This window comes from Aeromonas sp. ASNIH7 (genome assembly GCF_002903485.1).
Classification (GTDB): Bacteria; Pseudomonadota; Gammaproteobacteria; order Enterobacterales; family Aeromonadaceae; genus Aeromonas; species Aeromonas caviae.
In genome coordinates this window covers 519,045-575,684 of the sequence record NZ_CP026226.1, presented here as the reverse complement: position 1 = coordinate 575,684, position 56,640 = coordinate 519,045, and the positions used below count along the sequence as shown (strand labels likewise).

The following is a 56,640-nucleotide window of genomic DNA, read 5'->3' as shown; positions in this document are numbered from 1 at the left end:
AGATCCATCACGTTCTCCCCGAGCAGCCCCAGGGTATGGGCCACCCGGCTCTCCAGCAACACACGAAAGCCGCGGCTGGTCAGGTACTGATACAGGCCGGTCAGGGTCTGGTTGGCCCCCTCGTGATGGGGCTTGCCGATGAGGGCAACGGTTTTGAACGGAGAATCCATAGGTTATCGGGTCTGGGAGAGTCTTGGGGGGAGTATACCGCGCTTTGCCGGGGATTTGTCTGCCTCCGTGGCGGTTGGTGCAATCGGCCCCGAAAAGGAGCTGCCTGGCACGCGGATGGGCGCCATTGTGCCCGATCTGCCCTTTTCCCCTTGAAAGCCGGGGCTGTGTCCCCATAATAGCGCCAACACAGGGTCTGCTGGCGCGTGTCGCTTGTCTGAACGCCAGCCACCCTCACACGCAACCCCTGAATATTGGAGATGTCATGAGCCACGAAGAACAAAAGGTTGAAGCGATGGAGCAAGTGGAAGCCCAGCCAGTCGAGCCGACCGATGTAGACAGTGAAGTGACAGCCGAGCAGGCCCGCATCGCCGAGCTGGAGGCCCAGCTGGAGGCGGCCCAGCAGGCCTCCCTGGAAGAGCGCGAGCGCGCCATTCGCGCCGTCGCCGAGATGGAGAACCTGCGTCGCCGTGCCGCTCAGGACGTGGAGAAAGCCCACAAGTTTGCACTGGAGAAGTTCGCCGCAGAGCTCTTGCCGGTGCTGGACAACCTGGAGCGCGCCATCGAGCTGGCGGACAAGGAGAACGACACCCTCAAGCCGATGATTGAAGGGGTCGAGCTGACCCTGAAATCCATGCAGAGCGGCGTGGCCAAGTTCGGCCTGGTGGCGCTGGACCCGACCAACCAGCCGTTCGACCCCAATGCCCACCAGGCCATGAGCATGGTGCCCAGTGCCGACGTGGCGCCAAACACCGTGATCGCCGTGATGCAGAAGGGCTACGAGCTCAACGGCCGCGTCATCCGCCCGGCCATGGTGATGGTCTCCAAGTCCGCTGACTGATCACGCTGTTCTCACCAAGCCCGCCGCTTGGCGGGCTTTTTGTTGGATGTGGCGCCAAAAGACGTGTCTGGCGTCATTTGGCTGTCAGGTGGCCTGTATGCAGGTTTTTTCAGGGCCGGACTTGAAGCGCTGACTTGAGACCCCATATAGGTTGCAAGGCCACGGCGGCACAAAAAATTTGATGCCGGGAGCTTGAAAGCCACAGTGGCAGGCCCCACCTAGCCGTTAACGTATCAAGGCGAGCCCCTCGCCAGTTTATTCAAAGTATTTGGAGATTCGTCAAATGGGTAAAATCATCGGTATTGACCTGGGTACTACCAACTCCTGCGTCGCTATTCTGGATGGCGACCATGCTCGCGTGATCGAGAACGCGGAAGGCGACCGTACTACTCCGTCCATCATTGCCTATGCCGATGACGGCGAAATCCTGGTTGGTCAGCCGGCCAAGCGCCAAGCCATCACCAACCCGAAGAACACGCTGTTCGCCATCAAGCGTCTGATCGGCCGTCGTTTCGAAGATGACGAAGTACAACGTGACCTGAAAATCATGCCGTACGCCATCGCCAAGGCCGACAACGGTGACGCCTGGGTTGAAGTGAAAGGCAAGAAGATGGCACCGCCGCAGATCTCTGCCGAAGTGCTGAAAAAGATGAAGAAGACCGCCGAGGACTACCTGGGCGAGCCGGTGACCGAAGCCGTCATCACCGTACCGGCCTACTTCAACGACGCTCAGCGTCAGGCCACCAAGGATGCCGGTCGCATCGCCGGTCTGGATGTAAAACGCATCATCAACGAACCGACTGCTGCGGCTTTCGCCTACGGCGTCAACAAGGTCAAGGGTGAGCGCAAGGTTGCCGTGTATGACTTAGGGGGCGGTACCTTCGATATCTCCATCATCGAGATCGACGAAGTCGAAGGGGAAACCACCTTCGAAGTGCTGGCAACCAACGGTAACACCCACCTGGGTGGTGAAGACTTCGACAACCGCGTCATCAACTACCTGGTTGACGAGTTCAAGCGCGAGCAGGGCATCGACCTGCGCAACGACCAGCTGGCCCTGCAGCGTCTGAAAGATGCCGCCGAAAAAGCCAAGATCGAGCTCTCTTCTGCCCAGCAGACCGACGTCAACCTGCCGTACATCACTGCAGATGCCACCGGTCCGAAGCACATGAACATCAAGGTGACCCGCGCCAAGCTGGAATCCCTGGTGGAAGACATGGTGAAAGACTCCCTGGAGCCGGTTCGTGTCGCCCTGAAAGACTCCGGTCTGGCGGTTGGCGAGATCGACGACGTCATCCTGGTGGGCGGTCAGACCCGTATGCCGCTGGTTCAAAAGACCGTGGCCGACTTCTTCGGCAAAGAGCCGCGCAAAGACGTCAACCCGGACGAAGCCGTGGCCATGGGTGCTGCCATCCAGGGTGCCGTGCTGTCCGGTGACAAGACCGACGTACTGCTGCTGGACGTGACTCCGCTCTCCCTGGGGATCGAAACCATGGGCAGCGTGATGACCGCGCTCATCGAGAAGAACACCACCATTCCGACCAAGAAGTCCCAGGTGTTCTCCACCGCCGAAGACAACCAGTCTGCCGTGACCATTCACGTGCTGCAGGGTGAGCGCAAGCGCGCCAGCGACAACAAGTCCCTGGGCCAGTTCAACCTGGAAGGCATCCGCCCGGCACCGCGCGGTCTGCCGCAGATCGAAGTGACCTTCGACATCGACGCCAACGGCATCCTGCACGTCTCCGCCAAAGACAAGGAGACCAACAAGGAGCAGAAGATCACCATCCAGGCCTCTTCCGGTCTGTCTGATGACGAGATCGAACGCATGGTACGCGAAGCCGAAGCCAACGCGGCCGAGGACAAGAAGTTCGAAGAGCTGGTGCAGGCCCGCAACCAGGCTGACGGTCTGGTCCACTCCGTGCGCAAGCAGGTCACCGAAGCCGGTGAAGCCCTGCCTGCCGACGAGAAGACCAAGATCGAGACTGCCCTGAGCGAGCTGGAATCCGCCATCAAGGGTGACGACAAGGCTGCCATCGAAGCCAAGCAGCAAGCGCTGCTGGAAGCGTCCCAGAAGCTGATGGAAATTGCCCAGCAGCAGGCTCAGGCGCAAGGCGCCGCCGGTGCTGACGCCGGTCAGTCCTCCTCTTCTGCCAAGGCTGACGACGACGTGGTCGACGCCGAGTTCGAAGAAGTGAAAGACGACAAGAAGTAAGCCCGACCCGGATGGGCGAAGTCCGCTTCGCCCATCGGCTCAGAATCTGTTCACGGTCTGTCGCGAGAGGCCGTCAGCAAGGTAAAGAGCAGCGCAGGAACCAGAGCGTATAGATATACGTGAGGATTCCGAGCAGCACATGAGCCTTGATCACGGCTTCGTAGTAAGAGTGTGAGCAGATTCGTCAATGAATTTACGGGCGTTGGGTAACCAACGCCCGTCTGCGTAACTGCTGATATAGCAACAGGATGAGTATGTCGAAGCGCGATTTCTACGAAGTGCTCGGGGTATCGAAAGGTGCCGACGAGCGCGAGATCAAGAAGGCGTACAAGCGTCTGGCCATGAAGTATCACCCGGATCGCAACCAGGGTGATGCCGGGGCTGAAGAGAAGTTCAAAGAGGTCAAGGAAGCCTACGAGGTCCTGACCGACGAGAACCTGCGTGCCCGTTATGACCAGTACGGTCATGCCGGGGTGGATCCGAGCCAGGGTGGCGGCCACGGCGGCTTTGGCGGTGGTGCCGATTTCGGCGACATCTTCGGCGACGTGTTTGGCGACATCTTCGGTGGTCGCGGGGGCGGTCGTCGCGGCCCGGCCCGTGGTGCCGATCTGCGCTACAACATGGAGCTGACGCTGGAAGAGGCGGTGCGCGGGGTCTCCAAGGAGATCAAGATCCCGACCCAGGTCCACTGCGAAGTCTGCAACGGCTCCGGTGCCCATACCGGCAGCCAGGCCCAGACCTGCCCCACCTGCCACGGCTCCGGCCAGGTGCAGATGCGCCAGGGCTTCTTCGCGGTGCAGCAGCCTTGCCCCCACTGTCACGGTCGCGGCAAGATCATCAAGGATCCGTGCCGCAAGTGCCATGGGGAAGGGCGCTACCAGAAGACCAAGACCCTGTCGGTCAAGATCCCGGCCGGGGTCGATACCGGGGATCGCATCCGTCTCTCCGGCGAAGGGGAAGCGGGGGAAACCGGCGCATCGGCGGGGGATCTGTACGTACAGGTTCACGTGCGCGAGCACGAGATCTTCGTCCGTGACGGCAACGACCTCTACTGCGAAGTGCCCATCAGCTTCACCACGGCAGCGCTCGGCGGGGAGATTGAAGTGCCGACCCTGGATGGCCGGGTCAAGCTCAAGGTGACCCCGGAGACCCAGACCGGCAAGCTGTTCCGCCTGCGGGGCAAGGGCGTCAAGTCCGTGCGCTCCGGCCAGGTGGGGGATCTGATGTGCAAGGTGGTGATCGAGACTCCGGTCAAGCTGACCGAGACCCAGAAAGATCTGCTGCGCCAGCTGGACGACTCCTTCAGCGGCGCTGCTGCCAAGACCCACAAGCCGAAATCCGAGGGCTTCTTCGAAGGGGTGAAACGCTTCTTCGACGACCTGACCAAATAAACGCGACCCGCGTTACCCAAGCCGGCACGGATGTGCCGGCTTTTTTTTGCCCGCCATCTGGCCTGGATCCCCCCTTATTGAGTGGATCCCGATGAGGGATCCTCCTCACAACTTCCACCAATTCCCCCTGTACAAATGTTATCCCGCTCACACTCCTGCTGAAACGGTTTAGCTGGCGTATTGAGTCAGCTAAAGCGGTTTAGCTATCCTCGGCTCGTCAACAACAACAGAGCCCGGACGGGCGACAGAAGACAGGTGAGGACGATGACGATGTTCAAGAGCAAGTTGGCGCTGGCCGTGGCGCTGGGATTGGGAATGAGCAGCCCGCTGTGGGCGGCGGATGGTGGTATCGAGGCTCGTCTGGCGGCGCTGGAGGCGCGGGTGCAGGCGGCCGAGGCGCGTGCCACCGCTGCCGAAGCGCGGGCCGATGAGGCCCAGAGCAAGGCAAACGAAGCCCGCGAGACGGCCGTGGTGGCCAAGGCTCAGAGCGAGAAGGTGGACAAGCAGACTGCCGGGGCCCAGGGCTTCGAGTTCCACGGCTATGCCCGCTCGGGCCTGCTGGTGAACGGCAACGGCAATGGTGGCCGCGGCGGCCCCTACATCACCCCGGCCGGCTCGGTGGGCGGCGCCGTGGGTCGCCTTGGCAACGAGGATGACACCTACATGGAGGCCAACCTGCTGAAGACCCAGACCTTCGACGATGGCAGCTGGGCCCGCTACAAGCTGATGCTGGCGGACGGGGTGGAGACCAGCAACGACTGGACCGCCAGCGATTCCAGCCTCAACACCCGCCAGGTGTTTGCCGAAATCGGCGATCTGGCGAGCTTCAGCGGTCCTTTCCAGCACTCGGTGCTCTGGGCGGGCAAGCGCTTTGACCGGGACAACTTCGACATCCACTGGCTCGACTCGGACGTGGTCTTCCTGGCCGGTACCGGCGGCGGCGTCTACGACGTGCAGCTGGCCGACAGCTGGAAGGCGAACTTCTCCCTCTACGGGCGCGACTACGGCGACATCAGCGCGAGCGGTCTCTCCGACATCGAGAGCTACATCCTCACCATGAACAACCGCGTTGGCAACTGGCAGTGGATGCTGAACGGCCTCTCCGCCAAGGACAACGAGGCGCGCATCAACGACGGCGGCACGGGCAGCGAAGCGGCGAACAAGGGGGCCCACACCCTGGTGGCCTACCACGCCGACAGCTTCTTTGGCATCAACCCCGGTTTCTCCAAGGCGGCGGTGCTGTATGGCCACGGTCTGGGTGCCGAGCTCAAGGGGCTGGGCTCCGACAGCGAGCTGCTGCCGGATGCCGATGCGGTGCGGGTCGCCGTGTTTGGCGCCACCGATCTTGCGCCCCGCTGGCGTGTGGCCCCGGCCCTGCTGGCCGAGCACAGCCAGGATCGTTACGTGAAAGGGGACGAGTACCGCTGGGTGACCCTCAATGGCCGCCTGGCCCAGGTGCTGAGCCAGAACGTCGAGCTGGTTTACGAGGCGACCTGGCAGTACATGGACCTCGATCCCAAGGGCTACAAGGGTCGTCAGGCGGTGAGCGGCGATTTCACCAAGCTCACCTTCGCGCCGACCTTCAAGGCGCAGACCGCCGGCTTCTTCGAGCGGCCCGAGCTTCGGGTGTTCGCCACCTGGATGGACTGGTCCTCCGAGCTCGACAACTACGCCAGCTCCGATGCCATGGGCCAGAGCAACTTCACCGCCGGGGGCGAGTGGAACTTTGGCGTGCAGATGGAAACCTGGTTCTAGTTCGTTATCCCGATCACAAAAATGGCAGGCGGCCCCGGGATCTGTTGGTTAGCTAAAACGGTTTAGCTGATAATACTGACCCAGAACCCGGGGCTGACCCCGGCAAATCCTGTGCAGCAGTGGAGTAGCAACAAGGTGACGAATCGTGTGTGGGTAATGGGGGATGCGGTAGTGGACTTGATCCCGGAAGGGGAGCAGCACTACCTCAAGTGTCCGGGTGGCGCACCGGCCAACGTAGCGGTGGGCGTTGCCCGGCTCGGCGGGGAGTCGGCTTTCATTGGCCGGGTCGGCGCGGATCCCTTCGGCCGCTTCATGGGGGAGACCCTGGCCAGGGAGGGGGTCGACATTCGCCACCTGATCCAGGATCCGGCCCATCGCACCAGCACGGTGCTGGTGGATCTCGATGAAGCGGGGGAGCGCAGCTTCACCTTCATGGTGCGCCCCAGTGCCGATCAGTTCCTGAGCCACGCCGATCTGCCGGTCTTCCAGGCCGGGCAGTGGCTGCTGACCTGCTCCATTGCGCTCGCCAACGAGCCGGTGCGCAGCAGTTGTCTGCAAGCCATGGCGACCATCCGTGCCGTCGGGGGGCGGGTCTGCTTCGACCCCAACCTGAGGCCAGAGGTGTGGGGCAACCCTGCCGAGATGCTGCCCGTGGTGCGCGAGGCCATGGCCCTCGCAGACGTGGTCAAGCTCTCGGTGGAGGAGCTGCAACTGCTGAGCGGTCTGGACGATCTGGCGGCGGGGCTTGCCACTCTTTCAGGCCCGGCACTGGTGCTGGTGACCCGGGGGGCGGGGGGCGTGGTGGCCCGTCTGGGTGGCGAGTTGCTGGAGTGGGTGGGGCCCAAAGTGACGCCACTCGATACCACTGGGGCGGGGGACGCCTTCGTCGCCGGGCTGCTGGCGGCCTTGGCCGAACGGACCTCGCTGCCGACGCTGGCCGAGCTGCCCGCCATTTTGGCTCAGGCCCACGGCTGCGGGGCGCTCGCCACCACCGCCAAGGGGGCGATGACGGCACTGCCCACCCGCACCCGGCTGGATGAATTTTTGCGATCAGGCGCAGACGGCTGTTGATCTGCGGCTAGAAGCCCGGCTCGACAGCCCCTACTCTCATGTGACAAGGGCCCGCCAGCGTGGCGGGTCATAAGAGGAAGAATATGAATATCAGTGCGATAGCCCAGGATCTGGTGCCCCTGCTCGGGGGCAAGGAGAACATCGTCAGCGCCGCCCACTGCGCCACCCGGCTGCGGCTGGTGCTGGCGGACGACAGCAAGGTGAACAAGGCCGCCATCGACAAGCTGGAGGGGGTCAAGGGGTGCTTCAGCAACGCTGGCCAGATCCAGGTCATTTTCGGCACCGGCCTGGTCAACAAGGTCTATGCGGAGTTCGTCACCCTGACCGGGACCGGCACCGCCAGCAAGGCGGAGCTGACCGACATGGCGACGGCCAAGCTCAACGTGGCCCAGCGTCTGGCGCGGACCCTCTCCAACATCTTCGTGCCCATCATTCCGGCCATCGTCGCCTCCGGTCTGCTGATGGGGCTGCTCGGCATGGTGCGCACCTACGGCTGGGTCAACGCCGACAGCGCCCTGTTCGTCATGCTCGACATGTTCAGCTCGGCAGCCTTCATCATCCTGCCGATCCTCATCGGCTTTACGGCGGCGCGGGAGTTTGGCGGCAATCCGTACCTCGGGGCGACCCTTGGCGGCATCCTCACCCACCCGGCCCTGACCAACGCCTGGGGCGTGGCCGGGGGCTTCAAGACCATGGACTTCTTCGGCCTGGATGTCGCCATGATCGGCTACCAGGGCACCGTCTTCCCGGTGCTCTTGGCGGTCTGGTTCATGTCCCACCTGGAGAAGCAGCTGCGCAAGCGCATCCCTGACGCACTGGATCTCATCCTCACCCCGTTTTTGACCGTCATCATCACCGGCTTCGTGGCGCTGCTTTTCATCGGCCCCGCCGGACGGGTGCTGGGGGATGGCATCTCGTTCGGTCTGAGCGCCCTCTATGAGCAGGCAGGCTGGCTGGCGGGTCTGGTGTTTGGCGGGACTTATTCCCTTATCGTCATCACCGGCATCCACCACAGCTTCCACGCCATCGAGGCGGGGCTGCTGGCCAACCCTGCCATCGGCGTCAACTTCCTGCTGCCCATCTGGGCCATGGCCAACGTGGCCCAGGGTGGGGCTTGCCTCGCGGTCTACTTCAAGACCCGCGATGTGAAGATCAAGGCCATCACGGTGCCGGCGGCCATGTCCTGCCTGCTCGGCATCACCGAGGCGGCGATCTTCGGGGTCAACCTGCGCTACATCAAGCCCTTCCTGGCCGGTCTGTTCGGCGGGGCCTGCGGCGGCGCCTACGTGGTGGCGGCCAAGGTCGGCATGACGGCGGTGGGCCTGACCGGCATCCCGGGCATGGCCATCGTCCAGCCCATGAGCCTCATCCACTACGTCATCGGTCTGGTGATCGCCTTTGGCGCCGCTTTCGCTGCCTCCTACCTGCTCAAGTACAAGGTGGAGTGATGAAGGAAAGCCATCTCCTGAACCAGGTTGTCCGGTCCCTGCTGGCCGGACAGCTCAAGGCGGCGGCCGATCCCCATCGGCCCCGCTGGCATCTGGCAGCCCCGGTGGGGCTGCTCAACGATCCCAACGGCTTCATCGAGCACGACGGGCGCTACCATCTTTTCTACCAGTGGAACCCGCTCGGTTGCGAGCACCGCAACAAGGGCTGGGGGCATGTCACCTCCACCGATCTGCTGCACTGGCAGCACGAGCCGGTGGCGCTGCTGCCCACCGAGGCCTATGAGAGCCACGGCTGCTATTCGGGCTCGGCGGTGAGCGACGAGCAGGGGAGTCTGACCCTTATCTACACCGGCAACGTCAAATACCCGGACGGCAGCCGCACCGCCTACCAGTGTCTGGCCCGCGCCGACGGTGCGGGGGGCTTTGCCAAGCTGGGCCCTGTGCTGGACCTGCCCGCAGGCTACAGCGGCCATGTGCGCGACCCCAAGGTGTGGCACGACGGTCGGCAGTGGCTGATGGTGCTGGGGGCCCGCACCCTGGACGATCGGGGTGAGGTGCTGCTCTATCGCGGTGACACCCTGGATGCCTGGACGCTGGTGGGTTCCATCGCCGGCAGCGGGCGCGGCGGTCTCGGGGAGTTTGGCTATATGTGGGAGTGCCCGGACCTCTTCCCCCTGGGAGATCGCCATGTGCTGATCAGCTGCCCGCAGGGGATTGCCCCGCAGGGAGAGGATTATCGCAACCTCTACCAGTGCGGCTGGCTGGCGGGTGACTTCGACGGGACGCATTTCGCCCACGGGGCTTTCCATGAACTGGACCGGGGATTCGAGTTCTATGCCCCCCAGACTACCCAGGACAGCCAGGGGCGGCGCCTGCTGTTCGGTTGGCTGGGCTTGCCGGAGGAGAACGAGATGAGCCAGCCCACTCTCGAGCACGGCTGGATCCACCAGATGAGCTGCCCGCGGGAGCTGTTCTGGCAGGATGAGTGGCTCTGCCAGCGGCCGGTGGCTGAGCTGGGCGCCCTGAAAGGGGAGCAGACCCGCTTCGAGGGGGCGCCGGATGAGCTGCCTGCACTGGCCATCGACTCGGCCTGGCTCGATCTGGCGTTGTGCGGTGAAGGGCGCCTCGGGTTCGGGGCCGTGGTCGAGCTGTGCTGGCAGCCGGGGCGTCTTGTGCTGCGTCGCCAGAACTGGCAGAGCGGGGAGTGGGAGGAGCGAAGCGCCCCCTGGCTTGGGGGCAAGATCACCGTCTTGTGTGACCGCTCCAGCCTGGAGTGCTTCGTCGATGGCGGGCGCCAGAGCTTGTCGACCCGTTACTTCCCCGGCGAAAACCCAGTACTTTCCGCACGTTGCGGTGGTGATGGCAGCAAAATTTGCCTCGATCACTGGCCGCTGGCGACCTGCCTAGTACAATAGCCCGGTCTCAGTGTGCCGGGAGGTCAGGTGGAGAAGAAGAAACGGATCACGATTGCCCAGATAGCCACGCTTGCGGGGGTCTCCAAGGCCACCGCCAGTCTGGTGCTCAACGGCAAGAGTGCGGAATACCGCATCGCCGACGATACCCGCAAGCGGATCCAGGCGGTGGCGGACGAGTGCCACTATCAGCCGAGCATCCACGCCCGCTCCCTGCGGGAGGTGCGCAGCTACACCTGGGGGCTGGTGATCCCCGACCTCACCAACTTCGGCTTCGCCAGCATCGCCCGTGCCCTGGAGGCCCGCTGTCGGGAGGCGGGGATCCAGCTGCTCATCGCCTGCTCCGAGGATGATCCCACCCTGGAGCAGCGGGTGGTGGACAACCTCATCAGCCGTCAGGTGGATGGCCTCATCGTCGCCTCCAGCGGCCACAGTGACGACATCTATGCCCGCATCCACGACCGCTTGCCGGTGGTGCAGCTCGACCGCCACATCGGTGAGTCGCGCCTGCCCATGGTGATCTCGGACGCCTGCAAGGCTACCGCCGAGCTGGTGCAGGATATGGCCGAGGATTGCGGGGAGGAGATCTACTACTTCGGCGGTCTGCTGGATCTCTCCCCCAGCCGCCACCGGCTGGCGGGTTACGAGCTCGGATTGCACCGGGCCGGGCTGGAGGCCACTTCAGACCGGGTCCGCCACCGTGACTACCAGCCGAGCTCGGGCTATCAGCTGATGTCTGAGCTGGTGGACGAACTCGGGGCACCGCCGAAGGGGCTTTTTACCGCCTCTTTCACCCTGCTGGAGGGGGTGCTGCGCTACCTCAACGAGGCGGAACTGATGGAGACCGGCATGCGCCTGTGTACCTTCGACGATCACGATCTGCTCGACTGCATCCCCATGCGCATCGATTCCGTGGCCCAGGATTGCCCGGCCCTGGCCCGGGCCGCCTTCGAGATGATGCAGCAACTCATCGCGGGCAATCCCCCTGCCCAGACCGCCCAGGTCATTAACCCCAGGGTGCGCTGGCGCAGCCGCCGCTAGGCACACGGCTTCCCTTTCCTGTGAAAAGCCCCGCCGGGTCCGGCGGGGCTTTTTGTGCTGCGTCTGGTATGAGGGCGTCAATCGGTGATGCTGGCCCGCCAGAAGATCTGCTTGATGTGAGGGTGCTCCCCGAGCGTGTTCATCAGGGCATCGAGCTTGGTGCCATCGATGGCGGTGGCGAGCAGCGCCGCCGAGATCTCGAGATCCTGATCGCCGAAGGGGGTGATGTCGAGCTCGCTCAGGGGGTAGTGGGCCTGCTCCAGCATCTGCTCGAGCCAGGGCAGTACCTCCTTCTGGTGAGCGCGGCCGATGAGAGCGGTCACGTGATAGGTCACTTCGGTGTCCATGTTGTCCACCGGGTCACGGTTTATCTGGTTGACCAGGGGACGCAGCAGGGTGTTGGCGGCCAGCACGAAGAGGGCGCCGAGGATGGCCTCCAGGGCGAACCCGGCGCCGCAGGCGGCCCCGACCGCGGCCACGCCCCACAGGGTGGCCGCTGTGTTGATGCCCCGGATGTTGCCGGATTCCCGCATGATGACGCCGGCGCCGAGAAAACCGATGCCGGAGACGATGTAGGCCACCACGTGGACGACCCCGTAACTGCCGCCATGCAGGTCATAGATGCGCTGGGCCAGGTTGACGAACAGGGCCGCCCCCACGGCGACCAGCACGTTGGTGCGAAGGCCGGCGGTGCGCTGGCGGTACTGGCGCTCCAGGCCGACCAGGCTGCCCAGCACGAAGGCGAGCAGCAGGCTGGCCAGGGTGTCGAGCAGGGCGAGAAAATCGAGTTGTTGCCACATTCTCATGAAGGGTCTCCTTCTGGGGATGCCGACCAGCCTGCTCCCCCGGGTTGCGTGAGAGACGGGGGGCAAGGTCGACATCGTGGTGAATGCAAGGGCGCGACCCGCCTCCTGACGGAGCGGGATGGCGCAGAACAGGGTACAGGCCCTTCACGGTTGCCCGGGAAGGACCCGCCTCATTCGAGGGTCAATGCCTGGTGGCGTCGTCCCCGGCGCGGGGGCGCAGTTCCCAGCGTACCGGGTGGACAGCCCCGACCTGGTGGATGAACTGCACCAGATAGCGGCGCTGGGGCGGCGTGCAGTAGAGGCTCAGCACCAGCACGCGGCCTTCACCGCGCCCGGGCTTCATGGACTGCAGGGGACTGAGTCCGGCCGGTTGCAGGGTGTGGCTCACCGCCGCCAGCACCTGCTCCATGTCGGCTCTGTCTTCGCAGCGGATGTGCAGCCGATAGAGGTGCTGACGCCGTCTGCCACGTTGCCAGAGTGGTCGCAGGCCCCGTCCCAGTCTGCTCAGCAGGGAAGGGGATTTGTCAGCGACAGAGTTGTTTGAAATCAAGCGCATAGCAGCCTCCTTTTGGGAAGCAGAAACTATGCAGGCAAGGTGTCGGGGGATGAGTCCGCGTCACCTGACGTCAAGTGTGAAAAGCGGGGAAAAGAGGGATCCACTTCTCGCAGGGTGGCGAGTCGCGGCAGAGAATAACCTGCGGCTAGCTCGCGACCAGGGTGCCGACGACAAGGGTCGGCGTGCGTCTGTCACTTGATGAGTTGCCCACCGATGGTCTCCGCTAGTGATAAAGAGGCGACATGGTAGCCGATACGGCGGCCTGGGTAAACCCCGAGCCCTTGATAGCAACATATTGAAACATAATAAAAAAGAGATGAAAGCGCCGGTGAAGGGAGCCCTCTTCCCTTCACCGGCGGGCCCTTGGGGGGTTACCGGGTCTTGTCGATGCCCAGGTATTTGAGCATCAGTTTTTCATAGATGGGTTCGGTGTCGCCCACCTGCATCTTGTGCAGGAAATACTTCTCGAACGCTATCTTGGCCAGGTGGACCCACTTCCCTTTCTTGAACCAGGCGACGTTGCGCGGCGGGATCTGCGGCATGGCCACGAAGGCGGCCCCTGTGTCCCCCATGTCCGCCAGACAGATGGCATTCCACACCGCCCGGGTGACCGGGGGCTGGCCGTCCAGCTCCGCCTTGATGTTGTGGCTTAAGGTGCGCACCATGGCCTCGATCATGTAGCCGGTCTTGGGCACCCCGGTCGGTACCGGCGTCTTGTGCTGGGGCGGGATGGCGATGCAGACACCGGCGGCGTAAATCTGCGGGAAGACAGGGTTGCGCTGGTGTTCGTCGACGATGACGAACCCGCGGGGATTGACCAGCCCCTCGAGGCCCCGCAGGGGGCTGATGCCGGCGAAGGCGGGCAGCATCATGGCATGCTTGTAGGGGAGGCTGTGGGTGCGCTTGACGTTGCCATCTTCATCCAGCTCCTCCACCGTCATCACCCCATCCCTGGCCGCCACGGTGCGGGCATTGCAGATCCATTGCATGTCGCGCATGCGCAGCTCGCTCTCCAGCATGCCCTTGGAATCCCCCACGCCGTTGAGGCCGAGGTGACCGATGTAGGGTTCGCTGGTGACGAAGGTCATGGGCACGTCCTTTCTCACCTTCTTGTCGCGCAGGTGGCGATCGAGGATGAAGGCGTATTCGTAGGCCGGGCCGAAGCAGGAGGCGCCGGGCATGGCACCGACGATCACCGGACCCGGTTCGTCGAGCAGCCCGTTGACACTGTGCAGGCACTCCTCTGCGTGGGAGAGGGTACAGACGCTGGCGGTGCCGCCCGCCGTCGGGCCTGCTCCCTGCACCTCTTCAAAGGCGAGTGCGGGGCCGGTGCAGAGCACCAGAAAGTCGTAGTGCAGGTGCTGGCCATCGGAGAGGCGGATCTGCTGTTCGAGGGGTTGCAACCCGGTCAGGGCGGCGTGGATGAAGCGGATCCCCTTCTTCTTCACATGAGGCTCTATGGGGAGGGAGATATCCTTGCGCTCTCGCCACCGGACCGCAATCCACGGGTTCGAAGGGTTGAATTCAAAGTCGGGTTTGTCGTTCACCAGGATGACGTCGTGCTGCTTGCCGAGTTCGGCTTTGAGCTCGTAGGCGGCCGACATGCCCCCCAACCCTGCCCCGATGATGATGATGGTTGCCATAATGAGCCTCCGCTCTATTACACGGCTCCTGTGAGCCAATATGTCCGCCTGCCTATTTGAGCCCCATTCGCCTGAGCACGGCGGCGGCGGGACAGACCCCGGTGAACGCGCTCTGGATCAGGTTGACCCCGACAAAGACGCTCAACCAGACAAAGCCCGGGTGGACCCAGGCCGTGAGCAGCAGCGACAGCAGCAACATGCCACCCGCGACCACTCTGACTCCGTTATCGACGGTCATTTCTCGTCTCCTTTTGTTTAGTGATTGCTAATTTAGAGTTGTTTTATACAATAGAACAAATATCAGCAATTGCTAATTTAATCTTATGAGCCACTTCGACGAGATGAACCGACATGCGACAGCCGCCGCCGGCCTGCTCAAGGCGCTGGCTCATCCCGAACGCCTGATGGTGCTCTGCCAGCTGGTGGAAGGGGAGAAGGGGGTCGGGGAGCTGCTGGCCCACAGCCAGCTCGGGCAGTCGGCCTTCTCCCAGCAACTGTCGGTATTGAAGCGCCAGGGCCTTATCCGCTCGCGCAAAGTCTCCCAGCAGATCTACTACTCCCTGGTGAGCGAGGCGGCGGCCGATGTGCTGGCGGCGCTGCAAACCCATTTTTGTCACTCAGATGAGGAAATTCGATGATGGAAAGCCAATGGCTGCTCTCGTTGGGGGGCGGCATGCTGGCGGGGCTCTCGGCCCTGATCCTGATGTTGTTCAACGGCCGGGTGGCCGGGATCAGCGGCATTCTGGCCGGTGCAATGCAGTACAAGACCCCCTGGCGGGTGCTGTTTCTGCTGGGGTTGGGACTGGGGGCCTGGCTGGCGCTGACCCTGGGTTGGGCCACCATGCCCGCCTTTGATGCCTTGCCCGGCTGGCCCGTGGTGCTGCTGGCCGGCCTTCTGGTGGGCATCGGCACCCGCCTTGGCAATGGCTGCACCAGCGGTCACGGCATCTGCGGCATGGGGCGGCTGTCGACGCGCTCCGTGGTGGCGACGCTCACCTTTATGGGAATGGGCGTGGCGACCGTGTTCTTTACTCACCACATATTCTGACGGGTTGATTGCCATGAAATTGCTGACAAGTGTGTTTGCGGGTCTGTTGTTCGGGCTGGGAATGGCCCTCTCCGGGATGATGGATCCGGCGCGGGTCACCGGGTTTCTCGATCTGGCCGGTGCCTGGGATCCCAGCCTGGCCTTCGTGATGGGGGGGCCCTGGCTGTCTTCATGCCGGGCTACTTCCTGCTGGTGAAACCCCGTCGTCTGAGCCTGCTGGGGGAACCCATGGCCCGGGTTCCCGCTCCCGTGCTGGATCGCCGCCTGATTGGCGGGGCCGCACTGTTCGGGATCGGTTGGGGCATGGTCGGCATCTGTCCAGGGCCTGCCTTGAGTCTCATTTCCAGCGGACAGCCCATGATATTGTTGTTCATCGGGGCCATGGCGGCCGGGATCCTGCTGGTGGACAAGGTCTGGAACAGGGTGCTGGAGAAGGCTCGCCAGCACCGTATTGCCTGAGTTTTCAAGGTGCCCATGAGCCAGGGAAGGAGAATCATGATGAACACAATCCGGTTGCTGGTGACCACCCTGCTGGTCATGACATCCACCCTGGTGGCGGCCGAGGAGGCCAAGGGGTCGCTGACGCTGACTCCGCAGCGCGTCACCGACTGGCTCACCTTGAGCGGTACCGTGAGCGCCATTCATCAGGGGACGGTCGCGGCCCAGACCAGTGGCCGCGTCTCCCGCATGCTGGTGGATGTGAACGACGAGGTACAGGCCGGGCAGCCCCTGCTCGAGATAAGCGGCAAGGAGCAGTCTGCCGCCGTGACCGGCGCCGAGGCGCGGGTGGCCAGGGCCCAGGCCCAGCAGGTGGAGGCCGAGCGCCAGCTCACCCGTTATCAGGCCCTCATCGCCAAGGGGGTGATCACCCGGGCCCAGCTCGACAACGCCCAGGCAACGGATCGGGCCGCCCGTGCCGAGGTCAATGCCGCCGAGGCCGCCCTCATCCAGGCCCGGGAAGCCTACGGCTATACCCGTATCCTCGCCCCCTACGCCGGGGTGGTGACCAGGCGGCTGGTGGAGCTGGGGGAGACGGTGGCCCCCGGTACGCCGCTGCTATCCGGTTTCTCCCTGGGCGAGCTGAGGGTGGAGCTGGAGCTGCCCCAGTCCGCGCTGGCTCTCGCCGGCCAGCCGTCGGATGTGCAGGTGCTGCTGCCCGGTAGCAAGGCCGTGACTCCCGTCAAGCTGACCCGCTTCAACTACGCCGACAGCCAGAGCCACAGTTTCCGGCTGCGCCTCGATCTGCCGTCGAACACGGCAGGGGTGCTGCCTGGCATGTGGCTCAAGGTGCAGCTCAAACAGGGTGAGCGTCAGGTGTTGCAAGTGCCGGAGCCCGCCCTGCTGCGGCAGGGGGAGTTCAACGGCGTCTACCTCAAAGAAGGGGAAAGATGGGCCCTGACCCCGGTGCGGGTCGGCCACTGCGAGGCTGGGCTGTGCGAGGTCCTGGCGGGTCTCAAGGGCGGTGACACCCTGGCCCCCGATGCCTGGACCCGTCAACAGGAGGTGCCCCATGAGTAGCGAGCTGAACGGCAACCATGGCCACCTGGGGCCGGCGGGTCGGCTGGCGGCCCTGTTTCAGGGCTCGGCCATTACCCCGTTGCTGGCGCTGGTGGGGCTCTTGCTCGGCCTCTTTGCCGTGCTGGTGACCCCCAAGGAGGAGGAGCCCCAGATCGATGTCACCTTCGCCGACGTCTACATTCCCTTCCCGGGTGCCAGCCCGGCAGAGGTGGAATCCCTCGTCACCACCCCTGCCGAGCAGGTGGTCTCCCAGATAAAGGGGATAGATACCCTCTACTCCTTCTCCCAACCCGATGGTGCCCTGCTGGTGGTGGTGTTCAAGGTAGGCGTGAGCCGGGAGCAGGCCATCGTGGATCTCAACAACCAGCTCGACTCCAACCGCGACTGGTTGCCACAGGGGATCGGAGTCGGTCAGCCACTGGTAAAACCCCGGGGGATCGATGATGTGCCCATCGTCAGTCTGACCTTATGGAGCAAAGAGGGGAGTAAGCAGCTGGGGGCCTTTGATCTGACCCGGGTTGCCCATGAGCTGGAGACCGAACTCAAGCGCATTCCCGGTACCCGCGATATCTACACGCTGGGCAGCCAGAGCGCCGTGCTGCGGGTGATGCCGGATCCGGCGGCCCTCAGCGCCCATGGCATCAGCTGGGGCGAACTGAACCAGCGACTTGCGGCCGCCAACCGGGTAGGCAGCGAGCAGGCCGTGGTGCAGGATAACCGGGAAATCAAGGTGCAGGTGGGGCAGTTCCTGCAAAGCGAGCAGGAGGCTCGAGAACTGGTGGTGGGGCTGCACGACGGCAAGCCGGTCTATCTGGGGGATGTGGCCAGGGTCTCGCTGGGTCAGGAGACCCCGGTCCAGCGCAGCTGGATGGGGCAGGGGCAAGCCAGCTACCCGGCGGTGACCCTGGCCATCGGTAAGCAGCCGGGGCAGAACGCGGTGGAGGTGGCCAAGCGGGTGGAGGCACGGGTGGAGAGCCTCAGGAACCGGCTCATCCCGGCTGGCGTCGAGGTGACGGTGACCCGTGACTACGGCGTCACCGCCGAGACCAAATCCAACACCCTCATCGGCAAGCTCATCTTTGCCACCACGGCGGTGGTATTGCTGGTGCTGGTGAGCATGGGGTGGCGCGAGGCGCTGGTGGTGGGGGTCGCCATCGTCATCACCCTGGCACTGACCCTGTTTGCCAGCTGGGCGTGGGGCTTTACCCTCAACCGGGTGTCCCTCTTTGCGCTGATCTTCTCCATCGGCATCCTGGTGGATGACGCCATCGTCGTGGTGGAGAACATCCACCGCCATCGCGGCCTGGGCAAGGGGTCGCTCAAGGATCTCATTCCGGGCGCGGTGGACGAGGTGGGGGGGCCGACCATACTGGCGACCCTGACCGTCATCGCGGCCCTGCTGCCCATGGCCTTCGTCAGCGGCCTGATGGGCCCCTACATGAGCCCCATCCCCATCAATGCGAGCATGGGGATGCTCATCTCCCTGCTGGTGGCCTTTATCTTCTCCCCCTGGCTGGCCAATCACCTGCTCAAGCGCGAGGGGCATGTCGCCCACGGGGAGGCCAAGGCCGGGCTCTTTCACCGGCTGATGACCCCCTTCCTGATGGGGGCGGGTGCCAGGAGAGCGAGACATAAGCTTTGGCTGGTCATTCTGCTGCTGGTGGCGGGGGCGGCTGCCATGCCGGTGGTGCAGTGGGTGGTGCTCAAGATGCTCCCCTTTGACAACAAGTCGGAATTCCAGCTGGTGCTCGACATGCCGGAGGGGGCGACCCTGGAGCATACCGAGCGCACCCTGCTGGCGGTGGGTCGGGAGCTCGCCAGGGTGCCCGAGGTGAAGGATTACCAGATCTACGCTGGCACCGCCGCCCCCATCAACTTCAACGGGTTGGTGCGCCACTACTTCATCCGCAGCGGCGCCAACGTGGGTGATATTCAGGTCAATCTGGTGGACAAGCATGAACGGGATCGCAGCAGTCACGAGATTGCCCGGTCGGTGCGTGCGCCCTTGCAGGCCATCGCCAGCGCGGCAGGGGGCAATCTCAAGGTGGTGGAGGTGCCCCCGGGACCGCCTGTCTGGTCACCCATTGTCGCGGAAGTGTATGGCCCGACGCAGGCCGCTCGCGAAGCCGCTGCCCGCGCCGTAGAGGCCCGCTTCGTGGCCACGGCGGATCTGGTGGACGTGGACATCTATCTGACCGCCCCCCAGCCCAAGTGGCGGCTGGTGGTGGATCGCGCCCAGGCGGCCCTGCTCGGAGTCGATCTCGGGGATCTGGTGGCGACCCTCAATGGCGGGGTGGGCTATCAGGATGCCAGCTGGCTGCAGGGGCAAGGCGCCAAGTATCCGGTACCGATCCGCATCGAGCTCGCCCCCGGTGACAAGCGGGATCTGGCTGGCGTGCTGGCGCTCAAGGTGCGCAGCCAGAGCGGCCAGCTGGTGCGGGTCTCCGAGCTGGTGAGCCGTCGTGACGAGGTCGCCCCCAGTTACCTCATGCACAAGAACATGCAGCCCATGGTGATGGTGGTGGCTGACATGGGCGGCCATGCCGACAGCCCGCTCTACGGCATGTTTGCCGCCGGTGCCGACATCTCGCTGCCACAGTATTACGTGCATCAGCCCGACAAGCTGGGGGAGGTGGCGCTGTTGTGGGACGGGGAATGGAAGATAACCTACGAGACCTTCCGCGACATGGGGCTGGCCTATGGGGTGGGGATGATCCTCATCTACCTGCTGGTGGTGGCCCAGTTCCGCTCCCATCTGGTGCCGCTCATCATCATGGCCCCCATTCCGCTCACCCTCATCGGGGTGATGCCGGGTCACGCCCTGCTGGGGGCCCAGTTCACCGCCACCTCGATGATAGGGATGATTGCGCTGGCCGGGATCATCGTGCGCAACAGCATCCTGCTGGTGGACTTTATTGAGCAGCAGCGGGCGAGTGGCATGGCGTTCGAGCAGGCGGTGATTGCGGCGGCGCAGGTGCGAGCCAAACCCATCATGCTGACGGCGCTGGCGGCCATGATAGGGGCGCTTTTCATCCTGGATGACCCCATCTTCAATGGCCTCGCCATCAGCCTGATCTTCGGGATCCTGGTTTCCACCCTGCTCACCCTGGTGGTGATCCCGCTGCTCTACTACAGCCTGCTTGTTCGCCGAAGTCAGAGGTAAACACAGGGGGCACGTGCCCCCTGTTTTCTGGCATCACACCGCCTCGCGGGCATCGCAGGTTTTCATCAGGGGGAAATAACGGCGATCCGCCTGGCTCATGTGACCCACGACCAGCTCCTGGATGATGAAGTTGAGCAGGGCGTCGTTGCCAAGGGTGCCCGCCTGTGCGGCCGCCATCAGCTGACCGGCTTTTTTCAGCAGATGCTGGTGCTCCTGGCGATGGGCCGCCAGCTCCTCATAGCCATATTGCGCGAGGACCTGCTCTTCGAGGAGGAAGTGCTGGCGTGCCATCTCGAATATCTGCGCCATGTCTGCCAGCAAGGCATCCGGATGGATGCCGGGATCCTGCATGTGCTCGAGCAAGCGGTTGACCAGCAGGTAGAGCTGGCGGTGGTCCGCATCGATGCGGGGGTGGCCGCATGCGTGGGTGGGCTGCCATTGCAGGGTGCCGGGGAGGGGATCCTGCCCGGTTGAAAACAGGCAGACCCTGCCCCGGCCATGGTGCTTGGCTTGATACATGGCCTGATCGGCGTGGTGCATCAGGGTCTTGGGGTCGGTACCGTGATCCGGATAGAGGGCGACCCCTATGCTGCCGGAGATGCGCAGCGCCTGCTGCTCAAGCTGGAAGGGGTGATGCAGGCAGTGGTGCAGCTTGTCGGCGACCGCGAGGGCCGAGGCATCCGTATCGGGCAGCATGATGACGAATTCGTCCCCCCCAAGGCGTGCCACCAGATCTTCTTCCCTGACGCACTCCCCCATGCGCTCGGCCACCAGCTTGAGCAGCAGGTCGCCGGTTTCGTGGCCGAAGGTGTCATTGATGGGCTTGAAGTGGTCGAGATCGATGAAGACCAGGGCCAGGGGCTGCTGGGGAGCCTGCTCCAGGGTCTCCTTTAGCCGCTGTTGCAGCAGGCGGCGGTTGGCCAGGCCGGTGAGGGGGTCATAGAAGGCGAGGCGGCGCATCATCTCCTCCCGGGCCGAACGTTCGGTGACATCCCGGGTCACCCCCAAAATGGCGTCCGGTCTTGTGCTGGCGCTGCCATGCAAGGTAGTGACCGTCTCGATGGCCACCAGATGACCCTGCTTGTGGCGCAGCTGGGAGTGGATGACGCACCGGGTCTGCCCATGATCCCCCCGTTGCCAGGCCTCGAGGGAGGCGGTGATGCCGTCGCGAAGCTGTTTCCAGGACTCATCGGGGAGCAGCTGGCGCAGGGAGAGGGCAAAGAGTTCGGCGGGCTCATAGCCGCTCAGGGACGCGATGGCGGGGCTGATGTAACGAAAACGCAGGCTGTCGGTCACTGGCCTCTTCCCGCAGACGCAGATAGAGGTGCAGGAAGACGCCGAGCAGGGCCAGCAGGGAGAAGGAGATCAGCATGGCGATGGCCACGCTCCTGTCGAGCAGTTGGCGCTGCTGGCGAAGGCTCGCCTGGGTACTGTTGTAGAGGAAGGGGGTGAGGTTGGGCACCGCCTTGATCATCCCAGCCTCCTGGTAGGTGCGGGCGATCTGCTGCCAGCGATCCTGCTGCATGTAGCCGGGCTCGATGATGTCGGGCTGCATCAGGGCCCGGGTTTCACGGGCCTCGAAGGCGAGCGCCTCACGCCCGGCCCCGCTGGGGTAGTGCTCCAGGATCAGGTTGATCATCTCCTCGGGATGATCCATGGCATAGCGCCACCCCTTGAGGCTGGCCTGCAAGAAGCGCTGGACCCGTTCCTGCTGGTTGAAGACCTCATTTTCCGAGGTGAAGAGGTTGTCTCCGTAGAAGTCGTACCCGATGTCGCGGGGACTGAACACCCGGTAGGGAATGCCCTGTTGCTGCAGGGTGAAGGGCTCGGTTGTGCTGTAGGCGCTGATGGCGTCCGCCTGGCCCCTCAGCAGTGCCTGGACCCCCCGCTCGTAGGGCAGGGTATCCCACTGCCGGCTGCGGGTGTAGCGATGCAGGTAGGTGAGCAGCTCGTTGGAGCCGGGTTCGAGCATCAGCCGCTTGTTGGCCAGATCGCCCGGGGTCTGGATATCCGGCCGCTCCAGGGTGATGAGCATCAGGGGGGAGTGCTGCAACATGGCGGCGAGCACCACCACAGGGCGGCCTGCTGCCCGGGCCAGCAGCAGATCGCTGCCGCGGATGCCGTACTGGGCGCGACCCGTGGTGACTTCATTGATGACGTCGGTGCCCGGCCCCGCCTCCCGCAGGGTGACCTGCAGGCCGGCCTCCTGGTAGAACCCCTTGGCGATGGCGGCGTAGTAACCGGCAAACTGGAACTGGTGCTGCCAGGGAAGTTGCAGGATGACGCGCTCATCCGCCCTGAGGGGAGCCGTGGTCAGGGTGGCAATCATCACCCAGAAGGGCAGAAGCCAGCGTACAGGCTGGCGAGATGCATCGGACTCCGTCATACCGCTGTTCTCTCGGGAGGTGCTCTTCTGGCTAGAGTCAAACAATTTCCTGCCATTCGCAAGGGGAGCAGGCCCCAATAAGATGGGGCGCGGGAGGCAGTAAAAGTCATTTTTGTGTCATTCATCACGTCAATGGGCGTCACGGCTCGTTTTGAAACCTTGTCAACCCGTCACCGGCCCGGTGACAAGGGCATAAGGTGTCATTCCAAGAGGGGTGGCTGCCGCCTCTCTTCTCGCCTGTTAATGACAAACTGCATGTTTTCGGCGACTCCCTCTTGTCTTCTCCTGTCGTATCAGAAGTTGATGCTCTTTCCCCGATCGGGTGTCGACCTGTGGCGGTCGGGGGACGCCTTCCTTCGTTCAGGGTGGTATGGTAGTCATCCGTTTCCTGTTTCCCGAGAAGGTCCTGTCATGTCTTCCTTGCGCCTGCTGCTCTCCGACTCCCACGATCCCCTGTTCAACCTCGCGGTGGAGGAGTGCATCTTTCGCCAGATGGACCCGGCCCAGCGGGTGCTGTTCCTGTGGCGCAACGACAATACGGTGGTGATAGGCCGGGCCCAGAACCCCTGGAAGGAGTGCAACACCCGCCGCATGGAAGAGGACGGGGTGACCCTGGCCCGGCGCAGCAGCGGGGGCGGCGCCGTGTTCCACGACCTTGGCAACAGCTGTTTCACTTTCATGGCGGGCAAGCCCGGCTATGACAAGAGCGTCTCCACCACCATCGTCATTGATGCCCTCGCCAGGCTCGGTGTGAGTGCTTTTGCCTCCGGGCGCAACGACCTGCTGGTGGCGACCCCGGACGGGGATCGCAAGGTGTCGGGTTCGGCCTACCGGGAGACCCATGATCGCGGTTTTCACCACGGTACCCTGCTGCTGGATGCCGACCTCGGCCGCCTCGCCCACTACCTCAATCCCGACCCCAAGAAGCTGGCGGCCAAGGGTATCAGCTCGGTGAGAAGCCGGGTGGCGAACCTTGGCGAGCTGTTGCCTGGCCTGGGTCATGAGCAGGTGGTGCAGGCCCTGTGCGACGCCTTCTTTGCCCATTACGGTGAGGTGGTGCAGCCCGAGCATATCTCCCCCGAGCGGATGCCCGACCTGCCCGGCTTTGCCGAGACTTTTGCCCGCCAACGCAGCTGGGAGTGGAACTTCGGCCATGCTCCCGCCTTCAGCCACCTGCTGGAGGAGCGTTTCCCCTGGGGCGGGGTCGAGCTTCATTTCGACGTGGAAAAGGGGGTGATAGGACGGGCACAGATCTTCAGCGACACCCTGGACCCTGCGCCCCTGGATGACCTGGCCGCACGCCTGCCCGGGGTGGCCTATCGTCCCGAGGCCATCGACGAGTTGCTGCGTCAGTGGCGGGCGACGTTTTCGGCCAACCCCGAGCTGGAAGGGTTTTCGGCATGGCTGCTGACCGCCCTGCGCTGACCTTGCCCATGGCCAGGATCACAAGATGAACAGGGGAAAAGAGGGGAGAGAGGGCACGGCGCCCGTCAGGGCGCCAACATGACAAAAAGTAGGGCAGATCATTAGTTATTGTCTCTGTTGATAGAGGTGTCACTGGAGTATAAAAACTGCACCTCAGCAGTATCAATGGTATAAAAATGAATCACTTGGTCTATCTGAAAGATGAGGGCGTCAACGCCGTCTCCCCCGAGTTCGCCCGCCGTTTTGCCACCGTCAAAGCCCACTTTTTCTCACGCAACCCCGACCTCTGGCCGGTGTTTCGCGAGCCCGGCTTTGCCACCCTCAACGAGTTTCGCGCCCGTGGGCTGGCGCCGGATGCGCGGCTCAATGCCTGGCCCGATGGCCGCGCCCGCCTGGCGGATCTCTGCGAAACCATGCCGGTGCCGGCCACCATGCGCACGCCGGGGGAGCCCATGGCGGAGCTGCTGTTTGCCGGCGCCTTGTCAAAGGATTGGGAGAACCCCTCCAGCGTCGAGAACGTCATCACCATGTCGGCGGATCCCGCCATCTATGGCGCCCAGATGGGCATATTGGCCAACCCCAACCTGGTCTACTCCGAATACGCCGGGGTGGCGGAGGAGCTCGAGAAGAAGGTGGTGCGCCAGATAGCGCTGCTGGCGGGTTATGACCCGGCTCGCGCCACCGGCATCTTCACCCAGGGGGGGACGTTTTGTAACCTCTACGGCTACCTGCTCGGCATCCGCAAGAGCCTGCCACAGGCCAAGCACAAGGGGCTTGGCCACTATCAGGATTACCGCATCATCAACTCCCAGGGCGGCCACTACTCCAACATCACCAACCTTTCCCTGCTCGGGGTGGACATCGAGAACAAGACCATCCGCATCCAGGTCGGCGAGAACAACGACATCGATCTCGCGGATCTCGAGCGCACCCTGACCGCCTGTTTTGCCTTGAAGCACGTGGTGCCTACCATCATGCTCACCATGGGTACCACCGACACCTTCGGGGTGGATCAGGTCAAACCCGTGGTGGACCTGCGGGATCGCCTGTGCGAGCGCTTCGAGGTGGCGGTCAAGCCCCACATCCACGTGGACGCCGCCATCGGCTGGTCGATGATCTTCTTCCTGGGTTACGACTTTGCCGCCAACCCCCTGGCCATCAACGCCGCGACCCTGGCCGGCATCGAGCGCAACGTGGCGCGCTTTGCCGAGCTCAAATACGCCGATTCGTTCACCGTCGACTTCCAGAAGTGGGGCTATGTGCCCTACACCTCCAGCCTGGTGATGATCAAGGAGCAGAACGACCTCAAGGCGATGGAGAACGATCCGGAGAACTTCTCCTACTTCGAGCGCGACATCCAGGGCCACACCCACCTGCAGTCCACCATCGAGTGCTCCCGCGGGGCGAGCGGCCTGTTCGGTGCCTACGCGGCCCTCAACTACCTGGGGGTCGAGGGGTATCGCACCGTGCTGGCCCACTGCCTGCAAAACGCCAACTACTTCCGCTTCCGTCTGAGCCAGCTCGGCAACGTCAAGCTGGTGGCCCAGGAGAACCAGGGGCCGAGCGTGGGCTTCAAGATCTACAACCCCGAGTGGGTGCAGGATCCGGAGGCCGAGTTCGCCTTCGAGCTGGCCCGCAGTCCCGACCCCGCCTACAAGGCGCGGCTGGCACGCAACACCGAATACCACAGCAGCCTCTTCACCGGGCGCGGCAAGGTGGGGCTCTACACCAACTGGGTGGAGGCGGTGGCCCGCTCCGATTACGACGCGCGCGGCCGTTACTCCTACATCGCCGGGGAAAAGGCGGTATTCATGAACCCGGCTTGCAGCCGCGAGCAGATCGACGCCTTTATCGACCACATTCGCGGCTGAGGATCGGCCCGGCGCTGACAAGCAGACAACAAAACGGCGGGTTCAACCCGCCGTTTTTTTACTGCCCTTGTGAGTGGTTACTGCTTCTGCAGCTTCGTCACCGTGAGCTTTCCAGCCGGACTTTCGGCGTGGAAGCTCACCGCATCCCCGACCTTGAACCCTTCCATCAGGGCGGGATCGGCCACCTGGAAGACCATGGTCATGGGGGGCATCTTGAGGTTCGCGATGGCCTCGTGCTTGATGCCTACCTTGCCGTTTTGCGTGTCGATACGGCTGATGACCCCCTTGGTCATCACCTTCTCCTCCATGCCATCCATGCCCTCCATCTGGCCCATCTCCCCCATCTGGCTCATGTCGTGCCCTTCGTGGTTCATCATCTCCTCGGCCTGCAGGCCGGTGTGGGTGGCGAGGCCCAATAGCAGGGTCAGCGTCAGCGTCTTGTAGTTCATGATGGTTTCCTTGTTTGTGTTGTCCGGTTGATCAGGGTGCAGTCGGGGTATCCGTCTGCGACGTCGTGTGTTCAAGGGTTTTCAGGGTGCGGCTGCGCCACAGGTAGTAGGCGGCGGGCAGCACCAGCAGGGTCAGCACCAGCGCCGTCACCATGCCGCCGATCATGGGGGCGGCGATTCGCTGCATCACCTCCGAGCCGGTGCCATGGCTCCACATGATGGGCAGAAGGCCGGCGATGATGGTGACCACCGTCATCATCTTGGGGCGCAGGCGCAGGGCGGCGCCGTGAATGACCGCCTGGTGCAGGCCGGCCTTGTCCGGTTTGCCGCTGGCCACCAGATCGTCCCAGGCGTGGTTGAGGTAGACCAGCATCAGCACCCCCGTCTCCACGGCCACCCCGGCCAGGGCGATGAAGCCGACGCCGACGCCCACCGAGAGGTTGAAGTCGAGCAGCCAGACGGCCCAGATCCCCCCGACCACCGCCAGCGGCAGGGTGGTGAGGATGAGCAGCACCTCCTGGAAGCGGTGAAACGCGAGATAGAGCAGCAGCACGATAATGGCGAGGGTCAGGGGCACCACGTAGGTGAGGCGCTCCATGGCCCGCTCCATGTATTCGTACTGACCTGACCAGGTGAGGGCGTAACCCGGTGGCAGCACCAGCTGCTTGTCCACCTCGGCCTTGGCCTCTGCCACAAAGGAGCCGATGTCGCGGCCACGGATGTCCACGTAGACCCAGCCGTTGAGGCGTGCGTTTTCGCTGCGCAGCATGGGCGCCTCGTCGCTGATGTAGACCCGGGCCACGTCCGCCAGGGCGATCCGCTCACCCTTGGGGGTGACCAGGGGCAGCAGTTCGAGGCTGGCCACCGAATCGCGATAGCTCTGGGGATAGCGCAGGTTGATGGGGTAACGTTCGCGCCCCTCAATGGTCTGCCCCACGTCCATGCCGCCCACCGCGGTGGCGAGCACCGCCTGCACGTCGGCGATGTTGAGGCCGTAGCGGGCCGCCTTGAGCCGATCGATATCCACCTTGACGTAGCGACCGCCCGCCACCCGCTCGGCGTAGACGGAGGCAGCGCCTTCCACCTTGCCGACAATTTGCTCGAGTTGCTGGCCAATCTGCTGGACCACCTTGAGGTCGGGGCCGGCGATCTTGATCCCCACCGGGGTCTTGATGCCGGTGGCCAGCATGTCGATACGGGTCTTGATGGGGGGCACCCAGGCGTTGGTGAGGCCGGGGAAGCGGATGAGGGAGTCGAGCTCTTCTTTCAGCTTCTCCGGGGTCATGCCGGGACGCCACTGATCGCGGGGCTTGAGCTGGATGCTGGTCTCCATCATCACCAGATCCGCCGGGTCGGTGGCCGAGTCGGCGCGCCCCGCCTTGCCGAACACGTTCTGTACCTCGGGCACGGTGCGGATGAGTTTGTCGGTCTGCTGCAAAATCTCCCGCGCCTTGCCCACCGAGATGTTGGTCGCCGTGGTGGGCATGTACATGATGTCCCCCTCATCGAGCGGCGGTATGAACTCGGAGCCCAGGTGCTGGAGCGGCCAGAAACCCGCGACCGTGACCACCAGGGCGGCGGCGAGGGTGGTCTTGGGGCGGGCCAGCACGGCATTGAGCAGGGGCACATAGGCCTGGCTCAAGCCACGGTTGAGGGGGTTGGCCTGCTCGGGCAATACCTTGCCGCGGATAAAATAGCCCATGATGACCGGCACCAGCGTGATGGCGAGCGCGGCGGCGGCGGCCATGGCGTAGGTCTTGGTGTAGGCCAGCGGGTGGAACATCCGTCCCTCCTGCGCCTCCAGGGCAAACACCGGCAGGAAGCTCATGGTGATGATGAGCAGGGAGAAGAAAATCGCCGGCCCCACCTCGATGCTCGCCTCCGTGATGATCCGCCAGCGGTTCTTGTCGGTGAGCGCCTCCCGCTCCATGTGCTTGTGGACGTTCTCTATCATCACGATGGCGCCGTCCACCATGGCGCCGATGGCGATGGCGATGCCCCCCAGCGACATGATGTTGGCGTTGATCCCCTGCAGGTGCATCACGATAAAGGCGGTCAAAATCGCGATAGGGAGGGTGATGACCACCACCAGCGACGAGCGCAGGTGGAACAGGAAGGCGATACACACCAGCACCACCACGGCGAACTCCTCCACCAGCTTGGCGGAGAGGTTGTCGATGGCGCGCTGGATAAGGTCGGATCGATCGTACACGGTGACGATCTCCACCCCGTCGGGCAGGCTGGATTTGAGCTCGGCCAGCCGTGCCTTGACCCCGTCGATGGTGTGCTGGGCATTCTCGCCAAAACGCATGACGATGATGCCGCCCACCACTTCCCCTTCGCCGTTGAGCTCGGCGATACCGCGCCGGCTCTGGGGACCGGTCACCACGTCGGCCACGTCACCCAGCAGCAGGGGGGCGCCCCGCACATTGGTGCCGAGCGGGATCTGCTTCAGATCCTCGACGCTCTTGAGGTAGCCATTCGAACGAACCATGTACTCCGCTTCCGCCATCTCGATGACGGAGGCGCCGGTCTCCTGGTTGCCCTGCTTGATGGCGGTCTCGATGAGGGAGAGCGGAATGCCGTAGGCCCGCAGCTTGTCCGGATCGACCCGCACCTGGTACTGGCGCACCATGCCGCCCACAGTGGCGACTTCGGATACGCCGTTCACCGTCTGCAGCTCGTATTTCAGAAACCAGTTCTGCAGTGACGTGAGCTCGCTGAGATCGTGCTTGCCGCTCTTGTCCACCAGGGCGTACTGGTAGACCCAGCCCACCCCGGTGGCGTCCGGCCCGAGCTGGGGCTGGGCCCCGGCGGGCAGATTGGGGGCCACCTGGCTCAGATACTCCAGCACCCGGGCGCGGGCCCAGTAGAGGTCGGTGTCGTCGTCAAACAGCACATAGACGAAGGAGTCGCCGAAGAAGGAGTAGCCGCGCACCGTGGTGGCCCCCGGCACCGCCAGCATGGCGGTGGTGAGGGGGTAGGTCACCTGATCCTCCACCACCTGGGGCGCCTGGCCCGGGTAGGAGGTCTTGATGATCACCTGGACGTCGGAGAGATCCGGCAGGGCGTCCACCGGGGTCTGCTTGACCGACCAGAGGCCCCAGGCGGTGAGCATGACGGTCAGCAGCAGCACCAGGAAGCGGTTGCCGACGGACCAGCGAATGATGGCAGGGATCATGACTGGGCTCCTCTCATTCGGTGGGCTGGCAGCCGATTGGGTTTGTGCTCAATGCAGCGAAGCATGGCCGGGATCATGATTTATCCCCCATCTGGTGCTGGCTGTGATCCATGCCTTCCATGCCTGGCATCTCGCCCTTGGCCTCTTTCATCGGCTCGTCTGCTGCCGGTTTGTCTTCCACATGGATCTGGATGATGCGGTACTCGTCCCCCTCCTGCTCCACCTGCAGATGCAGGGTCTGATCCGGTTTCAGCTGGCTGATGTCCACGCCGTCGGCCACGGTGAAGTCCATCTCCATGGCGGGCCACTGCCACTCGGGAATGGGCTGGTGAGAGATGCCGAGGGTACGCCCGGCGAGATCGATGTTCTGCACCTGGCCCTGGGTCCACACCTGCATGGGACGCACCGCCGTCATGCGCTGGAAGTCCGAATCGATGGCCGATTCTGAGTCGAGCAGGAACTGGGCCGAGCTGACGATGCTGTCACCGGCTTCGACCCCCTCCTGGATGGCGACCTTGTCACCAAACTGGGGGCCCAGGGTGACGGCCACCGACTTGAAGTTGCCATCTCCCAGCGCCAGCACCAGCCGGTCCTGGCTGCCGGTGCGGATCACCGCTTCGCTCGGCACCACCAGGCGGGGTTCCCCCTTGCCGGTGCCGATGCTCACCTTGGCGAACATGTTGGGTTTCAGGAACTCGTCCGGGTTGTCGAAGCGCAGGCGGACCCGCAGGGTGCGGGTACTGGCATCGAGCGTCGGGTAGAGGTAGTCCACCCGACCCTGCCAGCGGCGGCCCGGGGCATAGTCCAGGGTCATGGTGACCGGATCGCCGACCTTGATCTGGGCGGCCTGGCGCTCGAACACCTCGGCGCTCACCCACACCTGCTTGAGGGTACTGATGTTGAAGAGGGGGGCGGCGGGCTCCACATACTGGCCTTCACGCACCTTGAGCTCGGAGACATAGCCGCTGCTCGGGGCATAGATGCGCACCGTCTCCTGCACCTTGCGGGTGCGCTTGAGGGCCGCTATCTGATCCGCCGGTACCTGCAGGGACTTGAGCTTGCCTTCGGCGGCGCGCAGCAGCAGCGGGTTGGTGGTATTGAGCGCCAGCAGGTACTCGTGCTGGGCGTTCACCAGATCCGGGGCGTAGAGATCGTAGATGAAGCTGCCCCTGGCCACCTGCTGCCCCTCGTTCTTGATGGCGAGGTTGCGGATCCAGCCCGCCATCCGGGAGTTGATGGCTTCGAGGCGCTCCTCGTCATATCCCACATAGCCCACCGTCTCGATCTGCTGGTGGACGGGCAGTTTTTCCACCTTGGCCAGCCGCACCCCCAGGTTCTGCTGGATCTCGGGGCTGATGGTAACGGTGCCCGGCGAGCCGCCCTGTTTCTCTTCATAGACGGGGATGAAGTCCATCCCCATGTTGTCCTTGGCGGGGGCATCGCGCTTGTCGCGGGGATCCATGGGATTGACCCAGTAGAGGGGGGCCTTCTCCTTGGCGGTAGTAGCGCCGCCCATCTTGGTGGCGGCCCAGTAACCGCCGCCAGCCCCGAGGACGAGCATCAGAGTCGACAGGATCAGGGTCTTGTTCATCGCAGGCCTCCGGCACGAGTCGAACGGGAGGCGCGGGCGCCGGCAACGGCGAAAATCTTGGCTGATGACATGGTTACATCTTCTCTTCTATCAGGCCGCCTGACCGGGTTCCTGCATGAGCGTCGTGTCCAGGGGCGGGGCAGAGGCGTTATTCACGCACCTGCGTCACGCAACACTCGAATCACAGCGAACGGGTTGGGCGGCAAACGGAGCACTGCCGACGAGTCGGCCGGTGCACGGCACTTGTTGCAATGGCGAACCATTGCCCAGGCTGGGGTAGAAGAGGTTTCTAATGGCGCAGCACAGAGAGCATCAGATGCCGTCTGGGCCAGGAGGGGGGATGGGTACCGCGCAGGCGCAGGAAGGGATCCCTCAGCCAGTTGTCGAGCAGGGAGCCGACATGCCACGAAGAGGGGAGCAGCAGCAGGGGGATCAGCAGCAGTGACAACAGCATGCCGAGCAGGGGCGGGGCATTGGCCGCACCGGAGAAGCCGGCCTGCATCTGGCATTCCCCCCCAGACGGGGCACTCTGGCTCATGGTGCCCGAATGGCAGGAGAGGGGAATTGTGTCGGCCTGGCCATGGTTCATGGCGGCGTGCTGCACAGGCGGGCTCTCGTGCAGCGCATGAGACAAGGGGGAGGATGCCGGAAGGGCATCCTGGGTCTCACCCGGGAGGGCGGTGGCCGCGCCATGCCAGCTGATGCACAGGGTCAGATTGCAGACGAGCACCAGCGCCAGCAATAGCCGGGCGATGAACGTGGTGGGCAATCTCGATGAGAGCATGGGTGGCTTCCCTGTGACGGATGGGCCGAATCTAAACCTTGCCGAAAGGAGAAGGTCAAGGCCTGGCAAGCGCCGTCTGCCTGGGAATTGACATGGATTAAGAAAGGGCGGGGCAGTGAACAGAAAAAGCCCCGCCATGCGGCAATGCTGATCAGTTAAGGATCCATTGACCGATCCTTCTGCTGTAGGACAATCCGGAACCAATCACTGGTTCCGGATTTTTTATGTCTATTGCAAACGATCTGAACGATGTTGTTGAGGCATCTGGCGACATGCTGGCTCGGTTGGCCATTTTTGCCGACCATATTCCCGACGAATGGATTACTGCCGCTGCCGCCTTGTCTGAAAAGGCCACTATCCGCCGACGCCGCTTACCTTCTGATATGGTCTTGTGGCTCGTCGTGGGGATGGCCTTTTTCCGCAATGAGCCCATCTCCGAGGTCGCTCGGCGCCTCAACATCTGTGCAGAAGGGTTGGCCAATGATGCCTTGCTCGCGGACAGTGCCCTGTCTCAGGCCCGTCAGCGACTCGGCAAACAGCCGCTCGAGTGGCTGTTCAAACAGTGCGCCGATGTGTGGGGGCGGGAACGTTATCCTGAAGACCATTGGCACGGTTTACAGGTCTTTGCCATCGATGGGGCCCTGTTCCGAACCCAGGATATGCCTGAACTCAGAGCACATTTCGGCTCGGGTAACACCTCAACCAACCGGCAGACACCCTACCCGATGCTGCGGTTGGTCACGCTCATGAATGTCCGCTCGCATGTCATTGCCAACGCGGCCATCAGCCCGTACCGCAAAGGGGAAATCCCCCTGGCCAGCGAGTTCATTCACTCATTGCCGGACAAGTCAGTGACCCTGCTGGATAAAGGCTTCTTCGGTGCCGACCTGTTGCTGCGTATTCAGGCCGAAGACACCGACCGTCACTGGCTCATCCCGGAACGCAAGGGGCTGGTATACACGGAACTTGAGCGCTATGGCGACGGTGACCGTCTGTTGCAAATGACGGTCTCGCCTCAGGCTAGCAAGAAAAACCCGGCGTTGCCGACACACTGGCAAGTTCGCGCAGTGACCTATGAGGTGGCAGGCAAGGAGAAAACGGTCTTTACCTCCCTGCCCGTGGCGCGATTCAGCGCAGCTCAGGTGGCGACCCTGTACCACGAGCGCTGGGAAATCGAGCTGGGATACCGGGATATCAAAAGCGCGATGCAGCACAACGCCATCACGCTGAGAAGCAAGAAAGTGGACTTGGTCTATCAGGAGCTGTGGGGATTGCTGCTTGGATACAATCTGGTCAGGCGGGAGGCCAGCCAGGCCGCCGTAGCCCATCAGCGAGCGCCCAATGAGGTGAGCTTTAAGTTTGCCTGTCATTTCATCGCGAACCAGATGGCAGTGATGGCGGGCGCGTTATCGCCAGCCCATACGCCACGGAGGTTGGCGGAGTTGCGGGGCTGCATAGGCGTCATGTTCATAGAAAAACGCCCCAGGCCATCGAGACCCAGGGCGGTGAAGATATCAAAGACCCGTTTTCCGGTAAATCGCAATGCGGCTCCGCTTAAGTGAACAGCATTGCCCGCATGGGCGGGGGCAGGGTCTTTTGGCGAGGGCTAGCCTAGCGTGGGGATCAGGCGAAGCAGGTCCAGATGGGGGCGTGATCCGAGGGCTTGTCGATGCCGCGCAGCTCGTAGTCGATGCCGGTCTCGGTCACTTTGTCCTTGAGGGCGTCGGAGGCCATGATGAGGTCGATGCGCAGGCCCCGGTTCTCGTCAAAGCCCCTGGAGCGGTAGTCGAACCAGGAGAAGCGCTCGCACTCGGTGGGGTTGGCGGCGCGGAAGGTGTCGGTCAACCCGAAGCCTTTCAGGCGCTCCATCCATTCACGCTCGATGGGCAGGAAGGAGCACTTGCCATCCCGCAGCCAGCGCTTGCGGTTCGCCTCGCCGATGCCGATGTCGAGATCCGTGGGGGAGATGTTCATATCCCCGATCAGCGCTATCTGGTCGTCCGGGGTGTGGTGGGTCTCGAGGTAGTGCTGCAGGTCTTCATAGAACTTCTGCTTGGCCGGGAACTTGGTCTCGTGATCCTGGCTCTCCCCCTGGGGGAAGTAGCCGTTCATCACCTTGATGACGGAGCCGTCTTCCCGCTTGAAGCTGGCCATGATCATGCGGCGCTGGGCATCTTCCGGATCGGTGGGGAAACCCTTTTGCACCTCGATGGGAGCCTGCTTGCTCATGATGGCGACCCCGTAATGCCCCTTCTGGCCGTGGAAGACCACGTGGTAGCCCATGGCCTCCACATCCGCGACCGGGAAGGCTTCGTCGTGCACCTTGATCTCCTGCAGGCCGATCACGTCCGGCTGGTGCTTGTCGATAAGGGCTTGCAACTGATGAAGACGGGCGCGCAGGCCATTGATATTGAAAGAGATGATCTTCATGTTCGGGGTGCTCATGTCGTTTTTGTTCGTCGCTTATTGGACTAGGAATCCGCGATGGATGCAAGTTCGGGGGCTGTGACTGGCGCAGCGGCTCGGTAATCTGTTCACGATCTGTCGCGAGAGTCTGTCAGCAAGGTGACGCGCAGCAGAGGAGCCTGAGTGCATATGTATACATGGAAGCGCCTGGCGACACATAAGCGAGCAGCACATGAGCCTTGGAAGCGGCTTCCCAGCAAGATCGTGGACAGGTTTCTAGCGGGTCATCTTCTTGACAAACACCACCACGAACAGTGCCAGCGTGAAGCTGCCGGTAAAGGCTTCGAAGGCGGCGAAGATCCGCGACAACCCCACCGGGGTGAAGTCCCCATACCCCAGCGTGGTGAAGGTCACCACGCTGTAGTAGAGGCACTCCATCAGGAAGATGGCGTTCTGCTCCAGAGGAGCGTCCGGGCGATAGATGAGGTGGGTGCCCGCGAAGTTGAGGCCGCAGAAGAAGTAAAAAATGCTGCAGATGACGATGAGCAGCAGGGAGAAGAGCACCACCCGCATGGGGGCCTCGCCGTAACCGCAGAAGAGATCCACTATCCAGGAGGCGAAGCGGCGGTAGGACCAGAACGGCATCTGCAGGCGGCGCATGGTGAGCTCCTGCTGGATGTAGCGACCGGACATGGTGAAGATGCCCTGGGCCTCCGAGGCCTTGCGCAGATCCCGGTAGGTTTCCTCCGCCTCCTTGAACCAGACGCGGGCCTGCGCCGGGTCCCGCTCGCGGCGCCCCTTTCTGTCCTGCATCAGCCGCTTGCCCGTCTCCAGGTTGTCGAGGCGGGTGTTCTTCCAGCGGATGCCGAGCAGGTTGACGTCGTCGAGGGTAGCGCAGTGGAGGTTCGCTTCGCTCAGATCGGCCTTCATCAGGCTGCCGCCCTTGATGCGAATGCCGTAGAGATGGGCCCCCCGCAGGTTGGCGCGATAGAGGTTGCACTGCTCCAGCAAGAATCCCTCCGGACCCTGCCTGTTCACCAGGTTGAGATCCGCCAGCTCGGCGCGGGCCAGTTGCAGGCCGTGGCACAGGCCCCCCTGGCGCACATAGCGCTCCAGCGCCTGGGCGGTATCAGGGGTGTTGTGGGCCGCAGCGGGGTCGTGCCAGCGGCAGAGATCATGATCCCCTGCCTCTTCGGTGCAGTGGCGGCCATCGGCCACCAGGTATCGGCACATTGCCATGGTGTTGCCCCTCCCTTCCCTGAGTCAGTATCAGCATAGGTGAGGGGAGGAGGGGGGATATCAGCTGTGCTGATGATATTCCTGGCGCAGCTTGCGAAAACGTTCCTGCTGGGCGGGGTTGAGGGGGATGCCCTCCAGCACCTCCAGGGTCTCCTTGCACTCGGTGCCAAACTCCGGGCTCTTGCGGTTCTTCTGCATGAGTTGCAGCAGCACCTGGATCTTGTTGAGGGCGGCGCCGGTATTGGCGGGCGCCCGGCGCAGGGCCTCGCGAAAGTGGCCGAGGGCCTGCTCCAGCTCCCCGGCCTGATAGGCCTTGATGCCCAGATCGTTGAGCTGCTGATAGCGCTGGCGCCGCTCCTGCACCGTCTTGTCATCCCGGGTCACCTGGATGCAGGTGGTGAGCAGCCGATCCTCATCCTCCGCCAGCAGGGATTGCAGGCTCTCGGCGTACTCGAACTCCCCGAGCTGATAGAGGGCGAGTATGGTCTCGCCAAGGAGGGCCGGAGGCATGGTGGCGGGCTCGTCCAGCCAGTTCTGGTTGGCGCGATAGAGCATCTTCTTGCCCTTTAGCAGCTCCCCCAGGGCGATGCGCACCCGGGCCTGGCAGATCTGCTCGAACACCGGGTAGTTGAACTCCGACATCATCAGGGAGTCGCGGATGCGCGACAGGGCGGAGTTCACCTGCTTTTGCAGGTTGGCGATGTGGTAGCCGTCGTTGCTGTTGAGGGCATAGAGGGTAAGGGTCTGGATATAGGCCCCGAGATAATGCGGCGTGCGGTGGATCGAGTTGCGCGACAAATCGATGAGGGCGAGCAGCACGTCCTTGGCCTGGGCGTAGTCGTGCCGTTGCAGGCACACTTCCGCCAGACGGCGGGAGAGCTGCACCGATTGGAGAGAGATGTCCACCGCCCGGCGCAGCTCCTGCTGGGCCTGCTCGTCATTGCCCAGCGCCAGCAGGGACTCCGCGAGCCAGAGGTAAGCCTCCACCATCAGGGGGGTGTGTTTCAGGGTGGCTTGCAGGTGGCTTACCGCCTCCTCGTGCAGACCCAGGGTATGGCACGCCTTGCCCAGGGTGAGGCGAGCCCAGCTGTTCTCCTGCCCCGCCAGCAGCTGGCGCATCAGGCTGCGGGCCTCCTTGGCCTGGCCCAGCTTGAGCTGGGTGTCGGCCTGCAGGCAGCGGCAGAAGTTGGCAAAGCGTGGCACCGCGTCCGCCTGTTTGGCACAGGCCTCCACCAGGGCGGGCAGATCGTCCCGGGTGAGGGCGCTGAAGACGCTCTCCAGTGCCTGGCGACGGGCGAGGGCGCGTTTGAGGCGAAACGAGAACTGCTCCTGGGAGAAGGGCTTCATCAGGTATTCGTCGGGCTCGGCTTCCAGCGCGCTCAGCACCATGGCGCGGGAGCCGTCGCTGCTGACCATGATCACCACGCTTTGGGGCGGAATGAGTTGCTGATCCCGCAGGCTTTCCAGCAACTGGCGGCCGTTCTCGCCCGCCCCCAGCTCATAGTCGAGCAGATAGATGTCGAAGCTCTCTTTCTGGCAGCGGCGGCGCGCCTCGTCGGCGGAGTTGGTGTAGGTGATGCGGTTGATGCCGATGTTGATCAGCATCGCCTTCATCATCATCTGGAAGGAACGCTGTTCGTTGACCAGCAGGATGCGCTTGGGCTTGGGCTGGGGTTTTTTCTCGGGTACGGAGTCCGGTGTCTGCATCTGTCTGGCATCAAGGCGCTACGGGCTGGTGGGAGAAGTGTGCCACCAAAGTCCGCAGGCAGGCAATTGCACATGGGGAGGCCTCCCGGTTTTTCCCGCAGACCTTGGGTGAAAAAAAGGGTGTCTTGCCTTTGATCCCGGTCAAGGGAAGGCGAGTTGGCACTGGCAGGCGCTGTCCCGGTTTTTAGACTTGAAGAGCGTCAGCATGCGGGAGGCAACAGAGGGCAGGGTGCCCGTCTGCTCCCTTGCCCGCTCACAAGGAGGGATCAGATGAGTTTGCTACCGAGTCGCACCAGCCTGTTTGATGACCTGTTCCACGACATGGCCTCCGGCTTCTACATCCGCCCCCTGCACGGGGACCCGTTGCCCAGCCAGATCAAGCTGGATCTGCGGGAGAGCGGGGATGACTACCTGCTGCAGGCGGAATTGCCCGGGGTGGCGAAGGAGGACATCCACGTGGACGTGCACGGCAAGCTGGTGACCCTGAAGGCGGAGATCCGCCAGTTTGACAGCCAGAACAAGGATGAACGGGCCCTGCGCAGCGAGCGCTATTATGGCAGCGTGTCGCGCAGCGTCGAGCTGCCGGTGGAGGTGTCGCCAGAGCAGGTGAGCGCCCGCTTTGACAACGGCATCCTCACCCTGCGCCTGCCCAAGCAGGCGGCCAGCCCCGCGCCCCACCGCATCCCCATCGAATAGGCGGTCAGTGAACGAGGCCCCGCACTGCGGGGCCTCGTCATTCAGGGCTGCTTGCGCACCAGATAGGGGGCAAACTCGGGGGTGTGGCTGGCGGCAAAGCCCGTGGCGGTCTTCTCGATGAGATAGACCGCCAGCTTGTGCTCCCTGGCAAAGGCCATCGCCCGCTCGGGGCCCATCACCATGAGGGCGGTGTCGAGGGCATCGGCCTCCAGGGCCGTGGGGGTGATGACGGTGGCGGAGACCAGCTTGTGGGTCACGGGCTCGCCGGTGGTGGGATCGATGATGTGGGAGTAGCGCTTGCCGTCGAGCTCGTAATAGTTGCGATAGCTGCCAGCGGTGCTCACCGCCATGCCGTTCGGGGTCACCACATCCTCGATGGCGCCCGGTCTGTCCGAGGGCTCGACGATGGCCACCCGCCAGGGATTGCCCTTGTCGTTGTGCCCCTTGCTGCGCACCGCCCCCGCCACCTCGATGAGGTAGTTGTGGACCCCTTTTTGCTCCAGCAGCCCGGCTATCTCGTCGGAGGCCGCACCCTCGCCCAGGGTGGAGAGATCCAGATAGAGATCTGGGATGGCCTTGCCGAGCAGGAAGTGATCCCCCTCGGGGGTCAGGGTGAGCTTGTCGATGCCGACCCGCTCCCGCGCCTTGGCGATCTGCTCTGCGCCGGGCCGCCTGACCGGGCGCTTGTCCGGCCCGAATCCCCACAGATTGACCAGGGGGCCCACGGTGACATCGAGAACCCCCCGGGTGAGGTGCCCGGCGTCAATGCCCTGTTGCACAATCTTCGCCATGGTGGCCGGGATGACCTGGGGGGGCAGCCCCGTTCCCTGATTGAAGCGGGAGATGAGGGAGCCCGGATCATAGGTGGAGATCTCCTTGTTCAGGCGTGCCAGCAGCGCCTCCACCTCCTGTTGCAGTGCTCCCTGTCCGCCGGGGAAGGGGTCGCTCAGGGTCACCGCATAATAGGTGCCCATGGTGTTGCCCTGGATGCGGGTCTGGGTCGGGGCCGGCTGGCAGGCGCCAAGCAGCAGGATCAGGGAGAGCAGCAGGGTGCGCGCCAGCGCAGGCGCAAAGGGGAACTTCATCTCTCATTCTCGCGGGAGTCATCGACGGGGGAGCAGCTTAGCCAACGGCTGCGGTGTTGGCGAGTGGCCGTGGGCGGGAAGGCCGCAAATAATTAAGCGGGACGGGGATGTGAGCAACCCGCTTTGGGCCCGGGGTCGGGAGAAAAGAAGTGACCGGGCCCTCAGGCTGGCCCAAAAGCGGTCGTCCTTCGGTGACATTTGAATATAATGAAGATCGATCCTGACAGCATCTTTGCGGGTCGCGCCCACGGGGGCGAGATGCCTGTGCTGTCATCCTTCGTCAATCAAAGGAGAACGTGATGAAAAAGGTGTTAACCCTGCTGCTTCTTGGCTCCCTCGCCACCCCGGTCCTGGCCGACGAGTGCGCACTGGTGATCGAAGGCAATGACGCCATGCAGTTCAACCAGACGGCGATGAGCGTGCCGGCCACCTGCAAGGAGGTGACGGTGACCCTCAATCACACGGGCAAACTGCCGGTGGCCAACATGGGCCACAACTGGGTGCTGGCCAACACCGCCGACTATCAGGCCATCGCCACCGCCGGCATGAGCGCCGGGGTCGATCACGACTACCTGCCCAAGGATGACCCCAGGATCCTGGCCCACACCAAGCTGGTGGGGGGCGGCGAGAGCACCAGCGTTACCTTCAAGACCGACGGCCTGGCGGGCAAGGATCTCACCTTCTTCTGCTCCTTCCCGGGCCACTTCGCCCTGATGAAGGGCAGCTTCAAGGTGGGGTAGTGCCAAGGACCGTGTCGCCGCCAGTACAAGCAAAAGCCGGGAAGGTCCCGGCTTTTTTGTCTTCGCTTGCGCTGCGTCGCGGTGCTTTCATGATCTGGTCTGGGGTGGCAAGGGGATGAGCGGCGTAGAATAGGCCGCAAATGGGCCAGTGGCCCGCCTACGCCCCTTCGGAAAAGAGAGCATGAATGCAGTGAAATGGATGCTTGGCTGTTGCCTGATGCTGCTGTGTGCCATCGCGCTGGCCGCCGAGCCCCCGGTGAAGAAGAGCCGGAGCGGCATCTGTCACCCCAAGGGCGGCACCTACTACAGCCGCACCAGGCACTATACCCCCTATGACACCATGCAGGCCTGCCTCGACAGCGGGGGCCGTGCCCCCCGGCGTTAAACGGCGGCTTGCTTGGGCTGCAGGGTAAAGAAGGCGAGGGTGGTCTTCTTGCCGCACTCGAAGCGGATGTTCTCCTCCCCCTGCACCACCAGGGTCTCGCCCGGTGCGACCTGCTGTCCCTGCACGGTGAGCTGGCCCTCCAGCAGGTGGCAGAGGTAGCACTTGTCCGCCTCCAGGGTGAGGCTGAGGGGGAAGGGCAGGTTCAGCACCCGCACGTTGGCGCTGATGCGCGCCGGGTGGTAGATGAGCCCGAGATCCGTCACCTCTTTTTTCAGCAGCTCGCAGCGGGTCTCGTTATCCCCGCTGAAGTGGGCCGCCTCGAAGGTGGCGTAGGGGTGGCCGTTGAGCACGAAACCGGCACCGCTGACGGGCAGCAGGATGCGCTGGTAGCCGGGAAAGCGGGAGAAACTCCCCGCTTCCTTGATGGGGGCCGAGCTCAGCCGATAGTCAAAGTCGAGCTTGTCCAGGGTCGAACCAGGGGGGGAGATCAGGATCTGGGCCGTGGTGCCCTGCCTGTTCTTCCAGGGCATTTTCAACTGGTCGGACTCTTTAATCAGGGTGATCACGATGGCGCCTCGGCGGGAAGGGGAGAGTGGGGCCAGTGATACCATCTCCGGGAGTGGCTCACAAGGCGCCGCCAGCACAGGCCGCGCTGGTTGGCCACAAATCAGGCAGCGGATCCCCTGACGCTGACCCTAATCGGTCGACTCAAGCCCTTTTTCTATCTTGTCCAGCAGTTGCTGCAACTGCGCTATCTCCGCCGGCGTCAGCAGGGAACACAGCCGTTCGTCGAGCCGTGCGGCCTCCTGCTCCCCCTGGTTGACCCGCTCGCAGGCCAGCGGGGTCAAGGCCAGACAGATGCTGCGTCTGTCAGTGGGATGGGGCCGCTTCTCGATGAGCCCCTGTTTCTCCATCTCCTGCAGCAGGCGCGTCACCTGCGCCTTGTCGCGGCCAGACCGCTGTGCGATTAGCTGCGGCGTGGCGGGATCCAGCGCATGGATCAGTTGCAGCACCTTGTAATGGAGGGGGCTAAGGGCGATCTGCTGTGCCCGGAAATGCTGCGTCATGGCGATTTTGTACTGATCGAGGATCCGGAAGAGGCGGTTTGACAACCTCATGGTTGATAAAGTCAACTTAAAAGGGTTTAATTGATTTTATCAACCATATGGGCAAAAGCCCAGCCCGAGAGGAGATGAAAGATGCCACACACTTATCGTGTACAGGTCCAGGCGCTGGACCGCGAGGTGCCCCCGTTGCAGTTCGACTGCCAGAATCACGACGACATCTTTGCCATCCTGGCGCTCAGCAAGGGGAAGCTGGCCATGTCGGAGCAGGAACATCAGGCGTTTATCGTCGGGTTGAAGCTGTTTGGCGAAGTCATGATGCAGCATCGCAAAGAGGAGCTGTTCAAGGGGTTTCTCCCCCATTTCAAGCAATTCATGGGGCAACTGAAACGCACCGCCAGGGGAGAGGAGGCCGTGGTCGCCCCTTCCGAGTGACCCTGCCCTGACCCCAAGGGCGAGCGCTCCCGCCATCATGCCTGATGCAAAGGAAACCCCGAGGTTGTGATCCCGGTGCTGTCAAAGCGGCGGCGGCCCGCTACACTGGCAGCTCGTTTCACGGAGGACCCATCTTAAATGCGAAAGGGGACTCCCTCCGACGTAGGTGGGAGGGGAATTTCGCCGGGGCGTCAGCCCCGCTGGTTTTGAATGTATTGCTTGATCACCTCCAACGGTGCTCCGCCGCAAGAGCCCGCAAAGTAAGAGCGTGACCAGAGTACGGGTTTGCTGTAAGCACCTCTCAAGTCCAGAAATTCATTACGCAGTCGCCTTGATGTGACCGCCTTTAACGAGTTCACCAGTACCGATAGCTGCACCGTTGGCGCGTACTCTATCAGCATGTGAACATGATCAGCCTCTCCGTCACACTCTTTCAGTGCCGCACCAAAATCTCTGCAAACCTCTGCCGCACACTGACCGAATGAAGCGTGATGCAGATCCCCCAGTATCGGCTTTCGATACTTGGTAATAAACACCAAATGTACGTGCAAAACGTAGGCCGCATGGCGTGATTTATTAATTTTAGTGAATTGCATTCTGTCACTCAATCGGGCTTAATAGATATGGCGATAATGCTACACACTGAGCGCTAAATGCAAATTCTGAAAGCCTACAAGTTCCGACTCGAACCGACAGCCCAACAAGCGCAACGCCTGCGCCAGTTGGGCGGTTGTGCTCGTTATGTCTGGAATCACGGGCTGGCAGAAACCAAACGCATTCTGGATGCTGGCGAAAAACTGCCTTCTGCCTTTGAGCTGAACAGGATGCTCACCAGTTGGAAGAAAGACCCAGAAATGGCCTTTCTGGCCGAGGCATATACCGACAACCTCCAGCAGAAGCTCAAGGATTTGCATGGCGCGTGGATGCGCTGCTTTGATAAGAAACTCGCCGCCAAGGCACCCGTATTCAAGAAAAAAAGCGACAACCGCGACGCTATCCGGTTCGTCAACTTCGACAAGTATTGCCGCCTTGAAAAGGGTCGCGTGAAGCTGCCTGCCGGGCTGGCGTGGGTCAAGTTCCGTCAGTCCCAGCCAGTTGAAGGGAAAATTAAAAACGCGACCGTCAGCCAAGCAGCCGGGCACTGGTATATCTCCTTTCAGGTCGAGCAGGAGACGTCCGAGCCAATTCACCCCTCCGGCTCAATGGTCGGGCTGGATGCGGGGATCGCCAAGCTCGCAACCCTGTCAGATGGCACGGTGTTTGAGCCCGTCAACAGCTTCAAAACCAATCAGACCAAGCTGGCAAGGCTCCAACGCCAGTTGAGCAAAAAGGTAAAGTTCAGCAGCAACTGGAAGAAACAAAAAGCCAAGATCCAGCGGCTGCATTCACATATCGCCAATACCCGCCGCGATTACCTTCACAAGGTCACAACGACTATCAGCAAAAACCACGCGATGATCGTCATTGAGGATTTGAAGGTTGCCAGCATGTCAAAATCAGCAGCGGGCACGACCAGCCAGCCGGGGCGCAACGTCCGGGCAAAATCAGGGCTGAATCGTTCGATATTAGATCAGGGCTGGTTTGAGCTGCGCCGCCAGCTCGAATATAAGCAGGCATGGCGAGGCGGTCAGGTGTTGGCGATAAACCCGGCCTACACCAGCCAGCAGTGCGCCTGTTGTGGGCATACTGCGAAGGATAACCGCCAGACGCAAAGCCAGTTTAAATGCGCTGCGTGTGGTTATGAGGCGAACGCCGATGTGAACGGCGCTCGCAATATTTTAGCGGCGGGACACGCCGTTTTAGCCTGTGGAGGCGTGGTGCAATCAGGCCGCCCGATGAAGCAGGAACCCGGTACTGTGCGAGCAGCTATCACCCAGTAATGGGAATCCCCCTCCTGTGACGCGAAGCGCTAAGGTGGGGGAGGATGTCAAGACCCACAAGATCATTCTGGATACCGATCCCGGCATCGACGATGCCATGGCCATTCTGTTTGCCGAGGCGCACCCTGCCATCGAATTGCTCGCCATCACCACGGTGTTTGGCAATGCCACCATCGAAAATGGCACCCGCAACGCCCTCTGGCTCAAGCAAAAATATGGCATGAAGGCGGACGTGGCCCGGGGCGCCGCCGCGCCGCTGCTGCGCGAGCCCGTGGGGCCGACGACGGTGGTGCACGGCCCGAGCGGCTTTGGCGACGTCCAGGCGGGGGAGGTGACCCTCATCCCGGATCCCCGCCCGGCCTGGCAATACATCGTCGAGACGGTGAAGGCCCATCCCGGCGAGATCACCCTGGTGACCATCGGTCCCCTCACCAACCTGGCGCTGGCGCTCGAGGCGGCCCCCGAAGTAGCCGCCCTGGTGAAAGAAGTGGTCGTGATGGGCGGTGCCTTTGGCGTCAACGGCCATCGCGGCAACGTGACCCCCTATGCCGAGGCCAATATCCACGACGATCCCGATGCGGCGGACCGGGTCTTCACCGCCCCCTGGCCCCTGGTGATCATCGGGCTCGACGTCACCCAGCAGAGCATCTTCACCGCCGACTATCTGGATGCCCTGCGGGACGATGCGGGGGAGCCGGGCCGCTTCCTGTGGGATGTCAGCCGCTTCTACCTGCGCTTCTATTCCGAGCGCATCGGCATGGCGGGGTGCCATGTGCACGATCCCTCCGCCATCGCCTATGTGATCGATCCTGCGCTGTTCACCCTGCGCAAGGGGCCGGTGCGGGTCATCACCGAGGGGCCCGCCATCGGCCATACCCTGCAAAAATTTGACGACACCCGCCATCCCCATGACGAGTGGGCCGACTGCCCGGCCCAGCAGGTCGGGGTCGCGGTGCGGGATCAGGCCTTGCTCGCCCTCTATCGGGATACCCTGGTGGCCTGGGGCAAGGGGCGCCGATAAGGCCCGGCAGTGAGTGAAAGCGTGATGGCGGCCGGGTCATGGTGAGGCGCCCCCGGTTATACTGGCGAATATCGGGTTGACGGGAGGAAGACGCAATGGCCTGGTTGTCTCTGTTGGTGGCGATAGCCCTGATCGGGTGGTTGATGACGCTGGGGCGCGGCGCCCTTTTCGAGGTCCGGCTCGCGCCGGGCAAGGTGGTGGTGAAGCGGGGCTCGGTGCCGCCGCGCTTTGTGACCCAGGCGACCCAGATCCTGCACCATGAGCCGGTGCGCGGACGCATCCTGGGCCTGCGGGACGGCAACGGGGTGAGGCTGGTCTTCTCCCGCTCCATCCCCGAGCCCGTGGCCCAGCGCCTGCGCAACATCTTCCCCTACGGGGATTACCGGGGGCTCTCCCCAAGCCCTGACGGGCGAAAATCACGCTGAGCGGTCGCCGTGGCGACCCTCATTTCCAGACGCCGGGCCCTGTGCCCGGCGTCTGCGTTTTCAGCGTTTCGCCAGGAGGCTCTGTTGCGGTCAGCGCGGCCCTTGCAGGGGCCTGATCGCCTCGACCAGAAAGTCGATGAAGGCGCGGGTCTGGGGTTTGAGGAAGCGGCCGCCACGAAACACCGCGTGGATCTCGTCCTGGCGATCCTCGTAGGGGGAGGCGAGCCACTCTGGCAGCAGCGGCAGCAGGGTGCCCTCGTCGATGCCTTGCTGCACCATCCAACTCGACAGCAGCAGCACGCCGGACCCCGCGAGGGCGGCGCAGAGCAGGGGCGTGCCCCCGACCGAGGCGAGGTTGCCCTGCACCGCCACCTTCTCGCGCTCCGTGCCCTGCTGGAAGTACCAGTGCTGGCGTTGGCGCCCATGGCCGCGAATGAGGCAGTTGTGGTGGGCCAGCTCGGCGGGATGGGCGGGTTCGCCATGGCGGGCCAGATAGGCGGGGGAGGTGACCAGCAGCGAGCGGTTGGTGAGCAGATGACGAGTGTGCAGGCTGCTGTCGGCGGGCTTGCCGATGCGCACCGCCACGTCCACGTTCTCGGCATCGAGATCCACCATGCGGTTGTCCAGCGCAGCCTCCAGGCGCACCCCGGGGTAGCGGGCGAGGAAGTCGGGCAGGCGGGGAGAGAGCCAGGACGCGCCGAAGCTCTCGAACACCGAGACCCGCAGCGGCCCCTCTGGCGCCACCGAGAGGGGTTGCAGGGATTGCACCAGCTGATCCGCCTCCTCCAGCAGGGGCAGGGAGCGGGCGAGAAAATAGGCGCCCTGCTCGGTCAGCACCAGTTGGCGGGTGCTGCGCTTGAAGAGCGGGATCCCGAGCTGCTGCTCCAGGGCGTCGATGGCACGGGTCACGGAGGAGGGGGCCTGGTTGAGGGCGCGGGCGGCACGGGAGAAACTGCCCGATTCCACCACCTGGGCCAGGATGCGGATGCGATCCAGCATGGATTAACCTTTGCGATAAACGCAAAACTGTTGCAGGTTATGACGATATTCTAATCAAAAATGAAAAAGTGAACAATCAGCTCACCGCCCCATCCGGGGTCCATGATCAACGGCTGCGCCTACTGCATCGAGATGCACTCCGACGTGGCGATGAAGCACGGGGAGAGCGCCCAGCGTCTGCTGGCGCTGGCCGCCTGGCAGGAGTCGCCGCTGTTCGACGCCCGGGAGCGGGCGGTGCTGGCCCTGACCGACGAGGTGACCCTGATCGCCGACAAGGGGCTCACGGTGCAGACCTATTAGGCGGCGCTGGCCCAACTGGGGGAAACCCTGCTAGCCCAGTGTCTGATGCAGGTGGTCACCATCAACGCCTGGAACCGGATCGCCGTGGCGACCCGGATGGAACACGATCACTCCTGACTCCGACTCCGAGTGAGGGAGAGAAAACGATTGTCAACGGACCCGCACAAGGGCCCGTTTTGTTACGAAGTGTGCCTTCTGGCGCCAGGGGTTGCGACCGTTGTCGGGGGACGGGAAGTTAATCACACATTCGTTTGATTAATTATTTTTTTAATCTTCCCCGAAAAATACCCATCCAGATCAAGGTGTGGAGAAATGACCTGTGAGTCGAAAAGGGGCTGTATGGCTCTTTTTTGATCGCAATGGCGGGTTAAAAACAGACCAGATGGATCTTTTTGGTTAATTGGTGGTCACTTTTGGTGGCGCGAAAGATTAACGGAAGATGAATTGCCGCGGTGTAACTTGAATAAATTGGTCATTGTCAAGGGATTAACATCTGATACCGCTTTCCATCACCTTTTGAACATTTTTGGGATTAATTTTTCATGTTGTTCACATGCTGGTCTGATGCAATAAAATGCTGCATTTTTTTATACCAATAAGCCTTCAAAAGATGAGGACATTGCATGAGACTCTTTGATGTGAAGAGGGGCTTGGGCGCTTTGCTGCTGCTCGCGACCGCCAGCTTGCTGAGTGGCTGCGACATGGCACTGATGAGCCCCAAGGGGCAGGTCGGTGTGGAGCAGAAGTCACTGATACTCACCGCACTCGGCTTGATGCTGATCGTGGTGGTGCCCGTGATTGTCATGGCGGTGGCGTTCGCCTACAAATACCGGGCGTCCAACACAAGTGCCACCTATGCGCCGGACTGGGCCCACTCCAACAAGATTGAGGCAGTCGTCTGGACTGTACCCGTCATCATCATCGTCATCCTGGCGGTGATCACCTGGAAAACTTCCCACTCCCTCGACCCCTACAAGCCGCTAGAATCGGACGTCAAACCGGTTCAGGTGGATGTCATTTCCCTGGACTGGAAGTGGTTGTTCGTCTATCCGGAGCTGGGCATTGCGTCGGTCAACGAGCTGGCCTTCCCGGTCAACACCCCGGTCAACTTCCGGGTGACCTCCGACACCGTGATGAACTCCTTCTTCATCCCGCAACTGGGCGGCCAGATCTACGCCATGGCCGGCATGCAGACCAAGCTGCACCTGATTGCCAACGAAGCGGGCGAGTACAAGGGCATCTCCGGCGGTTACAGCGGTGCCGGTTTCTCCGGCATGAAGTTCAAGGTCATCGCGACCCAGGACCAAGCCGGTTTCGACGCCTGGGTAGCCAAGGTGAAGGCCTCTTCCAAGGCCCTGAGCACCATGGATGAGTTCAATGCCCTGGCCAAGAAGAGCGAAAACCACCCGGTGGAGTACTTCGCCAGCGCCGATCCCAAGCTGTTCGTCAACATCATCAACAAGTTCATGGGCGGCATGTCCCATGGTGGTCACGCCACCCCGGCTGCGGGCTCCGCGGATCACGAGGGCATGAACCACGAGGCCATGAACCATGACGCCGCCCCGAAAGCGGGTGCCATGGACCACGAAGGGATGAACCATGAGGCCTCGCAAGAGGACGCCATGGAGAACCAGGCCATGAACCATGACGCCCATGCCGGACACATGGCCATGTCGGCCGACAAGAGTGTGAAAGCAGGATCCGAGGAATAATCGATGTTTGGAAAATTGACACTCGAGGCTATTCCGTACCATGAACCCATCATCATGGTCACGATAGCCGGTATCATTCTGGGGGGCCTGGCCATCGCCGGTCTCATCACTTACTACGGCAAGTGGCAATACCTGTGGAAAGAGTGGCTGACCTCGGTCGACCACAAACGCCTCGGTATCATGTATCTCATTCTGGGCATGGTCATGCTGCTGCGTGGCTTTGCCGACGCCGTGCTGATGCGTGGCCAGCAGGTCATCGCCTCCGGGGGTGGCGAAGGCTACCTGAACGCCCATCACTACGACCAGATTTTCACCGCCCACGGCGTCATCATGATCTTCTTCGTGGCCATGCCGCTGGTGATCGGTCTGATGAACATCGTGGTGCCGCTGCAAATCGGTGCCCGTGACGTGGCCTTCCCCTTCCTGAACAACCTGAGCTTCTGGTTCACCGCCGCGGCCGTGGTGCTGATCAACGTCTCCCTCGGGGTCGGTGAATTCGCCCAGACCGGCTGGCTGGCCTATCCGCCCTTATCGGGGCTGGAGTTCAGTCCCGGGGTCGGGGTCGATTACTGGATATGGAGTCTGCAGATTTCGGGTCTGGGGACCCTGCTGACCGGCGTGAACTTCTTCGCCACCATCATCCGCATGCGTGCCCCTGGCATGACCATGATGCGCCTGCCGGTCTTCACCTGGACCGCCCTGTGTGCCAACATCCTGATCATCGCCTCCTTCCCGATCCTGACCGTCACCATCGCCCTGCTCACCGCAGACCGCTACCTGGGTACCCATTTCTTTACCAATGACATGGGTGGCAACATGATGATGTACATCAACCTGATCTGGGCCTGGGGTCACCCCGAGGTGTACATCCTGGTGCTGCCGGTGTTCGGGATCTTCTCCGAAGTGGTAGCGACCTTCTGCAAGAAGAAGCTGTTCGGTTACACCTCCCTGGTGTGGGCGACCGTGGCAATCACCGTGCTGTCGTTCATCGTCTGGCTGCACCACTTCTTCACCATGGGGTCCGGCGCCAACGTGAATGCCTTCTTCGGCATCACCACCATGATCATCTCCATCCCGACCGGGGTGAAGATCTTCAACTGGCTGTTCACCATGTACCGCGGTCGCATCGAGTTCACCTCGCCCATGCTGTGGACCGTCGGCTTCATCATCACCTTCACCGTGGGTGGCATGACCGGGGTACTGCTCTCCGTGCCGGCCGCCAACTTCGTGCTGCACAACAGCCTGTTCCTCATCGCCCACTTCCACAACGTCATCATCGGCGGCGTGGTGTTCGGCTGCTTCGCCGGTATCACCTACTGGTTCCCGAAAGCGTTCGGCTTCAAGCTGGATGACGTCTGGGGCAAGCGTGCCTTCTGGTGCTGGATCACCGGCTTCTTCGTGGCCTTCATGCCGCTCTACGTGCTGGGCTTCATGGGCATGACCCGTCGTGTCAGCCAGAACATCGATCCCGAGTTCCACGGCTGGCTGGTGGTCGCCGCCTGCGGTGCCGGTCTGATTGCCCTGGGCGTGCTGTGCCAGGTCATCCAGATCGTGGTCAGCATCCGCGACCGCGAGAAGAACCGCGACCTGACCGGCGATCCCTGGGGTGGCCGTACCCTGGAGTGGGCGACGTCCTCTCCGCCGCCGTTCTACAACTTCGCCATCGAGCCGAAGGTCACCGGTCTGGACGCCTTCTGGGAAGCCAAGGCTGACGGCAGCGCTTACAAGAAGCCTGCCCAGTATGCCCCCATCCACATGCCGAAGAACTCCGGTGCCGGTGTCATCATCGCCGCCTTCAGCGTGGTGTTCGGCTTTGCCATGATCTGGCACATCTGGTGGATGGCCATCGCCGGCTTCATCGGCATGATCGCCACCTGGATCATCCACAGCTTCAACGACGATGTGGACTACTACGTACAGGTTGACGAGATCGAGCGCATCGAAGGTCAGCATTTCGACAACATCAACAAGGTGGCTTAATTCCATGGCGACTGACGTACTACATCACTCTCACGGTGCTCATGAGGATGGGCACCACGATGCCGGTGCCACCAAGGTATTCGGTTTCTGGATCTACCTGATGAGTGACTGCATCCTGTTCGCGACCCTGTTCGCGACCTATGCGGTCCTGGTCAACGGCACTGCCGGCGGCCCCACCGGCAAGGACATCTTCGAACTGCCGTTCGTGTTCGCCGAAACCATGCTGCTGCTGCTGAGCTCCATCACCTTCGGGTTCGGCATGCTGGCCATGAACAAGAACAAGGTCGCGGCGGTCAACACCTGGCTGTTCGTCACCTTCCTGCTGGGGGCCGGCTTCATCGCGATGGAAATCTACGAATTCCATCACCTGATCGTGCACGAGGCGGGCCCGGATCGCAGCGGCTTCCTCTCTGCCTTCTTCACCCTGGTGGGGACCCACGGTATCCACGTGACCAGCGGCCTGCTCTGGATCATCGTGATGATGGTGTCGATCACCAAGAAGGGGCTGACCGAGCGCAACCGCACTCGCCTGATGTGCCTGAGCCTGTTCTGGCACTTCCTCGACGTGGTATGGATCTGCGTCTTCACCGTGGTCTATCTGATGGGGGTCATGTAAATGAGTCATTCCGTTGACAATCACGGCGCCAGCCACGGCAGCGTCAAGTCCTACATGATCGGCTTCGTGCTGTCACTCATCCTGACCGCCGTGCCGTTCTGGATGGTGATGGACGGCTCCGCCTCCCACGCCGTGGTGCTCGGCACCGTGGTGGCCATGGCGGTGGTGCAGATCTTCGTACACCTGGTCTACTTCCTGCACATGAACACCTCCTCCGAGGAGCGCTGGAACCTGGTGGCACTGGTCTTTACCGTGCTCATCATCGCCATCGTGGTCGTGGGTTCCCTGTGGATCATGTACAACCTCAACATCAACATGATGGTTCACTGAGCGGGTTGATGATGATGAAGCAATACCTGCAAGTGACCAAGCCGGGCATCATCTTCGGCAACCTCATCTCGGTTATCGGGGGATTCCTGCTGGCCTCGAAGGGGAGCCTGGATGTGCCCCTGTTCATCCTGACCATGGTGGGGGTGTCACTGGTGGTGGCCTCCGGTTGCGTGTTCAACAACTACATCGACCGGGACATCGACTGCATCATGGAGCGCACCAAGAACCGTGCCCTGGTGCGGGGGCTCATCGCCCCCGGTGTCTCCCTCTGGTATGCGACGGCGCTGGGCGTTGCGGGCATTGCACTGCTCTACTTTGCGGCCAATCCGTTGGCCGCCTTGCTGGCGGTGCTGGGCTTCCTGGTTTATGTGGGGGTCTACAGCCTCTACATGAAGCGCCACTCGGTCTATGGCACCCTGGTCGGCAGCCTCTCCGGCGCCGCGCCGCCGGTCATCGGCTACTGCGCGGTGAGCGGGCAGTTCGACTCGGGGGCACTGATCCTGCTGGCGATCTTCAGCCTGTGGCAGATGCCGCACTCCTATGCGATCGCCATCTTCCGCTTCAAGGACTACCAGGCTGCCAACATCCCGGTGCTGCCGGTGGTGAAGGGGATCCCGGTGGCCAAGCTCCACATCACCCTCTACATCCTGGCGTTCATGGTGCCGACCCTGATGCTGTTCCTCGGCGGCTACGCCGGGTACAAGTATCTGGTGGTGGCCACCGCGGTGAGCGTCTGGTGGCTGGGGATGGCGCTGTCGGGCTACAAAGCGGCGGTGGACGACTCCCTCTGGGCGCGCAAGCTGTTCATGTTCTCCATCGTCACCATTACTTGCCTGAGCGTGATGATGTCGGTGGACTTCCAGCCGGACGCAGCGCCGGTGCTGGTGAGCATGCTGCCCTGATAGTGTGAACTGCACCCCTGAAATGCATGAAATCCAGAGCCGGGAATCTTCCCGGCTCTGCTATTATGGGCGCCGCCCTGCGAGGGGCATCGCCGATTTTTCGGGGCGGCCGGGCGCCTGTCACCCCTTTCTTTCTCTCTTCTTTTTGACTCATCGAGGCCCTCATGAATGATTTCACCATGACGAGGGGCGAGCGACGCGCGACCTGGGCGCTCGGCTCCGTCTTTTCGCTGCGCATGCTCGGCATGTTTATGGTGCTGCCGGTGCTGACCACCTACGGCATGTCCCTGGCGGGCGCCTCCGAGGCGCTCATCGGGCTTGCCATCGGCATCTACGGCATGACCCAGGCCCTGTTCCAGATCCCCTTCGGCCTGCTCTCCGACAAGGTGGGGCGCAAGCCCCTCATCGTCGGCGGCCTGCTGATGTTTGCCCTTGGCAGCGTCATCGCCGCCCTGAGCGACGCCATCTGGGGGGTCATCGTCGGCCGTGCCCTGCAAGGGAGCGGCGCCATCTCCGCCGCCGTCATGGCGCTCCTGTCGGATCTCACCCGGGAGCAGAATCGCACCAAGGCGATGGCCTTCATCGGGGTGAGCTTTGGCATCACCTTCGCCATCGCCATGGTGACCGGCCCCCTCATCACCCATGCCCTGGGCTTGTCCGGCCTCTTCTGGCTCATCGCCCTGCTGGCCCTGGCCGCCATCGCCATGGTGCTCTGGGTGGTGCCGACCCCGGCGGCACACCTGCAAAATCGCGAGTCCGCCATGGTGCGAGGCAGCTTTCGTACCGTGCTCACCAACCCTCGCCTGCTCAAACTCAACCTCGGCATCCTCTGCGTCCACACCCTGCTGATGTCGAGCTTCGTGGCCCTGCCGCCCCTGCTGGAACGTGCGGGCCTGCCCCGTGACAGCCAGTGGCAGGCCTATCTGGTCACCATGCTGATCGCCTTCGTGAGCGTGGTGCCCTTCATCATCTATGCCGAGAAGCACCGCCAGATGAAGCGGGTCTTCATCGGGTGCGTGGTGGTGATGCTGGCCGCCGAGCTGGTGTTCTGGCAGAGCGGCCAGCAGCTGTGGGGCCTGCTCGCCGGGTTGCAGCTCTTCTTCATCGGCTTCAACGTGATGGAGGCGCTGCTGCCGTCTCTTATCAGCAAGGAGTCTCCGCCGGGCTACAAGGGCACCGCCATGGGGGTCTACTCCACCAGTCAGTTCCTCGGGGTCGCCATCGGCGGCAGTCTCGGCGGCCTGCTCTACAGCCTGGGGGGCGGCCCCCTGGTGTTTGGCGGTTGCGCCGCCCTGGCCCTCGCCTGGCTCGGGGTGAGCCTCACCATGGCCGAGCCCCCCTATGTGAGCAGCCTGCGCATCGTGCTGCCGGAAGGGGTCGAGGCCACCCCGGCCCTGGAGCAGCGGATCCGCGCCTGCGAGGGGGTAAGCGACGTGCTGCTGGTGCGCGAGGAACACTCCCTCTACGTGAAGGTGGACAGCAAGCGCCTGACCCGCAGCGATCTGGAGCGGCTGGTCTCGTTGTGATGGCTGGCTGCGCGGGGCGGCGCAGAGCGCGGGCTGATGGGCGGCTGCTATGCTGAGATCCTCACTCACTGGAGGAACCTCTGATGTCATACGTGGACGGATTCGTGCTCGCCGTGCCGACGGCCAACAAGCAGGCCCTGATCGATCATGCGGGGCAGTTTGACCCCATCTTCCTCGAATACGGCGCCACCCGGGTGCTGGAGTGCTGGGGGGACGACGTGCCCCACGGCAAGCAGACCGACTTTTATCGGGCGGTGGCGGCCAGGGAGGATGAAACCGTGGTCTTCTCCTGGGTGGAGTGGCCGAGCAAGGCGGTGCGGGACGACGCCATGGGCAAGATGATGCAGGACCCCAGGATGGACCCCGCCAATCCCCTGCACCAGACCATGCCGTTTGACGGCGCCCGCATGATCTTCGGAGGCTTCACCACCGTGCTGGAGCTCAAGGGCTGAGACCGGCCATCGGGGCTTCACCCTGGTGGCCGGAGCGCAAGGGCCGATAGCAACACCCAGGCCCGTCAGATGATGAAAAAGCCCGCCAGCCGGCGCAATGCTGTTCACTTAAGCGGAGCCGCATTGCGATTTACCGGAAAACGGGTCTTTGATATCTTCACCGCCCTGGGTCTCGATGGCCTGGGGCGTTTTTCTATGAACATGACGCCTATGCAGCCCCGCAACTCCGCCAACCTCCGTGGCGTATGGGCTGGCGATAACGCGCCCGCCATCACTGCCATCTGGTTCGCGATGAACTGACAGGCAAACTTAAAGCTCACCTCATTGGGCGCTCGCTGATGGGCTATGGCGGCCTGGCTGGCCTCCCGCCTGACCAGATTGTATCCAAGCAGCAATCCCCACAGCTCCTGATAGACCAAGTCCACTTTCTTGCTTCTCAGCGTGATGGCGTTGTGCTGCATCGCGCTTTTGATATCCCGGTATCCCAGCTCGATTTCCCAGCGCTCGTGGTACAGGGTCGCCACCTGAGCTGCACTGAATCGCGCCACGGGCAGGGAGGTAAAGACCGTTTTCTCCTTGCCTGCCACCTCATAGGTCACTGCGCGAACTTGCCAGTGTGTCGGCAACGCCGGGTTTTTCTTGCGAGCCTGAGGCGAGACCGTCATTTGCAACAGACGGTCACCGTCGCCATAGCGCTCAAGTTCCGTGTATACCAGCCCCTTGCGTTCCGGGATGAGCCAGTGACGGTCGGTGTCTTCGGCCTGAATACGCAGCAACAGGTCGGCACCGAAGAAGCCTTTATCCAGCAGGGTCACTGACTTGTCCGGCAATGAGTGAATGAACTCGCTGGCCAGGGGGATTTCCCCTTTGCGGTACGGGCTGATGGCCGCGTTGGCAATGACATGCGAGCGGACATTCATGAGCGTGACCAACCGCAGCATCGGGTAGGGTGTCTGCCGGTTGGTTGAGGTGTTACCCGAGCCGAAATGTGCTCTGAGTTCAGGCATATCCTGGGTTCGGAACAGGGCCCCATCGATGGCAAAGACCTGTAAACCGTGCCAATGGTCTTCAGGATAACGTTCCCGCCCCCACACATCGGCGCACTGTTTGAACAGCCACTCGAGCGGCTGTTTGCCGAGTCGCTGACGGGCCTGAGACAGGGCACTGTCCGCGAGCAAGGCATCATTGGCCAACCCTTCTGCACAGATGTTGAGGCGCCGAGCGACCTCGGAGATGGGCTCATTGCGGAAAAAGGCCATCCCCACGACGAGCCACAAGACCATATCAGAAGGTAAGCGGCGTCGGCGGATAGTGGCCTTTTCAGACAAGGCGGCAGCGGCAGTAATCCATTCGTCGGGAATATGGTCGGCAAAAATGGCCAGCCGAGCCAGCATGTCGCCAGATGCCTCAACAACATCGTTCAGATCGTTTGCAATAGACATAAAAAATCCGGAACCAGTGATTGGTTCCGGATTGTCCTACAGCAGAAGGATCGGTCAATGGATCCTTAACTGATCAGCATTGCGCCAGCCGGCGGGCTTTTTGCTGGGCGTTATCTCATGGTCGCTCTCCATGGGGGACGTTCAGCCCGGGCGCCAGAAGGGCTTGTCCCCGAGAATGGTGGCCCTGTGCATCACCCGGCGGGCCGGCAGGTAGTCGGCATTGGCATAGTGCTGGGTCACCCTGTTGTCCCAGATGGCGATGTCGTTCTCCTGCCAGCGCCAGCGCACCTGAAACTCGGGGCGGGTGATGTGCTCGAACAGAAAGCCGAGCAGGGCCTCGCTCTCTTTGGGGGGCAGCCCGGGCAGCCGGGTGGTGAACCCCTCGTTGACGAACAGGGCCTGACGGCCGCTCACCGGGTGGGTGCGGATCACCGGGTGGCGCAGGGGCGGGTGACGGGCCACGGCCGCCTGCCAGCGCTGGCGCGCCTCCTCGCTGTCATCATGGCGATGGGCCGGGAAGGACTTGGTGAAGTCGTGCTCGGCTTCCAGCCCTGCCAGCAGGGTTTGCAGGGGCGGGGAGAGGGCCGCCAGCGCCGCGATGCCGCTAGCCCAGAGGGTGTCCCCCCCGGTGGGGGGCAGCTGCTTGGCGGCCAGAATGGCCAGTGCCGGGGGCGTCTCGATAAAGGTCACGTCGGTGTGCCAGTTGTCGTTGTCCGGCGGATTGTCATCGTGGGTATCGAGCACGATGATCTCCTCGGCCTCCTCCGTGTGGGGGTAGACGGGGTGGATGTGCAGATCCCCGAAGCGGTTCGCCAGCGCCCGCTGGGCTCGCGGGGTGATGGGCTGGTTGCGAAAGAACAGCACCTGGTATTTGAGCAGGGCGCGATGGAGCTGCTCGAACTGCTCCTGGCTCAGGGGCTCGGCCAGATTGACGCCGGCGATGACGGCGCCGATGTGGGGGCCGAGGGGGGTAATGGTCAACTTGTCGGTCATGGTCTTGCTCCATGTCTGGGGGCGTGAAGGCCCGATACCAATAGGAAAGGGGGGCGAAGGAAAGAGGTCAGCCTGTGGCTCATTGTCCTTCTCCATGCCAGGGGGTGAGCCTGCGCTGCAGGGCGCGCAGTCCCAGTTCCAGTACGAAGGCGATCAGGGCGATCACCAGGATGCCCGCCAGCACCACGTCGGTGGCGAGAAACTCGCCGGCGGATTGCACCATGAAGCCCACCCCCCGGGTGGCGGCGATAAGCTCGGCCGCCACCAGGGTGGACCAGCCCACCCCGAGCCCGATGCGCAGCCCGGTCAGGATGTCCGGCAGGGCGCCGGGCAGGATCACGTGCCAGAGCACCTGGGACCGGGATGCACCCAGCGCCTGCGCAGCCCGCACTCGCACCGCGTTGGCGCTCTGCACCCCCACCAGGGTCGCCAGGGCCACGGGCGCGAAGATGGCCAGATAGATGAGCAGCACCTTGGAGGTCTCGCCGATGCCAAACCAGATCACCATGAGTGGCAGGTAGGCGAGCGGCGGCACCGGGCGGTAG

At 62.9% G+C, this 56,640-nt stretch carries 49 protein-coding genes and 3 pseudogenes (2 of these 52 running past the window's edge); 31 read left to right on the top strand and 21 right to left on the bottom strand.

The genetic code is table 11. The features are described from left to right. Positions 1-170, bottom strand: partial view of an NAD(+) kinase gene (gene nadK / locus C2U47_RS02555; RefSeq protein ID WP_010673644.1) — the 5' end (the start) only. It extends 715 nt beyond the left edge of the window; the window shows 170 of its 885 coding nt (coding positions 1-170); it begins with the start codon at positions 168-170; its stop codon lies beyond the left edge, outside the window. 263 nt (positions 171-433) lie between these two features. Here nadK and grpE point away from each other — a divergent pair, with 263 nt between their 5' ends. From grpE to C2U47_RS02515, 8 genes are all read left to right on the top strand, one after another. Beyond that, the gene (gene grpE, locus C2U47_RS02550) at positions 434-1,009 is read left to right on the top strand and encodes a nucleotide exchange factor GrpE (RefSeq protein WP_029314044.1); all 576 of its coding nucleotides are present in this window, start codon (positions 434-436) and stop codon (positions 1,007-1,009) included. 283 nt (positions 1,010-1,292) lie between these two features. Next, entirely contained in the window at positions 1,293-3,221 is a 1,929-nt protein-coding gene (dnaK, locus tag C2U47_RS02545; protein ID WP_010673646.1) for a molecular chaperone DnaK, read from the top strand. 254 nt (positions 3,222-3,475) lie between these two features. Further along, the gene (gene dnaJ, locus C2U47_RS02540; RefSeq protein ID WP_010673647.1) at positions 3,476-4,612 is read left to right on the top strand and encodes a molecular chaperone DnaJ; all 1,137 of its coding nucleotides are present in this window, start codon (positions 3,476-3,478) and stop codon (positions 4,610-4,612) included. Positions 4,613-4,876: 264 nt separating this feature from the next. Continuing rightward, the gene (locus C2U47_RS02535) at positions 4,877-6,367 is read left to right on the top strand and encodes a carbohydrate porin (protein WP_103261433.1); all 1,491 of its coding nucleotides are present in this window, start codon (positions 4,877-4,879) and stop codon (positions 6,365-6,367) included. A 111-nt stretch (positions 6,368-6,478) separates the two neighbouring features. Then, on the top strand, positions 6,479-7,438 hold the full coding sequence (locus C2U47_RS02530) for an aminoimidazole riboside kinase (RefSeq protein WP_103261432.1): 960 nt from the start codon (positions 6,479-6,481) through the stop codon (positions 7,436-7,438). 83 nt (positions 7,439-7,521) lie between these two features. Then, a complete protein-coding gene (locus C2U47_RS02525; protein WP_041214803.1) occupies positions 7,522-8,886 on the top strand; it encodes a sucrose-specific PTS transporter subunit IIBC in 1,365 nt (454 codons plus the stop codon). Next, positions 8,886-10,301, top strand: coding sequence for a glycoside hydrolase family 32 protein (locus tag C2U47_RS02520; protein ID WP_069785325.1), 1,416 nt, complete (start codon positions 8,886-8,888; stop codon positions 10,299-10,301). The genes C2U47_RS02525 and C2U47_RS02520 overlap by 1 nt, the downstream gene beginning before the upstream one ends. A 27-nt stretch (positions 10,302-10,328) precedes the next feature. After that, a complete protein-coding gene (locus C2U47_RS02515) occupies positions 10,329-11,339 on the top strand; it encodes a substrate-binding domain-containing protein (RefSeq protein ID WP_041213247.1) in 1,011 nt (336 codons plus the stop codon). A 77-nt stretch (positions 11,340-11,416) separates the two neighbouring features. Here the strand turns inward: C2U47_RS02515 and C2U47_RS02510 are convergent, their stop codons facing one another. The 4 genes from C2U47_RS02510 to C2U47_RS02495 form a co-directional block, all read right to left on the bottom strand. Beyond that, a complete protein-coding gene (locus C2U47_RS02510; protein WP_041213246.1) occupies positions 11,417-12,145 on the bottom strand; it encodes an MgtC/SapB family protein in 729 nt (242 codons plus the stop codon). A gap of 181 nt (positions 12,146-12,326) precedes the next feature. Beyond that, complete coding sequence (locus C2U47_RS02505; protein WP_041213245.1) at positions 12,327-12,701, bottom strand: hypothetical protein; 375 nt, start codon at positions 12,699-12,701, stop codon at positions 12,327-12,329. A 371-nt stretch (positions 12,702-13,072) separates the two neighbouring features. Continuing rightward, positions 13,073-14,344 (bottom strand): NAD(P)/FAD-dependent oxidoreductase, encoded by a 1,272-nt coding sequence (locus tag C2U47_RS02500; RefSeq protein WP_039039227.1) that lies wholly within the window; start codon positions 14,342-14,344, stop codon positions 13,073-13,075. A 52-nt stretch (positions 14,345-14,396) separates the two neighbouring features. Next, a complete protein-coding gene (locus C2U47_RS02495; protein ID WP_041213243.1) occupies positions 14,397-14,582 on the bottom strand; it encodes a YgaP family membrane protein in 186 nt (61 codons plus the stop codon). 85 nt (positions 14,583-14,667) lie between these two features. Between C2U47_RS02495 and C2U47_RS02490 the strand changes: the two genes are divergently transcribed. The 5 genes and pseudogenes from C2U47_RS02490 to C2U47_RS02470 all read left to right on the top strand — a co-directional run bounded on the left by C2U47_RS02490 (position 14,668) and on the right by C2U47_RS02470 (position 20,073). After that, on the top strand, positions 14,668-14,982 hold the full coding sequence (locus tag C2U47_RS02490; protein WP_039039225.1) for an ArsR/SmtB family transcription factor: 315 nt from the start codon (positions 14,668-14,670) through the stop codon (positions 14,980-14,982). Beyond that, positions 14,979-15,392 (top strand): YeeE/YedE family protein, encoded by a 414-nt coding sequence (locus tag C2U47_RS02485; RefSeq protein WP_043154735.1) that lies wholly within the window; start codon positions 14,979-14,981, stop codon positions 15,390-15,392. Before C2U47_RS02490 ends, C2U47_RS02485 begins: the two co-directional genes overlap by 4 nt. A gap of 13 nt (positions 15,393-15,405) precedes the next feature. Next, positions 15,406-15,851, top strand: a pseudogene (locus C2U47_RS02480) (DUF6691 family protein). A 39-nt stretch (positions 15,852-15,890) separates the two neighbouring features. Beyond that, positions 15,891-16,910, top strand: coding sequence for an efflux RND transporter periplasmic adaptor subunit (locus C2U47_RS02475; RefSeq protein ID WP_103261431.1), 1,020 nt, complete (start codon positions 15,891-15,893; stop codon positions 16,908-16,910). Next, entirely contained in the window at positions 16,903-20,073 is a 3,171-nt protein-coding gene (locus tag C2U47_RS02470; RefSeq protein WP_103261430.1) for an efflux RND transporter permease subunit, read from the top strand. Before C2U47_RS02475 ends, C2U47_RS02470 begins: the two co-directional genes overlap by 8 nt. A gap of 33 nt (positions 20,074-20,106) precedes the next feature. Here C2U47_RS02470 and C2U47_RS02465 read toward each other — a convergent pair. Continuing rightward, positions 20,107-22,459: pseudogene (locus C2U47_RS02465) on the bottom strand (diguanylate cyclase domain-containing protein). A 411-nt stretch (positions 22,460-22,870) separates the two neighbouring features. On the opposite strand from C2U47_RS02465, the gene C2U47_RS02460 reads away from it, so the two are divergent. Both C2U47_RS02460 and C2U47_RS02455 read left to right on the top strand, forming a co-directional pair. After that, positions 22,871-23,884 (top strand): lipoate--protein ligase, encoded by a 1,014-nt coding sequence (locus C2U47_RS02460; RefSeq protein WP_103261429.1) that lies wholly within the window; start codon positions 22,871-22,873, stop codon positions 23,882-23,884. A 176-nt stretch (positions 23,885-24,060) separates the two neighbouring features. Continuing rightward, on the top strand, positions 24,061-25,755 hold the full coding sequence (locus C2U47_RS02455) for a pyridoxal phosphate-dependent decarboxylase family protein (RefSeq protein ID WP_103261428.1): 1,695 nt from the start codon (positions 24,061-24,063) through the stop codon (positions 25,753-25,755). Between the two features lie 77 nt (positions 25,756-25,832). Here the strand turns inward: C2U47_RS02455 and C2U47_RS02450 are convergent, their stop codons facing one another. The 4 genes from C2U47_RS02450 to C2U47_RS02435 form a co-directional block, all read right to left on the bottom strand. Beyond that, positions 25,833-26,204, bottom strand: a complete 372-nt coding sequence (locus tag C2U47_RS02450) for a copper-binding protein (RefSeq protein ID WP_043759198.1) — start codon at positions 26,202-26,204, stop codon at positions 25,833-25,835. A 31-nt stretch (positions 26,205-26,235) separates the two neighbouring features. After that, entirely contained in the window at positions 26,236-29,385 is a 3,150-nt protein-coding gene (locus C2U47_RS02445; RefSeq protein WP_103261427.1) for an efflux RND transporter permease subunit, read from the bottom strand. 73 nt (positions 29,386-29,458) lie between these two features. Next, a complete protein-coding gene (locus tag C2U47_RS02440) occupies positions 29,459-30,976 on the bottom strand; it encodes an efflux RND transporter periplasmic adaptor subunit (RefSeq protein WP_052815049.1) in 1,518 nt (505 codons plus the stop codon). Between the two features lie 289 nt (positions 30,977-31,265). After that, the gene (locus C2U47_RS02435; RefSeq protein WP_052815050.1) at positions 31,266-31,760 is read right to left on the bottom strand and encodes a hypothetical protein; all 495 of its coding nucleotides are present in this window, start codon (positions 31,758-31,760) and stop codon (positions 31,266-31,268) included. A gap of 224 nt (positions 31,761-31,984) precedes the next feature. Here C2U47_RS02435 and C2U47_RS02430 point away from each other — a divergent pair, with 224 nt between their 5' ends. Then, positions 31,985-33,322: an IS4-like element ISAeme15 family transposase gene (locus tag C2U47_RS02430; protein ID WP_103261426.1), complete on the top strand. Its 1,338-nt coding sequence runs from the start codon at positions 31,985-31,987 to the stop codon at positions 33,320-33,322. A gap of 61 nt (positions 33,323-33,383) precedes the next feature. Here C2U47_RS02430 and xthA read toward each other — a convergent pair whose 3' ends face one another. From xthA to C2U47_RS02415, 3 genes are all read right to left on the bottom strand, one after another. Then, complete coding sequence (gene xthA, locus C2U47_RS02425) at positions 33,384-34,190, bottom strand: exodeoxyribonuclease III (RefSeq protein WP_010673667.1); 807 nt, start codon at positions 34,188-34,190, stop codon at positions 33,384-33,386. Between the two features lie 252 nt (positions 34,191-34,442). Beyond that, on the bottom strand, positions 34,443-35,405 hold the full coding sequence (locus C2U47_RS02420; RefSeq protein ID WP_069785315.1) for an ion channel: 963 nt from the start codon (positions 35,403-35,405) through the stop codon (positions 34,443-34,445). A gap of 60 nt (positions 35,406-35,465) precedes the next feature. Further along, a complete protein-coding gene (locus C2U47_RS02415; protein WP_103261425.1) occupies positions 35,466-37,112 on the bottom strand; it encodes a response regulator in 1,647 nt (548 codons plus the stop codon). A 270-nt stretch (positions 37,113-37,382) separates the two neighbouring features. Between C2U47_RS02415 and C2U47_RS02410 the strand changes: the two genes are divergently transcribed. Then, positions 37,383-37,808, top strand: a complete 426-nt coding sequence (locus C2U47_RS02410) for an Hsp20/alpha crystallin family protein (protein WP_039039212.1) — start codon at positions 37,383-37,385, stop codon at positions 37,806-37,808. A gap of 41 nt (positions 37,809-37,849) precedes the next feature. Here the strand turns inward: C2U47_RS02410 and C2U47_RS02405 are convergent, their stop codons facing one another. Next, complete coding sequence (locus C2U47_RS02405) at positions 37,850-38,893, bottom strand: FAD:protein FMN transferase (protein WP_052816446.1); 1,044 nt, start codon at positions 38,891-38,893, stop codon at positions 37,850-37,852. A gap of 299 nt (positions 38,894-39,192) precedes the next feature. On the opposite strand from C2U47_RS02405, the gene azu reads away from it, so the two are divergent. After that, a complete protein-coding gene (azu, locus tag C2U47_RS02400) occupies positions 39,193-39,633 on the top strand; it encodes an azurin (protein WP_043155526.1) in 441 nt (146 codons plus the stop codon). 181 nt (positions 39,634-39,814) lie between these two features. Continuing rightward, a complete protein-coding gene (locus C2U47_RS02395) occupies positions 39,815-40,018 on the top strand; it encodes a hypothetical protein (protein ID WP_039039209.1) in 204 nt (67 codons plus the stop codon). Here C2U47_RS02395 and C2U47_RS02390 read toward each other — a convergent pair. Both C2U47_RS02390 and C2U47_RS02385 read right to left on the bottom strand, forming a co-directional pair. Beyond that, positions 40,015-40,584, bottom strand: a complete 570-nt coding sequence (locus tag C2U47_RS02390) for a HutD family protein (RefSeq protein ID WP_052815265.1) — start codon at positions 40,582-40,584, stop codon at positions 40,015-40,017. The two genes, C2U47_RS02395 and C2U47_RS02390, sit on opposite strands and share 4 nt — an antisense overlap. Before the next feature lie 129 nt (positions 40,585-40,713). Then, complete coding sequence (locus C2U47_RS02385; RefSeq protein ID WP_052815264.1) at positions 40,714-41,136, bottom strand: MarR family winged helix-turn-helix transcriptional regulator; 423 nt, start codon at positions 41,134-41,136, stop codon at positions 40,714-40,716. A gap of 81 nt (positions 41,137-41,217) precedes the next feature. On the opposite strand from C2U47_RS02385, the gene C2U47_RS02380 reads away from it, so the two are divergent. Next, entirely contained in the window at positions 41,218-41,517 is a 300-nt protein-coding gene (locus tag C2U47_RS02380) for a DUF3861 domain-containing protein (protein WP_042014216.1), read from the top strand. A gap of 191 nt (positions 41,518-41,708) precedes the next feature. Here the strand turns inward: C2U47_RS02380 and tnpA are convergent, their stop codons facing one another. Next, the gene (gene tnpA, locus C2U47_RS02375) at positions 41,709-42,113 is read right to left on the bottom strand and encodes an IS200/IS605-like element ISAs26 family transposase (protein ID WP_103261424.1); all 405 of its coding nucleotides are present in this window, start codon (positions 42,111-42,113) and stop codon (positions 41,709-41,711) included. Positions 42,114-42,170: 57 nt separating this feature from the next. Between tnpA and C2U47_RS02370 the strand changes: the two genes are divergently transcribed. The 3 genes from C2U47_RS02370 to C2U47_RS02360 all read left to right on the top strand — a co-directional run bounded on the left by C2U47_RS02370 (position 42,171) and on the right by C2U47_RS02360 (position 44,843). Beyond that, positions 42,171-43,397 (top strand): RNA-guided endonuclease InsQ/TnpB family protein, encoded by a 1,227-nt coding sequence (locus tag C2U47_RS02370; protein WP_103261423.1) that lies wholly within the window; start codon positions 42,171-42,173, stop codon positions 43,395-43,397. A gap of 16 nt (positions 43,398-43,413) precedes the next feature. Then, positions 43,414-44,418 (top strand): nucleoside hydrolase, encoded by a 1,005-nt coding sequence (locus tag C2U47_RS02365; RefSeq protein ID WP_370736853.1) that lies wholly within the window; start codon positions 43,414-43,416, stop codon positions 44,416-44,418. A 95-nt stretch (positions 44,419-44,513) separates the two neighbouring features. Continuing rightward, positions 44,514-44,843 (top strand): DUF3634 family protein, encoded by a 330-nt coding sequence (locus C2U47_RS02360; protein WP_039039207.1) that lies wholly within the window; start codon positions 44,514-44,516, stop codon positions 44,841-44,843. A 90-nt stretch (positions 44,844-44,933) separates the two neighbouring features. Here C2U47_RS02360 and C2U47_RS02355 read toward each other — a convergent pair whose 3' ends face one another. Next, the gene (locus C2U47_RS02355; protein ID WP_052815582.1) at positions 44,934-45,842 is read right to left on the bottom strand and encodes a LysR family transcriptional regulator; all 909 of its coding nucleotides are present in this window, start codon (positions 45,840-45,842) and stop codon (positions 44,934-44,936) included. A 102-nt stretch (positions 45,843-45,944) separates the two neighbouring features. Here C2U47_RS02355 and C2U47_RS23180 point away from each other — a divergent pair, with 102 nt between their 5' ends. The 8 genes and pseudogenes from C2U47_RS23180 to C2U47_RS02315 all read left to right on the top strand — a co-directional run bounded on the left by C2U47_RS23180 (position 45,945) and on the right by C2U47_RS02315 (position 53,660). Continuing rightward, positions 45,945-46,142: a carboxymuconolactone decarboxylase family protein gene (locus tag C2U47_RS23180; protein ID WP_223917181.1), complete on the top strand. Its 198-nt coding sequence runs from the start codon at positions 45,945-45,947 to the stop codon at positions 46,140-46,142. A gap of 623 nt (positions 46,143-46,765) precedes the next feature. Beyond that, entirely contained in the window at positions 46,766-47,854 is a 1,089-nt protein-coding gene (gene cyoA, locus C2U47_RS02345) for a cytochrome o ubiquinol oxidase subunit II (RefSeq protein ID WP_080989980.1), read from the top strand. A 3-nt stretch (positions 47,855-47,857) separates the two neighbouring features. Next, entirely contained in the window at positions 47,858-49,834 is a 1,977-nt protein-coding gene (cyoB, locus tag C2U47_RS02340; protein WP_041211612.1) for a cytochrome o ubiquinol oxidase subunit I, read from the top strand. Further along, positions 49,803-50,450, top strand: a pseudogene (locus tag C2U47_RS02335) (cytochrome o ubiquinol oxidase subunit III); the annotation flags it as partial. The gene cyoB and the pseudogene C2U47_RS02335, both read left to right, overlap by 32 nt. Beyond that, complete coding sequence (locus C2U47_RS02330; protein ID WP_010673684.1) at positions 50,451-50,780, top strand: cytochrome o ubiquinol oxidase subunit IV; 330 nt, start codon at positions 50,451-50,453, stop codon at positions 50,778-50,780. It begins immediately after the preceding pseudogene. 8 nt (positions 50,781-50,788) lie between these two features. Then, positions 50,789-51,682 (top strand): heme o synthase, encoded by an 894-nt coding sequence (gene cyoE, locus C2U47_RS02325; RefSeq protein ID WP_010673685.1) that lies wholly within the window; start codon positions 50,789-50,791, stop codon positions 51,680-51,682. Between the two features lie 164 nt (positions 51,683-51,846). Next, positions 51,847-53,208 carry an MFS transporter gene (locus tag C2U47_RS02320; protein ID WP_052815585.1) on the top strand — a complete coding sequence of 454 codons (1,362 nt, stop codon included), beginning with the start codon at positions 51,847-51,849 and terminating at the stop codon, positions 53,206-53,208. 83 nt (positions 53,209-53,291) lie between these two features. Then, entirely contained in the window at positions 53,292-53,660 is a 369-nt protein-coding gene (locus tag C2U47_RS02315; RefSeq protein WP_010673687.1) for a DUF1428 domain-containing protein, read from the top strand. A gap of 104 nt (positions 53,661-53,764) precedes the next feature. Here C2U47_RS02315 and C2U47_RS02310 read toward each other — a convergent pair whose 3' ends face one another. From C2U47_RS02310 to tauC, 3 genes are all read right to left on the bottom strand, one after another. Beyond that, positions 53,765-55,102, bottom strand: a complete 1,338-nt coding sequence (locus C2U47_RS02310) for an IS4-like element ISAeme15 family transposase (RefSeq protein ID WP_103261422.1) — start codon at positions 55,100-55,102, stop codon at positions 53,765-53,767. Positions 55,103-55,243: 141 nt separating this feature from the next. Next, positions 55,244-56,095, bottom strand: coding sequence for a taurine dioxygenase (gene tauD / locus C2U47_RS02305; RefSeq protein ID WP_052815882.1), 852 nt, complete (start codon positions 56,093-56,095; stop codon positions 55,244-55,246). Positions 56,096-56,174: 79 nt separating this feature from the next. Next, positions 56,175-56,640: the 3' portion of a taurine ABC transporter permease TauC gene (gene tauC / locus C2U47_RS02300; protein WP_103261421.1), read on the bottom strand. 365 nt of this gene lie beyond the right edge of the window; 466 of the gene's 831 nt are visible here — the last part of the coding sequence; its start codon lies off the right edge, out of view; its stop codon occupies positions 56,175-56,177.

Coding starts and splice junctions, on each gene's coding strand:
- C2U47_RS02355 (WP_052815582.1), bottom strand. CDS start 45,842: ATGCTGGATCGCATCCGCATCCTGGCCCAGGTGGTGGAATCGGGCAGT.
- C2U47_RS02450 (WP_043759198.1), bottom strand. CDS start 26,204: ATGAACTACAAGACGCTGACGCTGACCCTGCTATTGGGCCTCGCCACC.
- tnpA (WP_103261424.1), bottom strand. CDS start 42,113: ATGCAATTCACTAAAATTAATAAATCACGCCATGCGGCCTACGTTTTG.
- azu (WP_043155526.1), top strand. CDS start 39,193: ATGAAAAAGGTGTTAACCCTGCTGCTTCTTGGCTCCCTCGCCACCCCG.
- C2U47_RS02525 (WP_041214803.1), top strand. CDS start 7,522: ATGAATATCAGTGCGATAGCCCAGGATCTGGTGCCCCTGCTCGGGGGC.
- xthA (WP_010673667.1), bottom strand. CDS start 34,190: ATGAAGATCATCTCTTTCAATATCAATGGCCTGCGCGCCCGTCTTCAT.
- C2U47_RS02380 (WP_042014216.1), top strand. CDS start 41,218: ATGCCACACACTTATCGTGTACAGGTCCAGGCGCTGGACCGCGAGGTG.
- cyoE (WP_010673685.1), top strand. CDS start 50,789: ATGATGATGAAGCAATACCTGCAAGTGACCAAGCCGGGCATCATCTTC.
- C2U47_RS02385 (WP_052815264.1), bottom strand. CDS start 41,136: ATGAGGTTGTCAAACCGCCTCTTCCGGATCCTCGATCAGTACAAAATC.
- C2U47_RS02520 (WP_069785325.1), top strand. CDS start 8,886: ATGAAGGAAAGCCATCTCCTGAACCAGGTTGTCCGGTCCCTGCTGGCC.
- C2U47_RS02435 (WP_052815050.1), bottom strand. CDS start 31,760: ATGCTCTCATCGAGATTGCCCACCACGTTCATCGCCCGGCTATTGCTG.
- C2U47_RS02315 (WP_010673687.1), top strand. CDS start 53,292: ATGTCATACGTGGACGGATTCGTGCTCGCCGTGCCGACGGCCAACAAG.
- C2U47_RS02455 (WP_103261428.1), top strand. CDS start 24,061: ATGAATCACTTGGTCTATCTGAAAGATGAGGGCGTCAACGCCGTCTCC.
- cyoB (WP_041211612.1), top strand. CDS start 47,858: ATGTTTGGAAAATTGACACTCGAGGCTATTCCGTACCATGAACCCATC.
- C2U47_RS02330 (WP_010673684.1), top strand. CDS start 50,451: ATGAGTCATTCCGTTGACAATCACGGCGCCAGCCACGGCAGCGTCAAG.
- C2U47_RS02460 (WP_103261429.1), top strand. CDS start 22,871: ATGTCTTCCTTGCGCCTGCTGCTCTCCGACTCCCACGATCCCCTGTTC.
- C2U47_RS02420 (WP_069785315.1), bottom strand. CDS start 35,405: ATGGCAATGTGCCGATACCTGGTGGCCGATGGCCGCCACTGCACCGAA.
- tauD (WP_052815882.1), bottom strand. CDS start 56,095: ATGACCGACAAGTTGACCATTACCCCCCTCGGCCCCCACATCGGCGCC.
- C2U47_RS02320 (WP_052815585.1), top strand. CDS start 51,847: ATGAATGATTTCACCATGACGAGGGGCGAGCGACGCGCGACCTGGGCG.
- C2U47_RS02310 (WP_103261422.1), bottom strand. CDS start 55,102: ATGTCTATTGCAAACGATCTGAACGATGTTGTTGAGGCATCTGGCGAC.
- C2U47_RS02470 (WP_103261430.1), top strand. CDS start 16,903: ATGAGTAGCGAGCTGAACGGCAACCATGGCCACCTGGGGCCGGCGGGT.
- grpE (WP_029314044.1), top strand. CDS start 434: ATGAGCCACGAAGAACAAAAGGTTGAAGCGATGGAGCAAGTGGAAGCC.
- C2U47_RS02500 (WP_039039227.1), bottom strand. CDS start 14,344: ATGGCAACCATCATCATCATCGGGGCAGGGTTGGGGGGCATGTCGGCC.
- C2U47_RS02510 (WP_041213246.1), bottom strand. CDS start 12,145: ATGAGAATGTGGCAACAACTCGATTTTCTCGCCCTGCTCGACACCCTG.
- dnaJ (WP_010673647.1), top strand. CDS start 3,476: ATGTCGAAGCGCGATTTCTACGAAGTGCTCGGGGTATCGAAAGGTGCC.
- C2U47_RS02370 (WP_103261423.1), top strand. CDS start 42,171: ATGCAAATTCTGAAAGCCTACAAGTTCCGACTCGAACCGACAGCCCAA.
- C2U47_RS23180 (WP_223917181.1), top strand. CDS start 45,945: ATGATCAACGGCTGCGCCTACTGCATCGAGATGCACTCCGACGTGGCG.
- C2U47_RS02485 (WP_043154735.1), top strand. CDS start 14,979: ATGATGGAAAGCCAATGGCTGCTCTCGTTGGGGGGCGGCATGCTGGCG.
- C2U47_RS02475 (WP_103261431.1), top strand. CDS start 15,891: ATGAACACAATCCGGTTGCTGGTGACCACCCTGCTGGTCATGACATCC.
- C2U47_RS02405 (WP_052816446.1), bottom strand. CDS start 38,893: ATGAAGTTCCCCTTTGCGCCTGCGCTGGCGCGCACCCTGCTGCTCTCC.
- C2U47_RS02430 (WP_103261426.1), top strand. CDS start 31,985: ATGTCTATTGCAAACGATCTGAACGATGTTGTTGAGGCATCTGGCGAC.
- C2U47_RS02445 (WP_103261427.1), bottom strand. CDS start 29,385: ATGATCCCTGCCATCATTCGCTGGTCCGTCGGCAACCGCTTCCTGGTG.
- C2U47_RS02410 (WP_039039212.1), top strand. CDS start 37,383: ATGAGTTTGCTACCGAGTCGCACCAGCCTGTTTGATGACCTGTTCCAC.
- C2U47_RS02395 (WP_039039209.1), top strand. CDS start 39,815: ATGAATGCAGTGAAATGGATGCTTGGCTGTTGCCTGATGCTGCTGTGT.
- C2U47_RS02490 (WP_039039225.1), top strand. CDS start 14,668: ATGAGCCACTTCGACGAGATGAACCGACATGCGACAGCCGCCGCCGGC.
- C2U47_RS02360 (WP_039039207.1), top strand. CDS start 44,514: ATGGCCTGGTTGTCTCTGTTGGTGGCGATAGCCCTGATCGGGTGGTTG.
- C2U47_RS02415 (WP_103261425.1), bottom strand. CDS start 37,112: ATGCAGACACCGGACTCCGTACCCGAGAAAAAACCCCAGCCCAAGCCC.
- cyoA (WP_080989980.1), top strand. CDS start 46,766: ATGAGACTCTTTGATGTGAAGAGGGGCTTGGGCGCTTTGCTGCTGCTC.
- dnaK (WP_010673646.1), top strand. CDS start 1,293: ATGGGTAAAATCATCGGTATTGACCTGGGTACTACCAACTCCTGCGTC.
- C2U47_RS02440 (WP_052815049.1), bottom strand. CDS start 30,976: ATGAACAAGACCCTGATCCTGTCGACTCTGATGCTCGTCCTCGGGGCT.
- C2U47_RS02535 (WP_103261433.1), top strand. CDS start 4,877: ATGACGATGTTCAAGAGCAAGTTGGCGCTGGCCGTGGCGCTGGGATTG.
- C2U47_RS02505 (WP_041213245.1), bottom strand. CDS start 12,701: ATGCGCTTGATTTCAAACAACTCTGTCGCTGACAAATCCCCTTCCCTG.
- C2U47_RS02495 (WP_041213243.1), bottom strand. CDS start 14,582: ATGACCGTCGATAACGGAGTCAGAGTGGTCGCGGGTGGCATGTTGCTG.